This window comes from Microbacterium suaedae, from assembly GCF_003254645.1.
Taxonomy (GTDB): domain Bacteria; phylum Actinomycetota; class Actinomycetes; order Actinomycetales; family Microbacteriaceae; genus Microbacterium; species Microbacterium suaedae.
In genome coordinates, this window is the sequence record NZ_PNFD01000002.1 from 226,561 (window position 1) to 282,819 (window position 56,259).

General features: G+C 68.9%; 56 protein-coding genes and 2 tRNA genes (2 of these 58 cut by a window edge). 40 read left to right on the forward strand and 18 right to left on the reverse strand.

Annotated features, from left to right (window positions below; genetic code table 11):
• Positions 1-160, reverse strand: the start of a protein-coding gene (locus tag C0012_RS07620) for a Sir2 family NAD-dependent protein deacetylase (protein WP_110589421.1). It extends 689 nt beyond the left edge of the window; only the first 160 of its 849 coding nucleotides appear in the window; the start codon lies at positions 158-160; the stop codon falls past the left edge of the window.
• A gap of 60 nt (positions 161-220) precedes the next feature.
• On the opposite strand from C0012_RS07620, the gene C0012_RS07625 reads away from it, so the two are divergent.
• Positions 221-1,045, forward strand: coding sequence for a TrmH family RNA methyltransferase (locus C0012_RS07625; RefSeq protein ID WP_110589187.1), 825 nt, complete (start codon positions 221-223; stop codon positions 1,043-1,045).
• Here the strand turns inward: C0012_RS07625 and C0012_RS07630 are convergent, their stop codons facing one another.
• On the reverse strand, positions 1,046-1,873 hold the full coding sequence (locus tag C0012_RS07630; RefSeq protein ID WP_110589186.1) for an SGNH/GDSL hydrolase family protein: 828 nt from the start codon (positions 1,871-1,873) through the stop codon (positions 1,046-1,048).
• A gap of 106 nt (positions 1,874-1,979) precedes the next feature.
• On the opposite strand from C0012_RS07630, the gene C0012_RS07635 reads away from it, so the two are divergent.
• The 3 genes from C0012_RS07635 to C0012_RS07650 all read left to right on the forward strand — a co-directional run bounded on the left by C0012_RS07635 (position 1,980) and on the right by C0012_RS07650 (position 5,323).
• A complete protein-coding gene (locus tag C0012_RS07635) occupies positions 1,980-3,734 on the forward strand; it encodes a DEAD/DEAH box helicase (RefSeq protein WP_110589185.1) in 1,755 nt (584 codons plus the stop codon).
• Between the two features lie 299 nt (positions 3,735-4,033).
• Complete coding sequence (locus tag C0012_RS07645) at positions 4,034-5,128, forward strand: VIT1/CCC1 transporter family protein (RefSeq protein ID WP_110589184.1); 1,095 nt, start codon at positions 4,034-4,036, stop codon at positions 5,126-5,128.
• A gap of 109 nt (positions 5,129-5,237) precedes the next feature.
• A tRNA-Leu gene (locus C0012_RS07650) sits at positions 5,238-5,323 on the forward strand.
• Between the two features lie 102 nt (positions 5,324-5,425).
• Here the strand turns inward: C0012_RS07650 and C0012_RS07655 are convergent.
• Together C0012_RS07655 and C0012_RS07660 are read right to left on the reverse strand one after the other, a co-directional pair.
• Positions 5,426-5,998: a dihydrofolate reductase family protein gene (locus C0012_RS07655; protein ID WP_110589183.1), complete on the reverse strand. Its 573-nt coding sequence runs from the start codon at positions 5,996-5,998 to the stop codon at positions 5,426-5,428.
• A 62-nt stretch (positions 5,999-6,060) separates the two neighbouring features.
• Positions 6,061-6,543: a MarR family winged helix-turn-helix transcriptional regulator gene (locus C0012_RS07660; protein WP_110589182.1), complete on the reverse strand. Its 483-nt coding sequence runs from the start codon at positions 6,541-6,543 to the stop codon at positions 6,061-6,063.
• Positions 6,544-6,612: 69 nt separating this feature from the next.
• Between C0012_RS07660 and C0012_RS07665 the strand changes: the two genes are divergently transcribed.
• From C0012_RS07665 to C0012_RS07680, 4 genes are all read left to right on the forward strand, one after another.
• Positions 6,613-7,014: a nuclear transport factor 2 family protein gene (locus C0012_RS07665; RefSeq protein WP_110589181.1), complete on the forward strand. Its 402-nt coding sequence runs from the start codon at positions 6,613-6,615 to the stop codon at positions 7,012-7,014.
• Positions 7,015-7,105: 91 nt separating this feature from the next.
• A tRNA-Leu gene (locus C0012_RS07670) sits at positions 7,106-7,191 on the forward strand.
• 457 nt (positions 7,192-7,648) lie between these two features.
• On the forward strand, positions 7,649-8,257 hold the full coding sequence (locus C0012_RS07675) for an RNA polymerase sigma factor (protein ID WP_198411095.1): 609 nt from the start codon (positions 7,649-7,651) through the stop codon (positions 8,255-8,257).
• A gap of 136 nt (positions 8,258-8,393) precedes the next feature.
• Positions 8,394-9,272 carry a hypothetical protein gene (locus C0012_RS07680; RefSeq protein WP_162621854.1) on the forward strand — a complete coding sequence of 293 codons (879 nt, stop codon included), beginning with the start codon at positions 8,394-8,396 and terminating at the stop codon, positions 9,270-9,272.
• A gap of 455 nt (positions 9,273-9,727) precedes the next feature.
• On the opposite strand, the gene C0012_RS07690 is transcribed toward C0012_RS07680, so the two are convergent.
• Both C0012_RS07690 and C0012_RS07695 read right to left on the reverse strand, forming a co-directional pair.
• Positions 9,728-10,717, reverse strand: a complete 990-nt coding sequence (locus C0012_RS07690) for a hypothetical protein (protein ID WP_162621853.1) — start codon at positions 10,715-10,717, stop codon at positions 9,728-9,730.
• On the reverse strand, positions 10,710-11,267 hold the full coding sequence (locus tag C0012_RS07695; RefSeq protein ID WP_110589176.1) for an RNA polymerase sigma factor: 558 nt from the start codon (positions 11,265-11,267) through the stop codon (positions 10,710-10,712). Before C0012_RS07695 ends, C0012_RS07690 begins: the two co-directional genes overlap by 8 nt.
• Before the next feature lie 221 nt (positions 11,268-11,488).
• On the opposite strand from C0012_RS07695, the gene C0012_RS07700 reads away from it, so the two are divergent.
• The 12 genes from C0012_RS07700 (at position 11,489) to C0012_RS07755 (ending at position 25,692) form a co-directional block, all read left to right on the forward strand.
• Positions 11,489-11,935, forward strand: coding sequence for a peptidase inhibitor family I36 protein (locus C0012_RS07700; RefSeq protein WP_110589175.1), 447 nt, complete (start codon positions 11,489-11,491; stop codon positions 11,933-11,935).
• Between the two features lie 89 nt (positions 11,936-12,024).
• Positions 12,025-12,879 (forward strand): hypothetical protein, encoded by an 855-nt coding sequence (locus C0012_RS07705; RefSeq protein ID WP_162621852.1) that lies wholly within the window; start codon positions 12,025-12,027, stop codon positions 12,877-12,879.
• Between the two features lie 73 nt (positions 12,880-12,952).
• On the forward strand, positions 12,953-14,095 hold the full coding sequence (locus tag C0012_RS07710; RefSeq protein WP_110589173.1) for a peptidoglycan-binding domain-containing protein: 1,143 nt from the start codon (positions 12,953-12,955) through the stop codon (positions 14,093-14,095).
• Positions 14,095-15,975, forward strand: a complete 1,881-nt coding sequence (locus tag C0012_RS07715; RefSeq protein WP_162621851.1) for an ABC transporter ATP-binding protein/permease — start codon at positions 14,095-14,097, stop codon at positions 15,973-15,975. The genes C0012_RS07710 and C0012_RS07715 overlap by 1 nt, the downstream gene beginning before the upstream one ends.
• 212 nt (positions 15,976-16,187) lie before the next feature.
• Positions 16,188-17,306 (forward strand): pyruvate dehydrogenase (acetyl-transferring) E1 component subunit alpha, encoded by a 1,119-nt coding sequence (gene pdhA, locus C0012_RS07720; RefSeq protein WP_110589171.1) that lies wholly within the window; start codon positions 16,188-16,190, stop codon positions 17,304-17,306.
• Positions 17,303-18,322 carry an alpha-ketoacid dehydrogenase subunit beta gene (locus tag C0012_RS07725; protein WP_110589170.1) on the forward strand — a complete coding sequence of 340 codons (1,020 nt, stop codon included), beginning with the start codon at positions 17,303-17,305 and terminating at the stop codon, positions 18,320-18,322. The genes pdhA and C0012_RS07725 overlap by 4 nt, the downstream gene beginning before the upstream one ends.
• Positions 18,319-19,545, forward strand: a complete 1,227-nt coding sequence (locus C0012_RS07730; RefSeq protein ID WP_110589169.1) for a dihydrolipoamide acetyltransferase family protein — start codon at positions 18,319-18,321, stop codon at positions 19,543-19,545. Before C0012_RS07725 ends, C0012_RS07730 begins: the two co-directional genes overlap by 4 nt.
• Positions 19,546-19,564: 19 nt before the next feature.
• Entirely contained in the window at positions 19,565-21,175 is a 1,611-nt protein-coding gene (locus C0012_RS07735) for a carboxyl transferase domain-containing protein (RefSeq protein WP_110589168.1), read from the forward strand.
• A gap of 5 nt (positions 21,176-21,180) precedes the next feature.
• On the forward strand, positions 21,181-23,142 hold the full coding sequence (locus C0012_RS07740) for an acetyl/propionyl/methylcrotonyl-CoA carboxylase subunit alpha (protein WP_110589420.1): 1,962 nt from the start codon (positions 21,181-21,183) through the stop codon (positions 23,140-23,142).
• Entirely contained in the window at positions 23,139-23,642 is a 504-nt protein-coding gene (locus C0012_RS07745; RefSeq protein WP_110589167.1) for a MaoC family dehydratase, read from the forward strand. Before C0012_RS07740 ends, C0012_RS07745 begins: the two co-directional genes overlap by 4 nt.
• A complete protein-coding gene (locus C0012_RS07750) occupies positions 23,639-24,466 on the forward strand; it encodes an HpcH/HpaI aldolase/citrate lyase family protein (RefSeq protein WP_269777928.1) in 828 nt (275 codons plus the stop codon). Before C0012_RS07745 ends, C0012_RS07750 begins: the two co-directional genes overlap by 4 nt.
• A gap of 14 nt (positions 24,467-24,480) precedes the next feature.
• Entirely contained in the window at positions 24,481-25,692 is a 1,212-nt protein-coding gene (locus C0012_RS07755) for an acyl-CoA dehydrogenase family protein (protein WP_110589418.1), read from the forward strand.
• A gap of 271 nt (positions 25,693-25,963) precedes the next feature.
• Here the strand turns inward: C0012_RS07755 and C0012_RS07760 are convergent, their stop codons facing one another.
• Together C0012_RS07760 and C0012_RS07765 are read right to left on the reverse strand one after the other, a co-directional pair.
• Complete coding sequence (locus tag C0012_RS07760; RefSeq protein WP_110589166.1) at positions 25,964-26,257, reverse strand: transcriptional regulator; 294 nt, start codon at positions 26,255-26,257, stop codon at positions 25,964-25,966.
• Positions 26,257-27,072 (reverse strand): hypothetical protein, encoded by an 816-nt coding sequence (locus C0012_RS07765; RefSeq protein WP_110589165.1) that lies wholly within the window; start codon positions 27,070-27,072, stop codon positions 26,257-26,259. The genes C0012_RS07760 and C0012_RS07765 overlap by 1 nt, the downstream gene beginning before the upstream one ends.
• A gap of 87 nt (positions 27,073-27,159) precedes the next feature.
• Here C0012_RS07765 and C0012_RS07770 point away from each other — a divergent pair, with 87 nt between their 5' ends.
• The 3 genes from C0012_RS07770 to C0012_RS07780 all read left to right on the forward strand — a co-directional run bounded on the left by C0012_RS07770 (position 27,160) and on the right by C0012_RS07780 (position 30,269).
• Positions 27,160-28,014: a siderophore-interacting protein gene (locus C0012_RS07770; protein WP_110589164.1), complete on the forward strand. Its 855-nt coding sequence runs from the start codon at positions 27,160-27,162 to the stop codon at positions 28,012-28,014.
• Between the two features lie 92 nt (positions 28,015-28,106).
• Positions 28,107-29,402, forward strand: coding sequence for a M20/M25/M40 family metallo-hydrolase (locus C0012_RS07775; protein WP_110589163.1), 1,296 nt, complete (start codon positions 28,107-28,109; stop codon positions 29,400-29,402).
• Positions 29,403-29,426: 24 nt separating this feature from the next.
• Positions 29,427-30,269, forward strand: coding sequence for an undecaprenyl-diphosphate phosphatase (locus C0012_RS07780; protein ID WP_110589162.1), 843 nt, complete (start codon positions 29,427-29,429; stop codon positions 30,267-30,269).
• A gap of 4 nt (positions 30,270-30,273) precedes the next feature.
• On the opposite strand, the gene C0012_RS07785 is transcribed toward C0012_RS07780, so the two are convergent.
• Positions 30,274-31,131, reverse strand: coding sequence for a PAC2 family protein (locus C0012_RS07785; protein WP_110589161.1), 858 nt, complete (start codon positions 31,129-31,131; stop codon positions 30,274-30,276).
• A gap of 54 nt (positions 31,132-31,185) precedes the next feature.
• Here C0012_RS07785 and C0012_RS07790 point away from each other — a divergent pair, with 54 nt between their 5' ends.
• The 9 genes from C0012_RS07790 to C0012_RS07830 are packed head-to-tail and all read left to right on the forward strand — an operon-like array spanning position 31,186 to position 40,149.
• A complete protein-coding gene (locus tag C0012_RS07790) occupies positions 31,186-31,884 on the forward strand; it encodes an HAD family hydrolase (RefSeq protein WP_332835676.1) in 699 nt (232 codons plus the stop codon).
• Positions 31,881-32,903, forward strand: a complete 1,023-nt coding sequence (locus tag C0012_RS07795) for a tRNA (adenine-N1)-methyltransferase (protein ID WP_110589159.1) — start codon at positions 31,881-31,883, stop codon at positions 32,901-32,903. The genes C0012_RS07790 and C0012_RS07795 overlap by 4 nt, the downstream gene beginning before the upstream one ends.
• 9 nt (positions 32,904-32,912) lie before the next feature.
• Positions 32,913-33,860, forward strand: a complete 948-nt coding sequence (locus C0012_RS07800; RefSeq protein WP_110589158.1) for an FKBP-type peptidyl-prolyl cis-trans isomerase — start codon at positions 32,913-32,915, stop codon at positions 33,858-33,860.
• A gap of 41 nt (positions 33,861-33,901) precedes the next feature.
• Positions 33,902-35,890 carry a helix-turn-helix transcriptional regulator gene (locus C0012_RS07805; protein WP_110589157.1) on the forward strand — a complete coding sequence of 663 codons (1,989 nt, stop codon included), beginning with the start codon at positions 33,902-33,904 and terminating at the stop codon, positions 35,888-35,890.
• A 32-nt stretch (positions 35,891-35,922) separates the two neighbouring features.
• Positions 35,923-36,180, forward strand: coding sequence for a twin-arginine translocase TatA/TatE family subunit (gene tatA, locus C0012_RS07810; RefSeq protein ID WP_110589156.1), 258 nt, complete (start codon positions 35,923-35,925; stop codon positions 36,178-36,180).
• A 6-nt stretch (positions 36,181-36,186) separates the two neighbouring features.
• The gene (gene tatC, locus C0012_RS07815) at positions 36,187-37,014 is read left to right on the forward strand and encodes a twin-arginine translocase subunit TatC (protein ID WP_162621850.1); all 828 of its coding nucleotides are present in this window, start codon (positions 36,187-36,189) and stop codon (positions 37,012-37,014) included.
• Positions 37,015-37,042: 28 nt separating this feature from the next.
• The gene (locus C0012_RS07820; protein ID WP_110589154.1) at positions 37,043-39,451 is read left to right on the forward strand and encodes a DEAD/DEAH box helicase; all 2,409 of its coding nucleotides are present in this window, start codon (positions 37,043-37,045) and stop codon (positions 39,449-39,451) included.
• A 54-nt stretch (positions 39,452-39,505) separates the two neighbouring features.
• Positions 39,506-39,763: a type II toxin-antitoxin system Phd/YefM family antitoxin gene (locus tag C0012_RS07825; protein WP_110589153.1), complete on the forward strand. Its 258-nt coding sequence runs from the start codon at positions 39,506-39,508 to the stop codon at positions 39,761-39,763.
• Positions 39,748-40,149 carry a PIN domain-containing protein gene (locus C0012_RS07830; protein ID WP_110589152.1) on the forward strand — a complete coding sequence of 134 codons (402 nt, stop codon included), beginning with the start codon at positions 39,748-39,750 and terminating at the stop codon, positions 40,147-40,149. Before C0012_RS07825 ends, C0012_RS07830 begins: the two co-directional genes overlap by 16 nt.
• Before the next feature lie 145 nt (positions 40,150-40,294).
• Here C0012_RS07830 and C0012_RS07835 read toward each other — a convergent pair whose 3' ends face one another.
• From C0012_RS07835 to C0012_RS07845, 3 genes are read right to left on the reverse strand one after another with little or no spacing between them, the layout of a single operon-like run.
• Positions 40,295-42,382: a molybdopterin oxidoreductase family protein gene (locus C0012_RS07835; RefSeq protein WP_408631135.1), complete on the reverse strand. Its 2,088-nt coding sequence runs from the start codon at positions 42,380-42,382 to the stop codon at positions 40,295-40,297.
• Positions 42,379-43,947: an FAD-dependent oxidoreductase gene (locus C0012_RS07840; RefSeq protein ID WP_162621849.1), complete on the reverse strand. Its 1,569-nt coding sequence runs from the start codon at positions 43,945-43,947 to the stop codon at positions 42,379-42,381. The genes C0012_RS07835 and C0012_RS07840 overlap by 4 nt, the downstream gene beginning before the upstream one ends.
• Before the next feature lie 4 nt (positions 43,948-43,951).
• Positions 43,952-45,343 carry an MFS transporter gene (locus C0012_RS07845; RefSeq protein WP_110589150.1) on the reverse strand — a complete coding sequence of 464 codons (1,392 nt, stop codon included), beginning with the start codon at positions 45,341-45,343 and terminating at the stop codon, positions 43,952-43,954.
• Positions 45,344-45,575: 232 nt separating this feature from the next.
• Here C0012_RS07845 and trmD point away from each other — a divergent pair, with 232 nt between their 5' ends.
• Genes trmD through C0012_RS07860 form a run of 3 tightly spaced genes read left to right on the forward strand, consistent with a single transcriptional unit; the run spans position 45,576 to position 47,177 of the window.
• Entirely contained in the window at positions 45,576-46,265 is a 690-nt protein-coding gene (trmD, locus tag C0012_RS07850; RefSeq protein ID WP_110589149.1) for a tRNA (guanosine(37)-N1)-methyltransferase TrmD, read from the forward strand.
• Positions 46,262-46,756, forward strand: a complete 495-nt coding sequence (locus C0012_RS07855) for a MogA/MoaB family molybdenum cofactor biosynthesis protein (RefSeq protein WP_110589148.1) — start codon at positions 46,262-46,264, stop codon at positions 46,754-46,756. Before trmD ends, C0012_RS07855 begins: the two co-directional genes overlap by 4 nt.
• Entirely contained in the window at positions 46,749-47,177 is a 429-nt protein-coding gene (locus C0012_RS07860; RefSeq protein WP_110589147.1) for a molybdenum cofactor biosynthesis protein MoaE, read from the forward strand. The genes C0012_RS07855 and C0012_RS07860 overlap by 8 nt, the downstream gene beginning before the upstream one ends.
• Positions 47,178-47,193: 16 nt before the next feature.
• Here C0012_RS07860 and C0012_RS07865 read toward each other — a convergent pair whose 3' ends face one another.
• The 5 genes from C0012_RS07865 to C0012_RS07885 form a co-directional block, all read right to left on the reverse strand.
• Positions 47,194-47,427 (reverse strand): MoaD/ThiS family protein, encoded by a 234-nt coding sequence (locus C0012_RS07865; protein WP_110589146.1) that lies wholly within the window; start codon positions 47,425-47,427, stop codon positions 47,194-47,196.
• Positions 47,424-47,687: a DUF6457 domain-containing protein gene (locus C0012_RS07870; protein WP_110589145.1), complete on the reverse strand. Its 264-nt coding sequence runs from the start codon at positions 47,685-47,687 to the stop codon at positions 47,424-47,426. The genes C0012_RS07865 and C0012_RS07870 overlap by 4 nt, the downstream gene beginning before the upstream one ends.
• A gap of 144 nt (positions 47,688-47,831) precedes the next feature.
• Positions 47,832-48,311 (reverse strand): cyclic pyranopterin monophosphate synthase MoaC, encoded by a 480-nt coding sequence (moaC, locus tag C0012_RS07875; RefSeq protein WP_110589144.1) that lies wholly within the window; start codon positions 48,309-48,311, stop codon positions 47,832-47,834.
• A 111-nt stretch (positions 48,312-48,422) separates the two neighbouring features.
• Positions 48,423-49,664 carry a molybdopterin molybdotransferase MoeA gene (locus tag C0012_RS07880; protein WP_110589143.1) on the reverse strand — a complete coding sequence of 414 codons (1,242 nt, stop codon included), beginning with the start codon at positions 49,662-49,664 and terminating at the stop codon, positions 48,423-48,425.
• Between the two features lie 38 nt (positions 49,665-49,702).
• Positions 49,703-50,818, reverse strand: coding sequence for a ThiF family adenylyltransferase (locus C0012_RS07885; protein ID WP_110589142.1), 1,116 nt, complete (start codon positions 50,816-50,818; stop codon positions 49,703-49,705).
• A gap of 199 nt (positions 50,819-51,017) precedes the next feature.
• Here C0012_RS07885 and modA point away from each other — a divergent pair, with 199 nt between their 5' ends.
• From modA to C0012_RS07910, 5 genes are all read left to right on the forward strand, one after another.
• On the forward strand, positions 51,018-51,749 hold the full coding sequence (modA, locus tag C0012_RS07890; RefSeq protein ID WP_110589141.1) for a molybdate ABC transporter substrate-binding protein: 732 nt from the start codon (positions 51,018-51,020) through the stop codon (positions 51,747-51,749).
• A 53-nt stretch (positions 51,750-51,802) separates the two neighbouring features.
• On the forward strand, positions 51,803-52,612 hold the full coding sequence (locus tag C0012_RS07895; protein ID WP_110589416.1) for an ABC transporter permease: 810 nt from the start codon (positions 51,803-51,805) through the stop codon (positions 52,610-52,612).
• Complete coding sequence (locus tag C0012_RS07900) at positions 52,609-53,745, forward strand: ABC transporter ATP-binding protein (RefSeq protein WP_198411097.1); 1,137 nt, start codon at positions 52,609-52,611, stop codon at positions 53,743-53,745. Before C0012_RS07895 ends, C0012_RS07900 begins: the two co-directional genes overlap by 4 nt.
• Positions 53,746-53,804: 59 nt before the next feature.
• A complete protein-coding gene (moaA, locus tag C0012_RS07905) occupies positions 53,805-54,875 on the forward strand; it encodes a GTP 3',8-cyclase MoaA (protein ID WP_408631136.1) in 1,071 nt (356 codons plus the stop codon).
• Positions 54,876-54,963: 88 nt separating this feature from the next.
• Positions 54,964-55,746 carry a glucose 1-dehydrogenase gene (locus C0012_RS07910; protein ID WP_110589138.1) on the forward strand — a complete coding sequence of 261 codons (783 nt, stop codon included), beginning with the start codon at positions 54,964-54,966 and terminating at the stop codon, positions 55,744-55,746.
• A 68-nt stretch (positions 55,747-55,814) separates the two neighbouring features.
• Here the strand turns inward: C0012_RS07910 and C0012_RS07915 are convergent, their stop codons facing one another.
• A protein-coding gene (locus C0012_RS07915; RefSeq protein WP_110589137.1) for a sirohydrochlorin chelatase crosses the window boundary here: on the reverse strand, positions 55,815-56,259 show its 3' portion. Its footprint extends 239 nt past the window's final position; the window shows 445 of its 684 coding nt (coding positions 240-684); its start codon lies beyond the right edge, outside the window; the stop codon is at positions 55,815-55,817.

Sequence of the window (56,259 nt, forward strand, 5' to 3'; positions counted from 1 at the left end):
TCGGGGTGCGCTTCGGAGCACCCTCTCCGCGGTAGTCGGGGATCCCCGAATCGGTCGACACGCCCGCACCCGTCACCACGGCGATCTGCCGTCCGGCGAGCTCGTCGAGCGCGCGATCAACCTCGGCGGAGACGTCGGGATCTGAGACGGAGCGGGAGATCGACACAGCCTTGATTCTAGGGGCGCGAGCGTCCACAGCGTCTGCTGGGAGGATGGCGGGATGCAACTCGAGCGGATCCACGACCCGGACGACCCGAGGCTCGCCGACTATCGCGACCTCACCGACGTCGCGCTGCGTCGCGTGCTGGAGCCGGAGGGCGGGCTGTATATGGCCGAGTCGGCGAAGGTTCTCGCCCGCGCGCTCCGCGCCGGCCATGAGCCGCGATCCGTGCTCACCGCCGAGAAATGGCTCGATGATGTCGACGAGTGCCTCGGCGAGCGGGACACCCCCGTCTACGTGGTGCCCGATGCCGTCGCGGAGCGCGTCACGGGCTACACCGTCCACCGCGGCATGCTCGCGGCGATGCACCGCCCCGATCTCCCCGCTGTCGCCGATGTCCTGCGCGATGCCCGCACCGTCCTCGTGCTCGACGGGCTCGTCGATCACACCAACGTGGGGGCAGCGTTTCGCGGGGCGGCCGGGCTCGGAGCCGATGCGGTGCTCGTGACCCCGCGCTGCGCGGATCCGCTCTATCGGCGCAGTGTGCGCGTGTCGATGGGCACCGTGTTCCAGGTGCCGTGGACGCGACTTCCCGAATGGCGCGCGGCGTCCGGGCCGAGCGCGGCCGAGCTGCTGCGCGAATCGGGCTTCCACATCGCGGCGATGGCGCTCGCCGACGACGCCGTCGGTCTCGACCGGTTTGCGGCCGAGCGCCCCGAGCGCGTCGCGTTCGTGATGGGATCCGAGGGGCCCGGCCTCGACCGCCGTGCGCTCGCGGCCGCCGACACCACCGTGATGATCCCGATGGCCGGCGGCGTTGACTCGCTCAACGTCGCCTCCGCGAGCGCCGTCGCGCTGTGGGCGCTCGCGCACCCGCCCGCCTGATCAGGCGCCGCTGTCTCCGCCATAGGGCGCCGCGTCGGGGCGCTTCGGGAGCACATCGTCGCCCGAGGACTGATGGCGCAGTCGTCGCAGAACCCACGGGACGAGATGCGTGCGGGCCCAGACGAGGTCGTCGCGGCGCGCGCTGCGCCATGTGCGCGCCGGGAGCGGATCTGGGCGCATGGGCTGGAGCGCGTGGGAGACGTTCAGTGCACGCAGCACCATGCGGGCGACCTCGTGATGCCCGAGCGGATTGAGGTGCAGTCGGTCGTCGGCCCAGAAGCGCGGATCCTGCACCTCGCCGAGAGCCCACAGATCGGCCACGAGTGCGTCGTGGCGCTCGGCGATCGCTCGCACGTTCTCGTTGTAGATCGCGATCTTGCCGCGGAACGGCCGGAAGACGGGGTTCCACCCGACATCGAAGCCCGTGAACACGACGACAGCGGCGCCCTGCGACGACAGGCGCGCGACGCAGGACTCGAACTGCGCGGCAATGTCGTCCGGATCCGTTCCGGGGCGGATGACGTCGTTGCCTCCCGCGCAGATGGTGACGAGATCGGGAGCCAGATCGAGGGCGGCGTCGATCTGATCCTCGGCGATCTGACCGATGAGCTTGCCTCGAACCGCGAGATTCGCGTAGGCGAAGTCTTCCACTTGAAGAGACAGCACCTCGGCGACGCGATCGGCCCAGCCGCGGTGCCCTCCGGGCGCGTTGGGCTCCGGATCCCCGATGCCCTCCGTGAAGGAGTCACCGACCGTGACGAAGCGGCGCCACGGATGCGGCTCGTCGTTCGGTACATAGGGCGTGCGGGTGTCTTTCGAGGGCGTCATCGATCCTCCTGGCTGGGCTGTCCGTCTGTATCCCCGGGGCGTCTTGCGCGGCACCTGGGAAGTCGCGAAAGAAGCTTGTCATGGGTCGGGTCTATCGTGGATCACCGTGCTGAGTCCGTCCTATCCGCAGCGAGCGCCGAGAGGCACCGCAGGCCGGCTGCGCGCCTGGCAGCAGGAGGCTCTCGACCGGTTCTTCGAGGCAGATAAGCGCGACTTCCTCGTCGCGGCGACCCCTGGTGCCGGCAAGACGACCTTCGCCCTGACCGTCGCGCGTGAACTGCGCCAGCGCGGTGAGATCGACCGCATCGTGGTCGTGTGCCCGACCGAGCACCTCAAGACTCAGTGGGCCGACGCGGCGGCGCGCACGAGCATCCGTCTCGACCCCGAGTTCAGCAATCAGGCGCCGTATCTCGCTCGTCACTATCACGGGGCCGTCGTCACGTACGCGCAGGTCGCGGTGAAATCGTCAGTGCACCGCGACCTCGTGAAGGGGGCGCGCACGCTCGTCATCCTCGACGAGGTGCACCACGGCGGTGATGCGCTCAGCTGGGGCGATGCAATCCGTGAGGCATACCAGCCCGCCGTACGACGCCTCCTGCTCAGCGGAACCCCGTTCCGCAGCGACGAGGCGCCCATCCCGTTCGTCGAGTACGCGCCCGACGAACAGGGCCTGCGGACGTCGGTCACCGACTACAACTACGGATACGGGCGCGCGCTCGCCGACGGCGTCGTCCGACCCGTTCTCTTCCACGTGTACTCGGGCCAGATGAAGTGGCGCACGAAGATGGGCGACGAGCTCGAAGCGCATCTCGGGCAAGACAACACGAAGGACGTCACGAGCCAGGCGTGGCGCACGGCCCTCGATCCCGAGGGGCAGTGGATGCCCGCCGTGCTGAAGAGCGCCGACCAGCGCCTCACCGAGATCCGTCACCACGTGCCCGACGCCGGCGGCCTCGTTATCGCGACCGATCAGACGAACGCGCGCGCCTATGCCGAGCTGCTGAGGCAGATCACCGGTCAGCGCGCGACCGTCGTCCTCAGCGACGAGGCCGAGGCATCGGGGCGCATCGAGCAGTTCTCCCAGAACACCTCGCGGTGGATGGTCGCCGTGCGCATGGTGTCGGAGGGCGTCGACGTGCCGCGTCTCGCTGTCGGTGTCTACGCGACGAGCTCGTCGACGCCGCTGTTCTTCGCGCAGGCGATCGGACGCTTCGTGCGCGCTCGCCGCAAGGGCGAGGCGGCGAGCGTGTTCCTCCCGCAGGTGCCCGTGCTGATGGGGCTCGCTCACGAACTCGAGAAGCAGCGCGACCACGTGCTCGATCGTGGCGAGAAAGATGCCGACGGGCTCGACGACTCCCTCCTCGACGCCGCCGAGCGCGAGGAAAAGGCGAGTGACGAGCTCATGGAGGAGGAGTTCTCCTTCCAGTCGCTCGAATCGACCGCTCACTTCGACTCCGTCGTCTTCGAAGGTCAGCAGTTCGGCCAGCTCGCCGTGCCCGGCACGGAGGAAGAGCTCGAGTTCATCGGCCTGCCCGGGCTCCTCGAGCCCGAGCACGTGCATGATCTGCTCATGCAGAGGCAGACTCGGCAGACCAAGCATCGTGAGGCGCGCGAGACGCGCGAGCAAGCGTCTGCGTCTGCCGCCGAGCCCGAGTTGCCGGCGCCCCTCCACCGCACGCTGAAGGAGCAGCGCCAGCTGCTGAACAGCCTCGTCGGCGTGTACGCGAAGCAGACGGGCGACGCGCACGGCCAGGTGCACGCCTGGCTCCGGCGCACGTGTGGCGGCCCCGCCGTCGCCCAGGCGACCGTCGCACAGCTGCAGTCGCGCATCGACCTGCTGCGCAAGCGCGTGCACCGGTAGGGAGAGCCCTTCGGGAATCCGGTGCTGCCTGCGGATGCCCTTCGGGGATCCCGGTGCCGTGCGGATGCCCTTCGGGGATCCCGGTGCCGTGCGGATGCCCTTCGGGGATCCCGGTGCCGTGCGGATGCCCTTCGGGGATCCCGGTGCCGTGCGGATGCCCTTCGGGGATCCCGGTGATGTCTGTGGATGCCCTTCGGGGATCCGAAATGCTCCCAGTGCCGCTCAGGCGTCGTCGCTAGCCTTCCGGAGACCTCGCGCCGGGACGTGCGGGGCATGACGACTCACACGAGGAGCCCCACGTGTCCGCGCCTTCCCCCGATCTCGATCCTGCCCAGGCCTCGTCGGCCGAGCGACGCCGATGGGCCCGGTACCTCGCGAGCGAGCGCGCCGAGGCCGCGGTCTACCGACGTCTCGCTCGTCGCCGCGTCGGGGATGAACGCGACATCCTTGAGAAGCTCGAAGCCGCCGAGCGGCGTCACGAGGAGCATTGGCTGACGCTTCTCGGCGGTGAGCCCGAGCGACTGCCCAAGGCCGGTCTCGGCACACGAGTGACCGCATGGCTTGCTTCGCACTTCGGCTCGATCTTCATCCTCGCCCTTGCACAGCTCGCCGAAGCGCGTTCTCCGTACGACACGGATCCCTATGCCACGCCGGCGATGCGCGCCGATGAGAAGATCCACCACGAGGTTGTGCGGGGGCTTGCCGCGCGCGGCCGTCGGCGTCTCTCGGGCACCTTCCGTGCGGCCGTTTTCGGCGCGAACGATGGTCTCGTGAGCAATCTCGCCCTCGTCATGGGCATCGGTGCGACGGGGGCGTCCGGATCGTTTGTGCTGTTCAGCGGCATCGCGGGCCTGTTGGCGGGGGCCCTCTCGATGGGTGCGGGAGAGTTCGTATCGGTGCGGTCGCAGCGCGAGATGCTCGACGCGACCGAGCCGAGCGGGTACGCCGACGCGAATCTGCCGGATCTCGACCTCGACGCGAACGAACTCGCGCTCGTATATCGCACGCGCGGTCTGGGGGAGGAGGCGGCGCTCGCGAAGGCGCGCACCGTCCTGGCGGGGGTGCATGACGGGCGTTCGCCGGAGCACACCGGCAGCATCGACACGCACGAGGTCGTCGGCGGCGCCTGGCGCGTGTCGATCTCGAGCTTCCTCTTCTTCGCCTCGGGCGCCATCATCCCCGTCCTCCCGTGGATCCTGGGGCTCTCGGGGATACTGGCGGTCGTCGTGGCTCTCGTCCTCGTGGGGATCGCGCTTCTCGTGACCGGCGCAGCGGTCGGTCTGCTGTCGGGGGCGCGTCCGCTCCCGCGCGCTCTGCGCCAGCTCGGGATCGGCTTCGGCGCCGCCGCCATCACCTACGTACTGGGCCTGCTGTTCGGCGTGTCGATGGGGTGACGCGCCCGGGATCCGTCGCTGATTCGCGGGGGCGGCGGGGCGGTGGTAATGTTTTCTCTTGGTTCGGAAAACGAGCGGAAGAGCTTCGGAAGATGAGCCAACACCCAATGCGCGGGTGGCGGAATAGGTAGACGCGCTAGCTTGAGGTGCTAGTGCCCGTATTAGGGCGTGGGGGTTCAAGTCCCCCCTCGCGCACAGAGAGACGAAGGGCCCGGCCGAATGGCCGGGCCCTTTGTCGTGTCCGCCGCGTTCGGCCGGTCGAATCTTGAAAACATCCGGTCTCCCGGGGTCCGAGCTTCAACTCCGGGCGTACCAGGTCACGCTCGTTCCGTTCGCGAACTCGTGACTCTGTGTTGGGGTGAACCGATCGGGATCGAAGCTGCTGGAGAAGAGGCGGATCCCGTCGCCGACGACGACCGGATAGCGTTTCACGACGATCTCGTCGATCTCGGGGAGAAGTGCGCCGGCGAGGGCGCCTCCGCCGCACAGCCAGATGTTCTTGTCGGACGGTAGGCGTTTCAGACGCTGCACCGACTCCGTGGCATCCCCGCGCTCGATGCGCACGGTCGGGTCGTCCAACCGAAGCGTGCGCGAGAAGACGTGCTGGTGCAGATGGGCGTACGGGCTGGTCGTGGGCACGCTCAGCGCGGGCTCGAACGTGCGACGGCCCATGACGACGGAGTCGAACTCGCGGTTCTGTCTGTCGTCGATGTCGAGCTGACGGCGGACGTGGGTGGGAAGCGTCTCCGGGTAGCGCTCGATGAGCCAGGTGACGAGTTCGTCGGAGATCGGAAAGAACTCGGTTTCATCCTGCGGGCCAGCGATGCAGCCGTCGAGGGTGGCGCCGATGAAGTAGACGAGTCTGCGCATGGGACTACCTTCCTGGTTGCGGTGTGCGAGCTTCTGTGAGTGACAACGGCGGGCGGATGCGCTCAGTCTTCCGGGAGGGGAGCGGATCGGCGACGGACGTGCGACTCTCCGCCGACGAGATCCAAGAGGCGGGCGAGGGTGGTGGTGGCGACCTCGGCGTGCTCTTCGCCGACGCGTCCGATGAGTTCGACGTTCAGTGACTCGCGCACGCGGCGGCTGTCCGCGACGAGCTCGGTACCGCGGGTGGTCAGGCGGACGCGCCGGGCTCGGCTGTCGGTGTCGTCGGGGTGGCGGGTGACATAGCCGAGCTGCTCGAGCTCGCGGATCTGCGTCGAAGCGCGCTGCTGTGTGACCTGCATGCGTCGGGCCAGCTCGGAGATCGTCGGCTCGCGGTCGATCAGGTGCTGGATCACGTAACCGTGGGAGATGCGGACGTCCGGATGCCCGCGTGACCTCAGGGAGGCCAGCAGGTACCGATTCGCCGCCGATCCGGTGAGCCAGGCAAGGGTGGCGAGGTCGATCTCCGTGGGGTTCACGGATCCCATGAGATCAGTTCTCCTCGAATTGTACAACCGCTATTGAACAACTATAGTTGTGTATGTAGGGTGCCGAGCATGACGAACAGAAGTGCTCTCGCCGCGGTGCGCGATCTTCACCGCATTCTCGAGTCCGGCCGCGTCGGAGAGGGGCTCCGCGATCTCTTCCACTCAGACGCGGAGGTTATCGAGCATCCGCACGCGCTGAAACCGAATGGGCATCGCTCGGGCCTGGATCAGCTGATCGCCGCCTCCGTGACCGGCGCAGGGATGCTGCGCTCGCAGAGCTACGAGGAGCTGTCCGCCATCGCCGACGAGGAGCATGTGTCAGTCCGGGTGCGTTGGAGCGGCGTCGTCGCCGCCGAGGTGGGGCCGTTCGCGGCGGGTCAGGAGCTGATCGCCCACGTGGCGCAGTTCGCGACGGTCGTCGGGGGGAGGATCCTGCGACTGGAGACATACGACTGCTACGAGCCGTTCTGACGTCGCCGGACGCAGGGCCCGAGAAGCGGAGTGGGTCGCGCCCTCTGCGAGGTCGTGCCTACGAACCTCGGAAGATGAGTCAACACCCAATGCGCGGGTGGCGGAATAGGTAGACGCGCTAGCTTGAGGTGCTCGTGCCCGTATTAGGGCGTGGGGGTTTAAGTCCCCTCCCGCACAGGGTAAGAAAGACCCCTGACCTGGGATTGTACATCTCAGGTCAGGAGTATTTCGCGTGAGGCGCTCTGGAGGCAGCTCGAAGCTTTGCCGAGGTGGGCGACGCAGCGGCTGGCCAGCGCATCGGGTGAGCACCTTTCGGGCGACGGTGCCCAGGTCGACCACGCGAGCGTTCTCGGGCTGGCCGTTGATATCGTTCCGTTCCAGGGTGCTGCTTTCGCCGTGTCTCATGTCCGTGTGGGCGATGAATAGCAACAGCCACAACTGCTTGTCTTCCAGCTCGCATCTCCGCGAACCTATGGTTGCGGTGAGAATCAGGCACCTGCCGTTTGCGTGGTTCAGTGCGAGTGGGGACGCGGTCGGAGACCTCCCTACCTTCCACCAGATTCGCGCACAGATTGGTTGGTGTTTTCCGGATGGTTTTCATGAACTCGGACTGGTGATCGGGGCAATACCAAGTGTGAGCACAGACAGTGAGATCATCGTGCGGTCGTTGACGCGTGCGTCTGCGTTCACGGAGATCTTCGATCGGCACGCGACGGTCATCGGCAGGTATGTGGCTCGTCGGCTAGGCCCGCACGATGCCGAGGATGTCGTGAGTGAGACGTTCCTGGTTGCGTTTCAGAAGCGTTCATCTTTTGATCAGGCTCGTGATTCCGCGCGACCGTGGTTGCTGGGGATCGCGACGCGTCTCATGAAGAAGCGGCAGGCAGTGGAAGCGCGTCACTGGGAAGCAGTTCAGCTGGGCGCGGCGGCTGCGCGTACGGACGTCGATATCACGATCGAGCGGGCAGCGGAGCGGGCAGATGCCGCCCAGGCGGTGCGTGAACTGTGGCCGACGGTGGCGAAGCTCTCCTCTGGAGACAGGGAGACTCTGATGCTCTATGCGCTCGCTGATCTCTCTTATGAAGAGATCGCGGCGGCATTGTCTATCCCAGTGGGGACAGTACGGTCACGGCTGAACCGCGTACGGAGGCGACTCGATGCGGCTTGGAAAGCCTCGACTCGCCGAGACGAGTACCTGGAGCGGGAAGGGCAGGATGATGGACACTATCGAGCGCGTACGTGACTTCGGTCGGGGATCTGAGTCCGTTTCGGAAGCTCAACTGGGTTCTGCGCGGCAACGACTCCTCAGCGAGATTGCTACTGAGGAGCGACGGACACGCATGTCCCGGCGGTGGGCGATACCTTCTCTGGTCGCGGGTGTGGCGGCGATCGTGATCGTCGTAGGTGCGGTCGTGTTGGTACCCCTACGGCCCGGATCTGCTGCTGCCGAGGTCCTGCACGACGCGGCATCACTGAGCGCGGAGGCTGTGGACATCGATGTCCCCGAGGGAGAATTCCTCGAGGTGCAAACGACGAGCACACTCCTGTCCCTGTGGGACGTGGATATGCCCGCGCAGTGGGCTCGTTTCAACAATGGTGATCCGCGGGCGGCCGAAGCAGGGCTCAGTGTCCAATCGACGCGGACCTTGTATGTTCCGTCGAACAGAGATGACACGTGGGTTCTTGTCGATTCTGCTCCGCAGGTCGTTGCGGAGTATGGTGCGCGCGCCGACGACGCTCGATCGGATTGGGACAAGCTGAACGCTGCGACAAGGCCAAAGAGCACTGTCTATCCAGGGGGAGTCAGCACAACTCCCGACGGCGGAGCGCGGTCGTACTTCGACGGTCGCGACGTCTACGGCGAGATGCCGCGCGATCCTGATGCTTTGCTTGATTGGTGGCGTGAGCGCTCCGGTCTTTCCGGTGGTGAGGCCGACCGGTGGGCGGTGAGCGGGATCGCTCAGGGCTTGAGTGTGAATCTCATGCCTGCGGATCTGCGCGCGGCGATGTTCGAAGCGCTCGCTCTGTTGGACAACGCCGATGTCATCGACACCAATGGTGCGCAGACGACGCTCGCGTTCGCCTGGGACTTAGGCGCACGGAGTATCGAGACACGGTTGACCATTGACGCTGAACGCGGGCTCCTCGTAGGGACGAAGGAACTTGAGCACCTTGATCGGGAGCTCTTCCCCTCACCTGTGGTGCTGCAGGAATCGGTGGTGTCGACCAGTATCGTCGACGCCACCGACTCGCCGTAGTTAGCAGTAGACGTTCGTGGTGCTCCCGTAGACGTTCGCCGATGACCCTGCCCCAGCTGTGGCGAGGACGGTTGTGCCGTTGCGTGCTTTCAGAGTTCCACTCGATCGAGCGTTCGCGATGGAACGGACGCTCCCGCTCAAGGCAGAAGTGGAGTGTGACCCGCACGAGCCCCAGCTCAGATACGTACCGGACGCACCATACCCGTTGAATGCGCAGACCCGCCCAGAGGCGCATTTGCCGACTGCGGCACGGGAGACGGTAGACGGCACCGTGAGAGTCATATCCAGCTTGGGCCACACAGCGTTCCAGTAGTCGACTGAAACGCCGCCTGGCTCAACTTTGAGCGCATAGGCGACCTCGGGCGCAACTTCGCCTGTATCTGCCGATGCGGCGCTGGCTTCTCCTCCCAGCAGAGAGACGAAGACAAGCGTCATCGCACCGAGTGTTCTGAACTTCATTCTGAGACCTCCCAAAGGTTATAGGCGACGACGTCTCCCGCCTTCAGCGGCGGTTCGTCCGTCGTGCGCACCGTTTCGATTCCAACGATTCGTCCAGTCTCCATAGAGACGAGCAGAACCCGCGCCGTTCCCGGAAAGCTGGCGGGCTCGGCGCGAAGACCCACCACCTGCCTCCTGAGGCGATCAGTTGTCGCCCCGAGCAGTTCGAGGTCACCAGCGTCAAGGAGCAGCTGGAGCAGGCCGGCATGCTGGTGATTCGTGAGCGTCCACAGCCCCATCGCAGAATCGATCGACTCGATCACATCGCCCGCTCCGGGCTCAACGATCGGCATGCCGAGCGATACCAAAAGCTCGTGCATATCCGGAACACTCTGGCCCGGTAGCGACGCGGATGGGACAGCGAATTCTCCTGTCTCGAACGTGACCTTGGAGAGCAGAGTGCCGGGAGCAGGAGCCATGTCGTCGGAGAGGGTCTGGATCCTGGGGTCAGCCCAGTACGCCTCTGCGGCTGTGGTTGTCTGTGCCCCCGAGAGATCCTTGTTCCACTTCAAGTCGATGATCTCTGGCTTGATGACCACAGGTGCGCGAGCTGTGTCCTCGTCCATGTCGATGTGAACGAACCAGCCAAGGTGGCGCGAGCCTCGTTCCGGTTGCTGCGGACCTGATGATTGCTCAAGGCTCATGATTGCTTCGCCGATGATGTCGCCCACCCCCTGTTCGTCGGATGTGAACTCCAGAGCGGGCGGTGTCAGCGCTTGAGCCGTGCCGCCGTCGATACGGAGCACTGCAACTACGACGATCATGATCGCCACAAAAGCTGTTGCCGTGGTCGCGAGGATGTTGCGCGATGAGCGCGGGCCACGACGTCGCATACGATCTTCTGAGAGCAGGGCTTTCAGATGACGTTCGGCACGGTCAGGCAATGGTCGACGGCGGTCGCTTTCGGGCGACCGAAGATCCCGCAGGCGAGCATCAAGATCATCCATTCCTGTTCGCCTTCTTTGCCGCGTGGGCTGGCGGAGAGATCTGGGGGCGTAGCTTCCTCCGGATTCGTGAGATACGCATCTTTACCGTGGCGACCGTCGTGCCGAGAACGTCGGCGGCCTCTTTGGCACCTAGGTCGTACCAATAGATCATCGCGACCAGCTCTCGCTCGGCCAACGGGAGGCATTGGACGGCTGCTACGAGCTCGACATTCCGTTCCTCGGGGAACACGAGCGCGTTGGCCTGATAGTCGCTGACCAGCCGGAGTTGCAGCCGTCGGTTTCTATCCCGCCGCTGATACTCGTTCCCGACGACGTTGCGTGCGCATCGGTAGAGCCAGGACAGTCCGATCTGCTCACCTTGCCGAACCCGTTTCCAGGCCAGTTCAAACACGGCCATCGCGAGATCTTCGGCCTCGTGCATGTCGGACACTCGTCCTCGGATCACCGCCGCTACGAGACTGAAGTACTGGCGGTAGAGCGCACTGAAGGCGTCCGCCTGTACCGCGTGCTCATACGTGTCGATGACGACACCCCTCTGCTGTGTGTAAATGCCCCTCTACGTCTGTTTGAGCCGCGCCGCGGAAGGTAACAGATCCGATGCGGGCGTGCACCGTGAACTGGACTCGGGCATCTGAGCAATACCGGGTATGAGCACACCTCGCAGAACCAGCGTCCGGGCATCAGCGGCGACGCGTGTTACCTTCGCGGCGCTCGCCAAACAGTCAAGGCAAGTGGCGACAATAGTGTCGTCCTCGACCGAAGGGGCATGTCATGACTGTGGCGAAACGAAAGGTGAGGAGCGGAAGGCTTCTTCCCGCAGTGATTGGGCTGGTGGTGGCGTTGGCAGCACCGTTGGTCGCAGTGGTGCCTGCGAATGCCGCGGCAAGCGATTGCTCGAGCGGCTACACCTGCATCTGGCGGGATCACACGTACAGGACGAACGGCAGCGGGACCTCTCGCGTGCAGTTCCAGCAGTACATCCCGGACTACTCGACCTTGAACTACTCGGGCACGACGATCAATGCCGGGAACAACGCAGTCTCGGTGTACAACAACGGGAACACCGACCGCGTGCGCATCTACGACAGGGCGAACAAGGGCGGAAGCTACTTCCAGCTGGCAATCAAGACCGGCGACGGCAACATCAGCAACAGTGCCGGCTACATTCAGGGCATTTCCTGGCGTCCGAACTCCGGCTATTTCTCGACATTTTGGTGAGTCGACGCCGGCCCCAGGCGGCAGTTGCGTCATCCCGCGGCGGGCTATTCGTCCGCCGCGGGATGACCGCGGTGCTGGCGGCGTCCTGCATGGTCACTCTGGCGGGGTGTGTGCAGGCAGACACGGGCGAAAACTCAAACACCGATGTCAGCGCCTACTTGCCCGAGCAGAACCTCACGCTCTGGACGATGCCACTTGACCAGTACATGGTGACCAAGGCGCAGAGCCAGCGAGAGAGCTATGCGACTGCACTCCTCACCCAGGAGTGCCTTGACGAGCAGGGTTTCGTGAACCAGGTGCCGTCGATGTCGTTTGTCGACGATCCTGACGACCTCGGGATCCGCGATGTCTTTACACCGGAGATCGTGTCGGAGTTCGGGTATCACTCTCCGGGTGTAATGCGAGAGGAGAACGCGGACTGGCAGGCGTATGCGAGTCGTCCGATGTCCGACGGGGAGGCGGTTGCTGTGGACGGCTGCGTCCGGGACGTGCTCGATGCCGGGCTCGTGAGGTATGAGAACCAGGTACTCAACTTCGCGACCGGTCTTGCACAATCCGCGTTCTCCGGCTCGCTACAAGCCCCGGAGGTCAAAGAAACGGCTACCGCGTGGAGGGAATGCATGGCGCCGAGGGGCGTCGAGGATCTCCCTGAGGACCCCTCCGGCATGCCGTCCGAATCGCTGTCGTCTCGGTTCGGCCTCGCAGCAACACCCGATGCCGGTCAGACCCTCACAGTGACGCAGGAGGAGATCGACCTTGCGAGCTTTGACGCGAAATGCCGGCAGTCTTCTGGATACGAGCAAGCACGGTACCGCGCGGAGTGGTCACGTCAGGTGACATTGCTGGCGGAGAACCTCACCGCGCTAGAAGATGCGAAGTCTCAGATCGCCGACATCGACCGCTCCCTCAGCGAAGTGATCGCCTCTCATGCCCCGGCCGCTTAGCACAGGCCAGGAACGAACCACCACATCACCCCGGAGGCGAGGACGCGGCATCGTCATCGCCGCAGTTGTTGCGGTGGCAGCGCTCGCGTTGCTCGCCGCCGGATGGTTCGCCGCAGGGATGTTCCGTTCGCCCGAACAGATCGCTGCGGCCGCCTCGCCGCCGCCGCCCTCCGAAGTGACCGCCACCGTGGATCGGGGGGATCTTCGTGACGAGATCAACCTACAGAGCACTGTGAGACGAGAGCGGACAGAAGACGTCATCATCCCCTCCGCTGAGGACACGCCGGTCGTCACAGCCAACCCGATCGATATCGGCGGCGAGGTGTTACCGGGCGCGCTGGTGCTCGAGGTGAACGGGTCACCTGTGTTCGCGCTTCCCGGCGAGTTCCCGTTCTATCGCGACATCACACTCGGAGCGACAGGAACTGATGTCAGGCAGCTACAGGAAGGCCTCCGGAAGGCCGGTCTTGATGTCACCGTCGATGGAATGCTCGGCCCATCGACACGTGCCGCTGTCGAACAGCTATACCGCAACGCAGGCTATACGGCTCGGTCTGCTGAGGTCGAGGTACAACCGCAGCCGAATCAGGGAGAGGAAGCTGGCGACAAACCCGACGGCGGAGACGCTGTCGACGATGCCGTGAGGCAGAGGGAGGCACCTCGCGAGATCGTCGTCGTTGACGCATCGTCCTTTGTGACGATCCGTACCACGCCATCGTTTCTCACGACAAGGCCAGCGGTTGGCACGACCGGCGAAGACGCCACGAAGATCACCGTCACGAACGGCCCGCTGCTGGCATTCGCGTCCGTCACCTCGAGTACTGCCGCGATCCTCACTCTGGAGATGCTTGGAACGGCGACGCTACCCGATGGGACGGAGATCGCTCTTTCCGTGAGCGCGCTCGGTTCCCCGGATGAAGATGGGATGGTCACCGCGACGCTGACTCCCAACGACCAGGCTCTGCCCGATGACCTCCTCAACGCCGAGTTCACCATCTCGCTCACTCGGCAACTCGCCGCCGAAGACGCGCTTATTGTGCCCACCCGCGCCGTTTCTCCACAGGGGACGGGGCAGCAGGTCGTTCTCCGGCGCAGTGACGACGGCACTTTCTCAGAAGTCCACGTCGAAGAGATTGCAGCGCTCGGCGGGCGAAGTGCGATCACCGTTCTCGACGACGGAGATCTCGCTGAGGGTGACGAGGTCATGGTCGAATGATGCGCGAAGTGAAACTGTCGCGGGTCTCACGCGTCTACGGAACTTCGCCCACCGTGATCGCTCTCGATGGCATAGAACTCACCATCGGCCAAGGGGAGTTCGTCGCGATCCAGGGCGAGTCAGGCGGCGGCAAATCAACGCTGCTCAACATCCTCGGTCTCCTCGACACGCCCACAGGCGGGGACTACTTCCTCGGTGGACAGGCCGTCAGTGACGTCTCGGCGGGGCAGCTCCCGCTGACTCGCTCGGACTCGTTCGCATATGTCTTCCAAGCGTTCCACATCCTTGAACAACGTCCAGCGGTAGAGAGCGTTGAGTTGTCGATGCTCTACCGAGGAATCTCCACACAGGTACGGAGAGACCGGGCACTCGACGCATTGACACAGGTCGGCATCGACCATCTCGCCTACACGGTCGGACGCAACCTCTCCGGTGGTCAGCGACAGCGAGTCGCCGTAGCGCGCGCACTCGCCTCCCGCGCCCCCGTGCTACTTGCTGACGAGCCCACAGGAAATCTCGATAGCCGGAACACACAGGCAGTGATGGAATGCCTCGAACGCGTACATCGCACCGGAGCGACCGTGGTCCTGGTCACCCACTCCCAAGAACTCGCTGCTCGCGCAGACAGACGCATTCAGGTTGCAGATGGGAAGATCGTCGCAGACTCCGGACAGTCGTCGCCAGTCGCGCCACCGCCACCTGCGCCTGACGGAGAAGCCGGGCGTGTGAGACTACGGCATGCGCTGGCCGACGTCTGGGCGAACGTCACAAGCCGTATCGGCCGCACGAGCGGTCTCGTCGCCGCAGTCGCTGTAGCGATTGCTCTGGCTGTCGCCACATCGGGTCTGGCCTTCTCTGCCCAAGCTCAAGTCTCCGACACCTTCAACGCCGCTGAGAGCACCGATGTTTTCATGCAATGGGACGAACTCACAGGCGACACCGGCACCGCCGAGAGCATCGTTCAACGGCTCGCAGCGCTGAACGGCGTCACGGCAGCGGGTGTCGTCTCACACCACGACGCACGCACCGTCAGTGCCTCTCCCGTGCGGCCGCCGCTTATGGCCCCTGTGCTCACGTACGAAGGGCAGCTCGAGGCCGCCCGTTTGGGTGTTGAATGGCCCGCTGCCCCCAGAAAGACACTCGGTGACGGCGAGGCTCTGGTCGGCCGCAACCTGGCGGATCAACTGCAACTCCCTACGCTCCCCACGACGCCCGTCATCGAAGTCGACGGTGCTCCGCTGTCCGTCGTCGGCATCATCGACACATCACCCAGGGCTCCGGAATGGCTGGGAGGTGTTGTCACCACCACCACCAGTGAAATCCGATTCGCTGACCGGACGATCTCCGTGACCGCGCTCGTCACCACCGCGACCGGGGCGGCGAACCAAGTGTCGCGCGAAGCACCGCTGGCCATCGACCCCTTCGCCCCCGACCGACTGGTCGTCAAACAACCCACTGACCCGAACTCGCTGCGAGCAACAATCGAAGGAAGCGTGCAGGCCTCCCTCATCGTCCTCACCGTCGTCGCGATGCTCGGCAGCATCGCCAGCGTCACTCTCGCTACCCTCGCCGCAGTTGCAGAGCGCCGAGGCGAGATCGGGCTTCGGCGAGCCCTAGGAGCCAGACGGCGAGACATCTGGTCGATGCTCACACTCGAAGCAACGGCCATCGGCGTCAGCGGCGGAATGATCGGTGTCCTCCTCGGCCTGGGCGCGATCCTCGCCGTGACTATCGCCAGACACTGGACACCAATCTTCGACGCACGCCTTGGCTTGGCGGCAATCTTCGCCGGTGCCCTTATCGGTATCGTCGGGGCTCTCGCCGGTGCCATGCGCGCGGTCCGTATCGCGCCAAGCGAGGCGCTCCGCCCCGGAAACTGACTCTTGGGGTGACACGGACCCGTCCCCGCGAGTGTCCCCGTCCCGCGCTATCCGACGTCATCGTGTCGATCCCAGGGGAGATCAGGTTCGCAATCTGCATGAGTTGGCAAGGGGGCATTGCTCGAATTGCGCCTCGGGGTTAGCGTGAGGCGGAGCCCGTATCTGGGCTGACGAAGCGCCCACAAGGCGTGCGCGAACAAGGAGGTTCCGCGATGTCGATAGCCGTGCCCCCACCCCAGACCGAGCTCGTCTCCGGGCTCGACGCACCGCTCAGCGTCCTGCACCCCGATGGGTCCCGCCAGGAGAGCGAGATCCTCGACGAGCACCTTGCCGACGTGGATGAGACGGCGCTCACCGATCTCTATGTCGATATGTCGATCGTCCGCCGAGTCGATCAGGAGGCCTTCGCGCTCACGCGCCAGGGCAAGCTCGTTCTCTGGCCGCCGCTGCTCGGTCAGGAAGCCGCCCAGGTCGGATCGGGGCGTGCCCTGCGTGAGACCGACTTCGTCTTCGGCTCCTACCGCGAGCACGCGCTCGCCGTGCTGCGCGGGGTCGGCTTCGCCGGATTCCTCGGTGTGTGGGAGGGGCTGACGTTCTCGGGGTGGGACCCGCACGCCCATCACCTCGCGACGCCCCAGATCATCATCGGCGCGCAGACCCTGCACGCGACCGGATACGCCATGGCGACTCGCATGGACGGCGCCGACGACGTGGCGGTTGCGTACCTGGGCGACGGTGCGACGAGCGAAGGCGACGTGAACGAGGCGATGGTCTTCGCGAGCACCTTCCGCGTGCCCGTCGTCTTCTTCTGCCAGAACAACCACTACGCCATCTCCGAGCCTGTGCGCGTGCAGTCCGACTTTCCGCTCGCACTGCGTCCGACCGGATTCGGCATCCCGGCGTTGCGGGTGGACGGCAATGATGTCCTCGCCGTTCACGCGGCGACCCGGATCGCACTCGCGCGAGCCCGTTCCGGCGGCGGCCCCACCTTCATCGAAGCCGTCACCTACCGCATGGGTCCGCACACCACGACCGACGATCCGACCCGCTATCGGCGCGACGAGGAGGTTGCCGACTGGCGCGAGAAGGATCCGATCCTCCGTCTCGAACGGCACCTCGAGAAGATCGGCGCACGCACCGACCGCATCCGAGAGGAGGCGCAGGTGCGTTGCGACGCGATGGCCCGTGAGCTGCGCGACGCGGTCATGACAGCTGAGGCTCCGGAATCCGCCACGATGTTCGATCACGTCTACACGCGTCAGACGGCGCGTCTCGAACGTCAACGCGCCGAGCATCTCGCCTTCGTCGACAGCATTGAGGAGGGCGCATGACGAGCAGCGGGATCGCCCTCGGCGCCGCCGTCGGACGGGCTCTCGGTGACGCGCTCGAGTCCGACGAGAAGGTCGTCCTCATGGGCGAGGACATCGGTCGGCTCGGCGGAGTGTTCCGGGTCACCGACGGGCTCCAGGCGCGCTTCGGCAAGAATCGCGTCATCGATGCGCCGCTCGCCGAGTCGGCCATCGTCGGCACGGCCGTCGGCATGGCCTATCGCGGATACCGTCCAGTCGTCGAGATCCAGTTCGACGGCTTCGTGTACCCCGCCTTCGATCAGATCGTCGCGCAGGTGGCGCGGCTGCATTACCGCACGCAGGGTCGCGTGCGCATGCCGCTCACGATCCGCGTTCCGTTCGGCGGCGACATCGGGTCCGTCGAGCACCATTCAGAGTCTCCCGAGTCGTACTTCGCGCACACTCCCGGTCTGCGCGTCGTGACCGCGTCGAGCCCGCAGGAGGCCTACTCGACGATGCGCGCCGCGATCGCGAGCGACGACCCGGTGATGTTCTTCGAGCCCAAGTCCCGGTACTGGGCGAAGGGCGACGTCGACACGGAGCTCACGCGCGACCTCGACACAGCGGCCGTGCTCCAGACCGGCCGCGACGTCACGGTCGCCGCGTACGGACCGGTCGTGAAGACGGTCCTGGATGCCGCCATCGCCGCGTCCGACGAGGGAATCGAACTCGAGGTGATCGACCTGCGCACAATCTCGCCGCTCGATGTCGACACCGTCGTCCGCAGCGTCTCGCGCACGGGACGACTCGTCGTCGCGCACGAGGCCGCGGCGGAGGCATCGGTCGCCAGCGAGCTCGTCACGAGCGTCGTGGAGAGGGCCTTCTCGTCGCTCCGTGCTGCGCCTGAACGGGTCACGGGGTACGACACCCCGTATCCGCCGTCGGCCATGGAGGGCGACTACCTGCCGAGCCTCGATCGGATCCTCGACGCCGTCGACCGGACTCTGGGGCGGCGCTCGTCGCGTACTGGCCTCGAGTACGCAGGAGATGCGCGATGACGACGTTTCACCTGCCCGATCTCGGCGAGGGCCTGGACGAGAGCGAGATCGTCGAATGGAAGGTGTCGGAGGGCGACTCCGTGGCGCTCAACGATGTCATCGCCGATGTCGAGACCGCGAAGGCCGTCGTCGAGCTGACGAGCCCCTACGCGGGTGTCATTCGTCGCCTCCACGCGGCCGAAGGCGAGACGGTCGAGGTCGGCGCACCGCTCGTCGAGTACGACGTCGAGGGCGCCGAGGACCAGGCGCCGGATTCGGATCCGGCGCCGAGCTCCGCGGTCGCGGCGCACGCCGAGCCGGGCGGCGAGGCTGCGGCCGCTGCGACCGCCGACTCCGCCGGCGCGGCGCCGGACGGTGCCGACGGCGACGATCCCGCCGCCGCGACGGACACGGACGGGCGGGTCAGCGTGCTCGTCGGATCCGTCAAGGCCGATCGGGGAGCGCGTCCGACCCGCCGCCCGCGCACCTTCGCGCAGGAGCCCTTCGTCCGTGACAGCGGGACGTCCGGCGCCCCCACGGCTCCCTCCACCTCGCGCCGGGAGCGCGTGTCGGGGCTGCGTCGTCGCACGGCGGAGGCCATGGTCTCGTCGGCCTTCACCGCCCCGCACGCGGCCTGCTTCCTGCAGATCGACGTCACCGATTCGGTGCGACTCGCACGCGATCTTGCCCCGTCGGCCCCGGAGGGCGCAGCTCCGTCGTTCCTCGGGCTCGCGTCGCGGGCGATCGTCCTCGCTGCCGGGCGCGTGCCGGGGGCGAACGCGACCTTCCACGCTGACGAAGAGGAGATCGAGTTCCACGCGCGCGTCAACCTCGGCATCGCGGTCGCAACCGATCGCGGACTGGTGGTCGCGAGCGTCGACGACGCCGATCGCCTCGACGCGTCCGAGATCACGCGCGGGATCGCCGAGCGAGCCGCGGCCGCGCGCGACGGGAGCATCACGCCCGAGGCGCTCACGAGCTCGACGATCACCGTCTCCAATGTCGGCGTCTTCGGCGTCGACGGCGGAATCCCGATCCTCAACCCCGGGCAGTCGGCCATCGTCGCGATCGGTGCCATCCGGCGGACCCCATGGGAGCACGAGGGGGAGATCGCGTTGCGCGATGTCTGCACGATCACGGTCTCGTTCGACCACCGCGTCATGGACGGCGCCGAGGCGAGCGCCTTCCTCCGCGACATCGGCGACATGCTCACCCGCCCGGGTCTCGCCCTGGCGCGCGTCTGACGAGGACTGAGGAGGCGAGATGACGGAACGGCTCACGACCGCGGTCGATGCGCGCGGGGAGATCGGGGCGCGGCGGCAGGAGGCGATGCGCGCGCTCGTCGATGATCTCCGCGCGCGCCTCGCCGCCACAGCGAAAGGCGGTTCTTCGCAGGCCCGGGAACGCCACGCCGCCCGCGGCAAGCTGCTGCCCCGGGAACGCGTCGACCGGCTGCTCGACGTCGGCAGCCCCTTCCTCGAGATCGCCCCGCTCGCAGCGAACGGCTGCTACGACGACGAGGCCCCGGCGGCCGGCGTGATCGCGGGGATCGGCGCCATCTCGGGCCGCCTCTGCATGATCATCGCCAACGACGCGACGGTGAAGGGCGGCACCTACTTCCCGCTCACCGTCAAGAAGCACCTGCGCGCGCAGGAGATCGCGCGAGAGAACCGCCTGCCGTGCGTCTCGCTCGTCGACTCCGGGGGCGCGTATCTGCCGATGCAGGACGAGGTGTTCCCCGATCGCGATCACTTCGGTCGCATCTTCTACAACCAGGCGACGATGAGCGCGGCCGGCATCCCGCAGATCGCGTGCGTGATGGGATCCTCGACCGCGGGCGGCGCGTATGTTCCGGCCATGAGCGACGAGACCGTGATCGTCGCCGACCAGGGCACGATCTTCCTCGGCGGCCCGCCGCTCGTGAAGGCCGCGACGGGGGAGATCGTCTCCGCTGAGGAGCTCGGCGGCGGCGAGCTGCACGCGACCGTGTCGGGCGTCGCCGATCATCTCGCCGATGACGACGCGCACGCCCTGCGCATCGTCCGCGACATCGTCGCGACGCTGCCGCCGGATCCCGCTCCGCCGTGGTCGGTCGGAGAGCCGAGAGAGCCATCGGTCGATCCGGGCACGCTGTCGTCGGTCGTTCCGGTCGACCTGCAGACGCCGTATGACGTCCGCGAGGTCATCGCCCGCGTCGTCGACGACAGTGCCTTCCATGAGTTCAAGGCCGGCTTCGGAACGACGCTCGTCACAGGCTTCGCGTCGATCTTCGGCCATCCCGTCGGCATCGTCGCCAATCAGGGGGTCTTGTTCAGCGAGAGCGCCCAGAAGGGCGCGCACTTCATCGAGCTGTGCGATCAACGCGGGATCCCGCTCGTGTTCCTTCAGAACATCACGGGCTTCATGGTCGGCAGCGAGTACGAGCGCGGCGGGATCGCGAAGCACGGGGCGAAGATGGTCACCGCCGTCTCCTGCGCACGCGTCCCGAAGCTGACGGTCGTGATCGGCGGATCCTTCGGCGCCGGCACCTATTCGATGTGCGGCCGCGCATACGACCCGCGCTTCCTCTGGTTGTGGCCGAACGCCCGCGTATCGGTCATGGGCGGCCCGCAGGCCGCGAGCGTGCTCGCGACGGTGAAACGCGAGCGGATCGAGGCGGCCGGAGGATCCTGGAGCCCCGACGAGCAGGCGGCCTTCGAAGAGCCCATCCGCGCCCAGTACGAGAGGCAGGGGTCACCGTACTACTCGACCGCCCGGCTCTGGGATGACGGCGTCATCGACCCCGCCGACACGCGGCGCGTTCTCGGCCTCGCCCTCGACGTGGTGGGCCGGGCGCCCCTGCCCGATGTGCGCTACGGCGTCTTCCGGATGTGATCGCCGTGTTCGACAAGGTCCTCATCGCGAACCGCGGGGAGATCGCGGTGCGCATCATCCGCACCCTCGACCGCCTGGGTATCGCCTCGATCGCCGTCTTCTCGGACGCAGATGCCGACGCGATGCACGTGCGCGCCGCGACCGAAGCCGTGCGCATCGGGCCGGCCGACGCCCGACGCTCGTATCTCGACGTCGACGCGATCCTGCGGGCCGCGCGCGAGACGGGGGCGCAGGCCGTACATCCCGGGTACGGCTTCCTCTCGGAGAGCCCAAGCCTCGCGCGCGCCCTGGCCGACGCGGGGATCGCGTTCATCGGACCTCCCGTTGCGGCGCTCGAGACGATGGGCGACAAGATCCGCGCCCGCGCCGCCGTCGAAGAGCGCGGCGTGGCGACTGTCCCGGGCGTCTCCGAGCCGGGCCTCGACGACGCGGCGCTCGCCGCGGGTGCGGAGCGCGTGGGGTATCCCGTTCTCGTGAAGCCATCGCAGGGCGGCGGAGGGAAGGGCATGCATCGCGTCGACGATCCCGCCGATCTGCCGGCGGCGCTCGCGCAGGCGCGACGCGAGGCGGCGAGCGCCTTCGGCGACGACACCCTGTTCGTCGAGAGATTCGTCTCCGCCCCGCGCCACATCGAGGTGCAGGTGCTCGCGGATGCGTCGGGCGCGACGATCCATCTCGGCGAGCGCGAGTGCTCGCTGCAGAGACGGCATCAGAAGGTCGTCGAGGAGGCGCCGAGTGCCCTGCTGACGCCGGAGCAGCGGGAGTGGATCGGACGCGCCGCCTGCGAGACGGCACGTGCCGTCGGCTACGTCGGGGCCGGCACGGTCGAGTTCATCGTCTCGGGCGAGCGGCCCGACGAGCCGTTCTTCATGGAGATGAACACGCGCCTGCAGGTCGAGCACCCCGTGACCGAGCTCGTCACGGGAATCGACCTCGTCGAGCAGCAGCTGCGCGTTGCGGCGGGGGAGCGCCTCGCGCTCGCGCAGGACGGGATCCGGCACGTGGGTCACGCGATCGAGGCGCGCATCTATGCGGAGGATCCGTCGGCCGATTTCACCCCGACGGGCGGCGAGGTGCTGCTCGCCGAGTGGCCGGCGGGCGAGGGGATCCGCGTGGACGCGGGCGTCGAGACGGGCGATGTCGTGACGGCGCACTACGACCCGATGCTCGCCAAGGTGATCGCGCACGCGCCGACGCGCGCGGAGGCGCTCGCCCGCCTCGACGACGCGCTCTCCCGTACGCTCCTCCTCGGCGTGCGCACGAACACGGACTTCGTGCGCGCGTTGCTCGCGGAGCCGCGTGTGCGGGACGGAGATCTCGACACGGGGCTCATCGACCACGAAGCAGAGCGGCTCGTCCAGAGGGAAACGCCGGATGCGGTGTTCGCGCACGCCGGGCTCGCGGTGATCGAGCGAGCCGCGGGGGGCGAACGCGCATGGGCGGCTGATGGCTGGCGTGTGGGCGGCGCCCTCGGCGCCTCCGTGCGGCTGCGGGACGGTGATGGCGTCGCGACCGTGACACGTCACGGGATTCCTTCGCTCGGCGGCGACGCCGAGCAGCGCCGTGTTGATCTGCGCGTGGAGCGCGACGGCGGGGCGGTGCGCTTCCGCGCCCTGCCGCGGGTCCTCGTGCGGATCGGATCCGCGGGCGATGCGTGGGTCGCAGATCCGACGGGCACCTGGTGCATCGAACCCGTGCGCCCCGCGCGTCGGGAGCGCGCCGGGGCCGCGCCGACGCTCGACTCGCCCATGCCCGGATCCGTCGTCGCCGTGCACGTCGCGGACGGCGACGTGGTGGACGAAGGGGCGGCGATCGTGAGTGTCGAGGCGATGAAGATGGAGCACGTGCTGCGGGCGCCCGTCGCGGGTGTCGTGGGCGTGCAGGTGACGACGGGAGAGCAGGTCGCGCGCGGGCAGGAGCTCGCGACCGTGACGCCTCCGGACGCGCAGGACGAGGAGGGATCATGACGGATCCGCAGGGCGGCGAGCGCCGCATCACGCAACGCGGGCTGTGGTTCGACGAGTTCGAGATCGGCGTCGTCTACGAGCATCGCCCGGGGCGCACCGTCACCGAGGCCGACGACGTGCTGTTCACAACCATGACGATGAACACGCAGGCGCTGCACCTCGATGCACACTGGGCGGCGCAGACCGAGTTCGGCGAGCGCCTCGTGAACTCGATGTTCACGCTCGCGACGATCGTCGGCATGTCGACGGGACAGCTCACGAATGGCACGATCGTTGCGAATCTGGGCTTCTCCGAGGTGGCCTTCCCGGCGCCGCTGCGGCACGGAGACACGCTCTACGGTGAGACGCGCGTGCGCGACACCCGGCCCTCGGCGTCGCGCCCCGGCCAGGGGATCGTCACGCTCGAGCACACGGGCCGCGACCAGCGCGGCGAGGTCGTCGCGCGCGCCGTGCGCACCGTCCTCATGCAGGGGCGCCCGGACGGAACGAGCGCGCCGTGAGCTTCTCGATGGGCCCCGCGCTGCTGTTCTGCCCTGGCGATCGGCCGGATCGCTTCGCCAAGGCCGCCGAACGGGCTGATGCCGTCATCCTCGATCTCGAGGACGGCGTCGCGCCCGAGGACAAGGCCGCGGCGCGCGAGGCGGTCGCGGCATCGTCGCTGGATCCGAATCGCACGATCGTCCGCGTGAACGCCGCGGACAGCGCGCACCTCGCCGACGACCTCGCGGTCCTCGCACGCACTGCCTACCGCACCGTCATGCTGCCCAAGGCCACATCGCCCGCCGATGTCGACGCGCTCGGCGCGCGCGACGTGATCGCGCTCTGCGAGACGGCGGCGGGCGTCGTCCGCGCCGCCGACATCGCCGCGCACCCGCGCGTCGTCGCGCTCATGTGGGGTGCGGAGGACCTCGTCGCGTCGATGGGCGGTACGTCCAGCCGCCACGCCTCGGGCGCCTATCGCGACATCGCGGCGCACGCGCGCTCGCAGGTGCTCCTCGCCGCGGGCGCCGCCGGTCGGGGCGCGATCGACGCGATCCGCACCGACATCGCCGATGTCGACGGCTGCCGGACAGAGGCCGATGACGCGGCCGCGAGCGGCTTCGCCGCGAAGGCCGCCATCCATCCCTCGCACGTCGCCCCGATCCGCGACGCCTTCGCCCCGAGCGCCGAGCGCGTCGCATGGGCGGAGCGGATCCTCGAAGAAGGGGAGCGCCGCCCGGGCGCCTTCCGTTTCGAGGGCCGCATGGTCGACGAACCCGTGCTCATGCACGCGCGCAGCATCCTTGCGCGCGCCCACCGCGGGGCCACGAGCCCCCGTCCGTGAAGGAGAAGACGACGATGTCGCTCATCACCCCCGTCCAGACGCCCGTTCCCGGCACCGAGATGCTCGAGCCCGAACTGCAGGACCTCGCCCGCCGCGTGCGCGAGTTCGCCGACGACGTCGTCGCGCCCGCCGCCTACGAGTACGACACCGAGCGGCGGCTGCCGATCGAGATCATCCGGCAGATGGGGCGGATGGGTCTGTTCGGGCTGCCGCTGCCCGCCGAGTACGACGGCCAGGGCAAGAGCTACCTGCACCTCTGCGTCGCCGTCGAGCAGCTCGCGCGGGTCGACCAGTCGATCGCCGTCACACTCGAGGCGGGCCTCGGTCTCGGCGCCATGCCCATCTTCCGCTTCGGCACCCCCGAGCAGAAGGCCCGTTACTTGCCGTCGCTCGCGCGCGGCGAGGGGCTCGCGGCCTTTGGACTCACAGAAGCGGACGCCGGATCCGACGCCGGCGGCACGAAGACGACCGCTGTGCTCGAAGACGGCTCGTGGCTCATCGATGGCTCGAAGCAGTTCATCACCAACTCGGGCACGCCGATCACCGAGATCGTGACGGTCACCGCCGTCACGGGCACGAAGGCGGGCAGCGACGGGACGCGTCGTCCTGAGCTGTCGACGATCATCGTTCCCGTGCCGACCGAGGGCTTCACCGCGCTGCCCGCCTACGACAAGGTCGGATGGCACACCTCGGACACGCATCCGCTCGTGTTCGACGGCGTGCGCGTGCCCGAGGAGAATCTGCTGGGGGAGCGCGGGCGGGGCTTCGCGAACTTCCTCAGTGTCCTGGACGAGGGGCGTGTCGCCTTCGCCGCCCTCTGCGTCGGCGCCGCGCAGGGCTGCCTTGAGCAGACGGTCGCGCACGCGAAGCGCCGCGAGGTGTTCGGCAAGCCGATCGGCGACAACCAGCACATTGCGTTCACGATCGCGCGGATGCAGTCGCGCGTCGCCGCCGCGCGTGCCGTCATGCACGACGCCGCGCACCGGATCGACAGGGGGATGCCGTTCACGACGCAGGCATCGCTCGCGAAGCTCGTCGCCTCGGAGGCGGCTGTCGCGAACGCCAACGACGCGACGCAGATCTGGGGTGGATACGGATTCCTCAACGAGAACGCGGTTGCACGCCACTACCGCGACGCGCGCATCCTCACGCTCGGCGAGGGATCCACGGAGGTGCAGCTCGGCGTGATCGCCCGAAGCCTCGGCTTCGATAAGGCCTTCGGCTGAGTCGGGGAGATGGCCTGTGTGATTCGGTGAGCAGCGTGCCAGCGCGGTCGACCTTGTCCTCGAGACGCGAACGTCCTGCGCTGGGGCCGCCTCAGGGGGTGTCGTGTGCGAAGATCGGCGATTGCTCGACAGCGGTGGCGTGGCGCGAACCTGGTTGTCGGTGACAGCCGAGGTGCTCGGCGGTCGGCGGGGCCGTCAGAGATGACGCGTCGCCCGCTGGTACTGGGGCAGCTGCGGGTTCCTCAGCGCCAGCGCCGTCGACCGCCACGGCTCACCCCTCGGCGATGGCGCGGAGGGCCGTGAGGTGGCGGGCGTAGGCGGCGCGACCCATTGCCGTTGTCGCGATCCAGGTTCGGGGTCGAGCGGCGACGTAGCCCTTCGTCGTCGTCACATACCCCTCGCGCTCGAGATAGGCGATGCCTTTGCTGACGGCTGAGTCATCGGCTTCAATGAGGTCGCGCAGGGTGCCGAAGTCGATCTGCGAGGCGTCGAGCAGGGCCGCCATGAGCGAGAGGCGGATCGGGGTCTGGAACGCGGAGTCCAGGTCGTGGCGCGGGTGGCCCATCACCGCTCCCGCGTCGCGACGAATGCGGTCGCGATCATCGGCGCCGCGGCAAGGACGCCGAGGATGAGCGTCATGGGTGTCCGGAGGATCGTCGTCGATGCGCCGAGCACGGAGGTCGCCAGCGAGAGTGCGGTCGCGAAGCCGAACGCGATCCAGTGGATCCGTCCCCATTCGAATCCGACGCGATTGAGTCCGAACGGCGTCGTCCAGGCGAAGATCAGTGCAGCCAGCGTGACCATGGTGACGACGGCCGCGATCGCTGCGGCGAGTGAGAATGACTGCGTCGCGATGAGCACGCCCATCGCCGAGCCGACGAAGCACGTCGAGGCGCGCACCGGCATGCTGAGAGGGCCCGTGGACCAGGTGCTGTGCTCGTCGCGGCGCGACCGCATCAGGAGGCGCCGGCCGGACGGGACGAAACCGGCGAGACACACGATCGGCAGAGCGAGACCGACCCACCAGGGATACCCGGGTCCGAAGATCGCGAGCGCGAGGAGGACGAAGAAGGAGACCAGGAGCACCACGGAGATGATGACCGCCGCGCGGGGAAGGCGGGGCCTCACGCCGAAGCGCTCGTTCGTCCCCTGGATGAGGGAGCCGAACGCGACGATCGGCAACAGCAGTGTCATCGGAGACGTGGGCTCCTCCGTGCTGGCGGTGAGGAGGTGGGCCGCGATGAAGGCCGCCACGAACAGGGCCGACCAGATGAGCATCAGCACGTACTCGCGCGGAACGACTCGCGCCCGCTCGCTCACCCGACGATGGGCGGCGAGGAGCTCGGCAGCCGTTCCCGCGGGATCTGATTCGCTTTCCATATGGAAAGTATGTTCCGTCGGGCAAGTTTACGCAATCCTCGGGTCGACTTAGGTGAACCTCACTCGACCTGTGTGAGGATGGACGGGATGAACGCCGCGAAGAAGCCCCGCCCGCAGTACGTGTTCGAGGTCGTCTCGACCGAGCGGGTGAGCCCGCACCTGATGCGTGTGCACCTCGCCGGATCGGGTTTCGATGCGTTCGCCGCGACCGCGGCCGAGCGCGGCAGCACCGACGCATACGTGAAGCTTCTCTTCGCCAAGCCCGAGCTGGACCTCGAGCCTCCCTACGACCTCGACGCGCTCCGCGAGCGTCTCTCGCCCGAGGACATGCCGTCGCGCCGCACGTACACGGTTCGCGCGATCGACCGCGAGTCACGCACGATCGCGATCGACTTCGTCGTGCACGGAGACGAAGGGATCGCGGGGCCGTGGGCCGCGAACGCCGCGCCCGGCGACCGGCTGTGCATGTCGGATCCGGCCGGCAAGTACGCGCCGGATCCCGCGGTGGACGAGCATCTTTTCCTCGGCGATGACGCCGCGATCCCCGCGATCGCCGCTGCAATCGAGAGCCTCCCGTCCGAGGCGGTCGGCCGGGCGCTCATCGAGGTCGGATCTCCGAGCGACGAGATTGCGATCTCCGCGCCCGCGGGCGTCGACATCCGCTGGCTCCATCGAGACGGCGCACCGTACGGATCCGCGCTCGTCGCCGCCGTCGAGGCGCTCGATCGGCCGACCGGGTCCGTCGACGTCTTCGCCCACGGTGAGCGCGAGGCGATGAAGCGACTGCGCCCCGTCCTCCACACGGAGTGGGGAATCGAGCGCGCGCGCCTGTCTCTGTCGGCCTATTGGGCCGCAGGGCGCGCGGAGGATACGTTCCAGGCCGAGAAGAGACAGCCGGTCGGCCAGATCTTCGACGACGAGCAGACGGCCGCGCGCGCCTGAGCCGCGGTCCGTTCCTGAGTCCCTTCGGGGAGACTCCCGAATCCGTGAGGCCTTTCACGGGGGCCGGGAGGCGTCCGGGTAGCGTTGGGCGTATGCCCACTCACGAGCTTCCCGAGGTCGTGCGCGTCGCGCGCGACCTCATCCGCATCGATACCACCAACTACGGCGGCGGCAATGCGAAGGGCGAGCGCGAGGCCGCCGAGTACGTCGGCGCGTATCTTCGCGAACTGGGCCTCGAGCCTGAGTTCTACGAGCCCATCGAGCGTCGCACGAACGTCATGGCGCGCGTCGAGGGGCGCAACCCGGACAAGCCCGCGCTCGTGCTGCACGGGCATCTCGACGTCGTTCCGGCCGTCGCCGCCGACTGGTCGGTGGATCCGTTCGCGGGCGAGATCCGCGACGGCCTGCTGTGGGGCCGCGGCGCCGTCGACATGAAGAACATGGACGCGATGATCCTCGCATCCGTCGCCGAACTGCTGCGAGCGGGAGAGAAGCCCGAGCGCGACCTCATCCTGGCGTTCTTCGCCGACGAGGAGAACGGTGGTGTGGAGGGATCCGCGCTCGTCGTGCGCGACCATCCCGAGTGGTTCGCGGGGGCGACCGAGGCGATCAGCGAAGTCGGCGGGTACTCGATCCCCGTCGGCGACGAGTCGGCCTACCTGCTGCAGGTGGGGGAGAAGGCACTCATGTGGCTCACGCTGCGGGCGCGCGGCCGCGCAGGCCACGGCAGTCGTGTCCACGCCGACAACGCCGTCACCCGTCTCGCTCGCGCGGTCGAAGCCCTCGGATCCACGAGGTGGCCCGTCGAGCTGACCGACACGACGCGCGCGCTCCTCGACGGTATGCGCACCATCTGCGGAGACGACAGCGAGGACCCGGACCAGATCGCGAGAGCTGCGGGCGCGGCCGAGGCGTTCCTCGCCTCGACCTGGCGCACGACGACGAACCCGACCGGTCTCGAGGCCGGTTACAAGCACAACGTGATTCCTGACCAGGCGACCGCGACGGTCGACGTCCGAGTCCTGCCCGGCACGGAGGACCGCGTGCTCGCCGAGATCCGCGAGCTCGTCGGCGACGACGTGGAGGTCGAGATCTTCCACCGCGACATCGGGCTCGAGGTGCCGTTCTCGGGCGCGCTCGTCGAGGCCATGGTCGGTGCGCTCGGGCGCCACGATCCGGGCGTCCCCGTGCTGCCGTACCTGCTCGGCGCCGGTACCGACAATAAGTCGCTCGCGACGATCGGCATCACGGGATACGGCTTCGCGCCGCTCAAGCTCCCGCGCGAGCTCGACTTCACGGGTATGTTCCACGGCGTCGACGAGAGGGTCCCGGTCGACGCGCTCACCTTCGGGCAGGGCGTCCTCACGGACCTCATCCGCACCTACTGACCTGATCTTCCAGAAAGCACGCGAATGCACATCATCGAGGCGATCGTCCTCGGCCTCGTCCAGGGGCTGACCGAGTTCCTCCCGATCTCGTCGAGCGCGCACATCCGCGTCGTCGGCGAGTTCCTTCCGTCCGCCGCCGACCCCGGGGCGACGTTCACGGCCATCACGCAGATCGGCACCGAGCTCGCGGTGCTGGTCTACTTCTGGACGAAGATCGTCACGATCATCAAGCGCTGGGCGCTCTCCCTCGTCGGCAGAGTGCCCCGGAACGATCCCGACGCGCGCATGGGGTGGCTCGTGATCGTCGCCTCGATCCCGATCGGCATCCTCGGATTCACGCTGCAGGACTACATCCGCGACGTCTTCCGCAATCTGTGGCTCGTGGCGGCCGTGCTCATCGTCTTCGGCATCATCCTCGGCGTCGCCGACCGCTGGGGTGCTCGCCGGCGCGAGATGAGCGACGTGACCTACCCGCACGGCATCTCGATCGGCGTCGCCCAGGCGCTCGCGCTCGTGCCGGGCGTGTCGCGATCGGGAGCGACGACGACAGCGGCTCGGGCGCTCGGCTATCAGCGCACGACCGCGGCGGAGTTCTCGTTCCTCATGGCGATTCCCGCCGTGTTCGGATCCGGGCTCTACGAGCTGAAGCACGGCCTGGAGGAGGGCGATGTCGGGCCCTACGGCTGGAGCGGCACAATCGTGGCGACCGTCGTCGCGTTCCTTGTCGGCTGGGTCGTCGTCGCGTACCTGATGCGATACCTGAAGACCGGCACGTTCATGCCGTTCGTGATCTACCGAGTCCTGCTCGGCGCGGCGATCATGATCCTGCTCGCGATGGGCGTGCTGACACCATTCGGCACCGCCTGACGGCTCATCCGCGTGGCGGACGGCCCTTCCCAGGGCCATCGCCGCGGAGGTACTTCTCGAAGGCCTGCGCGATCGCGTCGCCCGACGCCTCGGGCGAGTCCCACGTGTCGCGCGCCTCTTCGAGCTGCCGGATGTAGTCGGACATCTCCTCGTCGTCGGCCGCGGCCGCGTCGACCGTCGCCTCCCATGTCGCCGCTTCGGTCGGCAGCGAGCCGAGATCGACCTCGCGGGAGGTCAGATCGCCGAGCCGCTCGAGCAGCGCGAGGGTCGCCTTCGGGGAGGGCGACGCGCCCGCGACATAGTGCGGCACGCTCGCCCACAGTGACACAGTGGGGATCCCTGCGCTCTCGGCCGCGTCCGTGAGGACGCCCAGGATTCCGGTGGGGCCCTCGTATCGGCTGCGATCGATCTCGAGCTGATCGCGCAGGAGCTCGTTCTCGCTCGTCGCGTGCACCGCGATGGGACGGGTGTGAGGGACGTCGCTCATCATCGCACCGGCGGTGACGAGACCCGTGATGTCCTCGGCGAGCATGGCATCGATGAACTCGGCGGTGAAGCTTCGCCACGCTCGCGCCGGCTCGACACCGCGCAGCGTCCAGTATCCGCGGGGATCCAGCGGTCGATGAAGGGTCGCTTCGGGCCAATCGAGGACGCGTCTGGCCTCCCCGTCGAGGCGGATGGACGGGCGTGTGTACTGATAGTCGAAGAACAGCTCGGGGTCCACCGAGGCGATCTCGATGCTCGGCTGCGCGTCGCGAAGCACGCCCGCGGCATGCGATGCGGCCTCGCCGGCGTCGTTCCAGCCGTCGAATGCGGCGACCGCGACACGCGGACCGAGTGCCTGCTGGGTGCTGTCGTCCACCGGGCTCCCTTCTTATCGGGTGTCCCACCAGGCTAGACCTCATAGGCTGGTCCGGTGACTTTCAGCGACTCCGCGTGGCCTCGGGCCGTGCTCTGGGATATGGACGGCACGCTCGTGGACACCGAGCCGTACTGGATCGCGGTCGAGGGGCCTCTCGTCGAGAGTTATGGCGGCACCTGGACCCATGAAGACGCGCTGCGGCTCGTGGGCAGCGATCTCGAGGGCTCGGCCCGCATCCTGCAGGCGGCCGGTGTCGAGATGGGTGTGACCGAGCTCGTCGAGCACCTCACCGATCGTGTCCTGGAGCGCGTGAGCACTCACGGCGTCCCGTTCCGACCCGGTGCCCGAGAGCTTCTGCGCAGCCTGCGCGCGGCGGGTGTGAAGACAGCCATCGTGACGATGTCGCGGCGCCGTATGGCGGAGCAGATCGCGGAGCTCATCGGCTTCGACGCGTTCGACGCCATCCTCGGGGGCGACGATGTCGCGCGGCCTAAGCCGTACCCGGATCCCTATCTCGAAGGGGCTCGCGCGCTCGGCGTCGACATCCGTGACTGCGTCGCGATCGAGGACTCGCCGACGGGCCTCCGTGCCGCCGTCGCCTCGGGCGCCACGGCACTGGGAGTGCCACACATGGTGGCGCTCGACGGGCTCGGGGCACGAGAGCTGTGGCCCACGCTTGACGGGCGCTCGGCGGTCGATCTCGCAGAGCTCTGGCGCGCACATCGCGCAGCGCCGGCGGAGGAGCGGGCGTGACGGCGCCGCGCGGGCCGTTCCGCTACGGCGATCGCGTCCAGCTGACGGGGCCGAAGGGAAAGCTCCACACGATCACGCTGCGCGAGGACGGCGAACTGCACACGCATCTCGGCGTGCTCGCCCACTCGGAGCTCGAGGGGCGGCCCGACGGATCCGTTGTCGTGAACACCGGCGGGCATGAGTATCTCGCCCTCCGCCCGCTGCTGCGCGACTTCGTCATGTCGATGCCGCGCGGCGCAGCGATCGTGTATCCGAAGGACGCGGCGCAGATCGTGACCCAGGCCGACATCTTCCCGGGGGCCGTCGTCGTCGAGGCGGGTGTCGGATCCGGCGCGCTGTCGATGTCTCTCCTGCGTGCGGTCGGCGACGAGGGGCGATTGCTGTCCTTCGAGCGGCGCGAGGAGTTCGCCGACGTCGCCCGCGCGAACGTCGAGACGTTCTTCGGCGAGATCCCCTCGCAGTGGGAGATCCACTTCGGCGACCTCGCCGAGGCACTCCCTCGGGACGTTCCGGACGGCACCGTCGACCGGGTCGTTCTCGACATGCTGGCCCCGTGGGAGGTGCTGCCGGCCGTCAGCGACGCGCTCGCGCCCGGCGGCGTCGTGCTCTGCTACGTGGCAACGGCGACCCAGCTCAGCCGCATTGCCGAGTTCGTCCGCGGAATGGGCGGATTCACGGAGCCCGAGGCGAGCGAGACGATGGTGCGCGGGTGGCACGTCGACGGCCTCGCCGTGCGCCCCGACCACCGCATGGTCGGGCACACGGGGTTCCTGCTCACGGCCCGAAAGCTCGCGCCGGGCTCCATCCCACCCGAGGTGAAGCGGCGCGCGTCGAAGCGCAGCTACGGGGACGAGGACCAGGAGGTCTGGACGCCCGGAGCCGTCGGCGACCGCGAGATCACCGACAAGAATCTGCGCAAGCGGATCCGCGATGCTGAGAAGGCCGCGAGCGGTGCGCGACACGCCGCGAGCCTGCGCGCTGAAGACGACCCGGACGCGACCGCCCTCGACGATGAGTAGACTGACCCGGTGCGCAAGACGACAGCCGTAGCCAGTGTTCTGGGCCTGACCACTCTCGCCCTCGCGGGATGTTCGTCCGCTCCGCAGACCGCGGAACAGTGCGGGCGCGAGGCCGTCTCCGATCCCGTCATGAATGCCGTGGAGGTGTCGGGCGAGTTCGGAACCGAGCCGGTCGTCGAACTGCCCGCGTCGTTCGTGACCGACGACGCGGAGCACGCCGATGCGATCGTCGGCGACGGGCCCGTCATCGATTCGGCGAGCCAGGGAGTCGTCTTTGACGCAACGCTGTTCGATGGCGGCAGCGGCACCGAGATCCCGATCACGGCGTATGCGGGCGATCCGACGCAGGTCATCGGGCTGTCCAACATCTACGCGCAGATCCCGGGGCTCGAAGACGCGCTGCAGTGCGCGACGGAGGGATCCCGTGTCGTCGCCTCGCTGGGCGCCGACGGCATCGCGGAGACGTACGCGCAGCAGATCGTCCAGTTTGCCTCGCAGTATGGCCTCGACGTCGACCCGACGAACATGGTCGCGGTCGTCGATCTGCAGCGAGTGCTTCCGGCGGCCGCCGACGGGCAGCCCGTCTACAACGACGGATTCGGTCTGCCGAGCGTCGTGCGCGCGCCGGGCGGCGAGCCCGGCGTTATCGTCCCCGACGGCGCCGCCCCGGACGAACAGGTCACGCAGACGCTCCTGGCGGGCGACGGTGCCGAGCTCGCCGAGGGTGACACGGTGACGGTGCAGTACACATCGGTGTCCTGGTCGGCGAAGGCGGTCTCGACGTCGACGTGGCAGACCGGTCAGCCCACGACCTCCACGGTGGACCAGCTGCCCGAGGGATTCGCGGATGCGCTCGAAGGCGCGACGATCGGATCCCAGGTGCTCACGGTCGTCCCGGGCGACGGCGACGCGACTGTTTCGGTCATCGACGTGCTGGGAGCCGTCCCGGCCGCGTGACCCTCGCGACCATCCGGCTCCCATCGCCGTAGGATTGCGGCGTGGCACAGCGGATCCCCGCAGAAGAGCGGCTCATGAACCTCACGGTCGCCCTCCTGGGCACCGAGGTGGGGCTCACGCGCGCGCAAATCTTCGATTCCGTCACGGGATACGTCGAACGTGTGCGGCAGGGGGCCGACGAGCAGGCGCTCGAGCGCATGTTCGAGCGTGACAAGGAGACGCTCGCCGGTCTCGGCACGCACGTCGAGGTCATCGGCGACAGCGAGAACCCGAGCAATATGCGCGGCGCGCGCTATCGGATTCCCCGCGAGGACAACGTCCTCCCGGACGATCTGGAGTTCACGCCCGGCGAGCTCGCCATCCTGAGCCTCGCCGCCGACGCGTGGAGCGAGGCCACGATGTCGCACGAGGCGCGTGCGGGCCTGCGCAAGATCCGGGCGCTCGGGATCGAGGTCGACGAGCCGATTCTCGGGTTCACTCCGCGCCTCAGCGCCCGCGACGCGGCGTTCACGCCGCTTCAGGCGGCGATCGATCGCGGCGCGGAGGTGCGCTTCGACTACCTGCGGCCCGGATCCCAGCGCGTCCGGAGCCGTCGGGTTCGTCCCCTGTCCCTCGTGCAGTTCGAGGGTCGTTGGCACCTGTACGGGCGCGACGAGGGTGTGGGGGAGCGGCGGACGTTTCTGCTGAGCCGTGTCGTCTCGGACGTGCGTCCGACGGGTGTGCGCTTCGACCCGTCGGAGGCGGCTGGGGCGGCGGCCGCAGCGCTCGCGGGCCTGCACGCCGTGGCCGAGACTCACCGCGCGCACATCGAGGTCACCCCGGGCTCCGAGGCGGCGCTGCGCCTCGGGCGGCGGGCGATCCCTGAGGCAGCCCCGCAGGGGCTCGTCGTGCCATACGTCGACGAGTACGTCCTCGCCGATGAGATCGCGTCCTACGGGCCCGACGCGCGTGTCGTCGAACCGCCGGAGCTGCGGGACGTGGTCATCGACCGTCTGCGCGCGGTGCGGCGACGGCACGAGCGCCCCGCCGACCTCGATGCCGCCGAGTCGTCCGCGCCAATGAAGCCACGCAGAAAGCAGCCGGTCGTCTCGTCCGAGCGGGTGCGCACGATCCTGACCCTCGTCCCGTGGCTTCTTGAGCGAGGAGATGTCTCCGTCGCCGATGCGGCACGCGCGTTCGACGTCTCGCCCGACGAGATGCGCGGCATGCTCTCGACGCTGACGCTCGTGGGAGAACCGTCCGGCGGGTTCTATACGGGCGAGATGTTCGACCTCGACTGGGAGAGGCTCGAAGAAGACGACATCGTGCGCCTGACCCGCACCGTCGGCATCGAGCGTGTGCAGCGGTTCACAACGCGCGAGGCGGCCGCGCTCATCGCTGGCCTGCAGCTCGTGGCCGCGGCCCCGGGCGCCGCCGATGCCGAGACGCTCGACGCCCTGCGCAGCAAGCTTTCGCGCGGCGCAGGCGGGGGCGACCTCGGCGTTGTGACGGTCGATTCTCCGGTCGATGAGCTGCGCACGCTTCTGTCGCAGGCGGTGCGCGACCGGCGCGCCGTGCGCTTCACCTACACGCGTCCTGACGGCGCACAGACGATCCGCACGGTCGATCCGTCCGATCTGCTGCTGACGAGCGGCGAGTGGTATCTGCGGGGATGGTGCCACCTGCGCGAGGCGACGCGGACGTTCCATCTCGAGAGGATGAGTGACCTCGAGGTCACGGACGCGCCTGCCGATCACATGGGGGAGATGCGCTCCGAGCTGTTCGTGCCGGGCGAGGACGACGTCGTCGCGACGTTGCGCTTCCCCGTGCGAATGCGGCCGCTTCTCGCCGAGTTCCTCGAACATGCCGAATTGCGCGAGGCGGGGAGCGAGATGTTCGCGCGGATCCCCGTCGGCGACGTCGGCACGCTTCGGCGCCTCGCCGCCCGTGGTGGAGGCGAGATCGAGGTCGTGGCACCGGCGACTGCCCGCGAGGCCGCAAGACAGTGGGCCGAGGCAGGCGAGAAACTGCACGGTTCGGCGTTACACTGAACCGATAGCTCCCACCTCAGGATGGAGTCCGTATGCCTTTCGGAAATGCCGGTGTCTGGCAGATCCTGCTGATCCTCGTGATCATCCTCCTCATCTTCGGTGCCTCGCGCCTTCCTGCGCTCGCCAAGAGCATGGGGCAGTCCGCCCGTGCGTTCAAGGGCGAGATGAAGCAGATGAAGGACGAAGGGAAGGCCGAAAGCGAGGCCGACTCGCCCGCTGAAGCAAAGGGCGAGGGATCGACGGCACCGCCGTCGACGGAGAGCCCGTCTTCCGACACCACCAAGCAGTAGCCCGCTGTGGCACGCCCCTCCGCAAACGGGGGCGCCTCCGGCGAGTCGAGCCTGCCGAAAGAGCGCAGGATGACGCTCGCGGGGCACCTCCGTGAGCTGCGTCGGCGCCTCGTGTATGCCGTCATCGGCCTGGCTGTCGGCATGATCGTTGCGGCCTTTCTGACCGATTGGATCATCCAGGCGCTCACGTCGCCGATCGTGCGAGTCGCTGAGAACCTCGACGACGAGTCCTTCACGAAGCTCACGTTCACGACGGTCACGGGGCCGTTCGACATGCGCCTCCGCATCTCCTTTGTCGCGGGGCTGGTGCTGTCTGCTCCGGTCTGGCTCTGGCAGATCTGGCGCTTCGTCACGCCCGGTCTGACCCGCCGCGAGTTCTGGTATGCGTTCGGCTTCATGTGTGCGGCGATCCCGCTGTTCTTCGGCGGCGTCACGCTCGCGATCTTCCTGCTGCCGAACATCATCACGATCATGGCGTCGTTCTTTCCCGACGACATCGAGCAGGTGGGACAGCTCTTCACGGCGACCGAGTACTACGCCTTCGTCTTCCGCACCCTGACGATCGTGGGGATCGGCTTCGTCACCCCCGTGTTCGTCGTCGCGCTGAACCTGGCCGACGTCGTGCGCGGCAAGCAGGTGGTCCGGGCCTGGCGCTGGGTGGTGCTGCTCTGCCTCGTCTTCGGCATGTTCGCCTCACCTCCGGCCGACATGATCACGTTCCTGATCGTGTCGTCGATCATGTTCGCGCTGTACATGATCGCGGCAGGGGTGTGCCTCGTGTTCGACTGGCAAAAGAAGAAGCGCCACCCGGAGATGTTCGTCGAGTACAGCTGATCGCTGCCCGACATGGTGGGATGGACTCATGACCTCCGCCACGCCCGCCGACCGGTACGCCGAGGCGCGAGAGAACCGCGAGCACCCCGTCACCGCCGAGTTCGCCGCAGCGCAGCGCTTTGAATTGGACCCCTTCCAGAACGCGGGGTGCCGTGCGCTCGAGGACGGATCGAGCGTGCTCGTCGCGGCGCCGACGGGCGCGGGAAAGACGATCGTCGGCGAGTTCGCGATCCATCTCGCGATGCGCTCGTCAGGCGACAAGGCCTTCTACACCACCCCCATGAAGGCGCTGTCGAATCAGAAGTTCCGTGAGCTGCAGGACGTCTACGGCGCCGATGAGGTCGGTCTGCTCACGGGTGACACGAACATCAACTCGCATGCCCGCGTCGTCGTGATGACGACCGAGGTGCTGCGCAACATGATCTACGCGGGATCGTCGGCGCTCGACAGCCTGCGCTACGTGATCATGGACGAGGTGCACTACCTCGCCGATCGTTTCCGCGGAGCCGTCTGGGAAGAGGTCATCATCCACCTTCCGCCGTCGGTGCGGCTCGTGTCACTGTCGGCGACGGTGTCGAACGCCGAGGAGTTCGGTGACTGGCTCGGCACCGTGCGCGGTGACACACAGGTCATCGTCTCCGAGACGCGCCCCGTGCCGCTCGAGCAGCACGTGCTCGCGCGCGGGGACCTGCTGCCCCTCTTCGACGAGCGCGCCGGCGAGGCCGCGGCCGAGGTGAATCGGGAGCTGCTGCGCCTCGGCCGGGGGCTCGCGACGGGCGGCGGATCGCGGCGCGGGCGCGGACGGCAGCAGCGGCCGCCGCGCGGCGGTGGACGCCTCGACCGGGCCCAGGCAATCGAGCTTCTCGAACGCCAGCACCTGCTTCCCGCGATCTTCTTCATCTTCAGCCGGGTGGGCTGCGATCAGGCCGTCGTGCAGGTCCGTCGCGCGGGGATCCGCCTGACGAACCGTGAGGAGCGCGAGCAGATCCGCGCGATCGTGCGGGAGCGCACAGCCGCCCTGCAGGACGAGGATCTCGGAGTGCTCGGCTTCTACGAGTGGGCCGCCGATCTGGAGCGCGGCATCGCGGCGCACCACGCCGGCATGCTTCCGGCCTTCAAGGAAGTCGTCGAGGAGCTGTTCCAGCGCAAGCTCGTCAAGGTCGTCTTTGCGACCGAGACGCTCGCCCTCGGCATCAACATGCCGGCGCGCACGGTCGTGCTCGAGAAGCTCGAGAAGTTCAACGGCGAGGCGCGCGTGCCCATCACATCGGGGGAGTACACGCAGCTGACGGGCCGAGCGGGCCGCCGCGGCATCGACGTGGAGGGGCACGCGGTCGTGCACTGGACCGACGGCTTGGATCCGCACGCCGTCGCGTCGCTCGCGTCGCGCCGCACCTACCCGCTGAACTCGTCCTTCCGTCCGACATACAACATGGCGGTCAACCTCATCGATCAGTTCGGTCGTCCGGCTGCGCGCGAGATCCTCGAGTCTTCGTTCGCGCAGTTCCAGGCCGACCGCGCAGTCGTCGGCGTCGCGCGGGAGGTCAAGCGCGCCGAGGAGTCGCTCGAGGGCTACCTCACCGCCATGCAGTGCCACCTCGGCGACTTCGCCGAATACGCCGGGATCCGCCGCGAGCTCAGCGACCTCGAGAAGAAGGCCCGCAAGGACCACACGGCTTCCAAGGCTCGCCAGGAGCAGCGCCGCCAGAAGATGGCCGGCCTCAAGAAGCGCCTGCAGCGGCACGACTGCCACCGCTGCGGCGAACGCGAGCAGCACGCACGCTGGGGCGAGCGGTACTACAAGCTCAAGAAGCACACCGACAAGCAGCGGCGCGAGATCGCCTCGCGCACAGGCACGGTCGCGCGGCAGTTTGACCGCATCGTCGATGTGCTCGTGGAACTCGACTATGTGCGCGTCGACGGTGAGCAGGCCGCGCTCACCGACAGCGGGCGCACGATGAAGCGCATCTACGGAGACCGCGATCTGCTCGTCGCCGAGGCGTTGCGCCTGAAGCTGTGGGAGTCGCTCGACCCGGCCTCGCTCGCGGCGCTCGCGTGCACGCTCGTGTACGAGCCGCGGCGCGGCGAGCAGAACGGCGACTTCGCGCTGCCGCGCGGCAACTTCCGGGAGGCGCTGGACCGCTCCGAGCGGCTGTGGGCCGAGCTCGACGACCTCGAACAGGATCACCGCCTGCCGGGCACGGCGCCGCTCGCGCCGGGCCTCGCGCAGGCGATGCACATGTGGGCGCGCGGCCAGCTGCTCGACCGCGTTCTCGGCTCGGCCGAGATGGCGGCGGGCGATTTCGTGCGCTGGGCGAAGCAGACGATCGACCTGCTCGACCAGATCTCGCTCACGGCCGACGGCGAGCTCGCCCGCACGTCCCGCCGCGCCCTCGACGCGGTCCGCCGCGGCATCGTCGCGTACTCGGGGGTGTGAGGGATATCGGGTCGACACCTCGACCTCGCGTAAGAAATCAGATAATCTGATCTCATGAGATCGGTCACCGCCACATCCGCATCGAGGGGCTTCTCCGAGCTCCTCAGCGCGGTTGAGCATGGCGATGTGGTGACCATCATGCGTGGTGGCCGGGCCGTCGCCGAGTTGCGCCCGGTCGAGCGACACACATTGGCCGCGTTGCGCTCTCGGCTACCCGGAGAGCCGGTCTTCGACGACGAGATGGCGACCAGCATCGCCGAGGCCACGAGCCTGCTGACGAACGAGTCGACGGACCCGTGGGACGACGACTGATCGTCGATACGAACGTCCTGATCGCGATCGAGCGGGGCGTTTCCGACGTGTACGAGCCGCTGCGCGATGACGACGAGATCGCGATCGCGGCTGTCACGCGTGCCGAACTGATGCTCGGCGTCGAGCTCGCCCCTGATGAAGCGACCGCTCGCCGTCGAGAAAAGCGTGTGACGGCAATCCTGGATGGCGTCGACGTCCTCGACTACACGGCGCGCACGTCCGACCATCACGCGATCCTGCTGGCGCACGTGCGCCAGTCGGGGCGGCCGCGCGGGGCTCACGATCTCGTGATCGCATCGCATGCGGTGGAGACGGGGCGTGCCCTGTTCAGCGCCGACGTGAAGGCTCGCTTCGGAGATCTTCCCGGTGTGCGCACGCTCGCCTGATCGCGTGTGAGTGGCGACTCACTCGTCCGACGCGTGGCGGATCGTGCGGCGCGTCGCAAGCTCTTTCGCGTCCGCCGACGCTCGGCGGCTCACGTCTGGCAGGAGCCCGACGAGCCACGCGCTCGGATCCATGCGGCCAGCCTACTCAGGCGACCGCCTCGACTGTCACGACGGCGTTCTTGAACTCGGGCATGGCGCTGTGGGGATCGGTGGCCGCGCTCGTCAGCAGGTTCGCGCTCTCGGATCCGGCGTAGTGGAACGGCAGGAACACGGTGTCGGGCCGGATATCGGGGCTCAGTTGCACATCGGCCTCGACGGCGCCGCGATGATTCGTCAGGCGGATCCGCGACCCGTCGTCGATCGCGCGATCGCGCGCTGTGACGGGGTGCATCTGCGCGACCAGGCGCGGGTTCGGCTCATTCAGCTCGGCGACGCGGCGCGTCTGCGTGCCCGACTGATAGTGCTCGAGAATTCGCCCCGTCACGAGGCTCAGTTCGGAACCGTGCGGCGTCTCGGGGCGGCGCGGGCGCACCGACACGAACCGCGCTCGCCCGTCGTCGTGCGCGAAGCGGTCGAGGAACACGCGTGGCGTACCGGAGGATCCCTGTGGGTACGGCCAGTGTGCCGCGAGGCCCGTGTCGAGCAGCTCGTGCGAGAGCCCGGAGTAATCGCTGAGCCCGCCCGCGCTCGCCCGGGCGAGCTCGTCGAAGACCTCGGCGGGATCGAGCGACCACGCGCCGGGCGCATCGAGGCGCGCGGCGAGCTCCCGCAGGATCCACAGCTCGCTGCGCGCGCCGGGAGGCGGATCGATGGCCTTGCGTCGGCGGATGACGCGGCCCTCGAGATTGGTCATCGTGCCCTCCTCCTCGGCCCACTGCAGCACCGGCAGCACGATGTCGGCGAGCTGCGCGGTCTCGGAGAGGAAGAAGTCGCTCACGACGAGCAGATCGAGGCGGCCGAGCGCCGCGCGCACCTGCGAGACGTCGGGAGCCGAGACGACGACGTTCGAGCCGTGCACGAGCAGCGCCCGCACGCCGCCCTCGGCGCCGCAGGACGCGAGCAGCTGCACGGCGGGGATCCCCGGCCCCGGGATCGACTCGGGATCCACACCCCAGACGCGCGCGACGTGTGCGCGGGCAGCGGGATCCGTGATCTTGCGGTAGCCCGGCAGTTGGTCGCTCTTCTGGCCGTGTTCGCGGCCGCCCTGGCCGTTGCCCTGGCCCGTGAGCGTGCCGTAGCCGGATCCCTCTCGGCCGACGAGGCCGAGGAGGAGGGCGAGGTTGATCGCCGCCGTCGCGGTGTCGGTGCCGTCTGAGTGCTGCTCCACGCCGCGCCCCGTGAGCACGTACGCCGAACGCGCCCCGGCGAGGCGGTGCGCGATGTCGCGGACGATGCGCGCGGGCACGCCCGTCACCTGTTCGGTGCGCTCGGGCCACCACGGGGAGACCGAGCGGCGCACGGCGTCGAAGCCCGTCGTGCGCGCATCGACGTAGTCGCGGTCGTACAGCTCGTCGGCGATGACCACATGGCACACGCCGAGCAGCAGCGCCATATCGGTTCCCGGCGCGGGCTGCACGTGCGTTCCGGCGCCGTCGGCCGTGAGCCGCGCCGTCGTCGAGCGCCGAGGATCCACGACGATGAGTCCGCCGCGGGCGCGGGCACCCTGGAGGTGCTGCACGAACGGCGGCATCGTGTCGCCCATGTTCGAGCCCATGACGAGCACGGCATCGGCCGTGTCGAGGTCTGCGAGGGGGAACGGCAGTCCGCGGTCGAGACCGAAGGCGCGGTTCGCGGCGGCCGCGGCCGACGACATGCAGAACCGGCCGTTGTAGTCGATGCGGCTCGTCCCGAGCGCGATCCGGGCGAATTTGCCCAGCTGGTAGGCCTTCTCGTTCGTGAGGCCGCCGCCGCCGAAGACGCCGACTGCGTCGGCGCCGCTCTTGCGGCCGATGCGGGTGACCTCGCGGGCGATCCGGTCGAGCACCTCGCTCCACGCGGCCTCGGCGAAGGATCCGTCTGGCTGACGCACGAGCGGGGTCGTGATCCGGTCGCCGCGCGCGAGCAGATCGGCCGAGGTCCAGCCCTTCTTGCAGAGCCCGCCCCGGTTCGTCGGAAACTCGCGCCCCGACACGGACACGGGAGCATCGTCGCCCGGCGACGGCGTCAGGGTCATCGCACACTGCAGGGCGCAATAGGGGCAGTGCGTATCGGCGGTCGCGGAGACGGGCATCATGCCGGCTGCTCCGTCAGCTCGGTGAGCATCTCGGCGATGCGGGCTCGGCACCCGCCGCATCCTGTGCCGGCCCGGGTGCAGCGGCCGACGTCCTCGACCGTTGTGCACTCGTGCTCCCGCGCCGCGTCCTCGATCGCGCCCGCCGTCACGGCGTTGCACATGCACACCGTCTGATCGCGGCCGCCAGCCGGGAGAGCCTCTTCTCCGACAGCGTCGAGCCGCAGCAGCAGCGAACGGTCGCTCGGCAATTCGCCGCGCCGCTGGTAGAGCACGCTCAGCTCGGCAGCTGTGCGGGGCATGCCGACCGAGACGAAGCCGTCGAGCACGCCGTCGGTCGTCGCCATCGCGACGTAGGTGCCGTGCTGCGGATCCGCCCACATCGCAACCTCGGGCGCCCGTTCGCCGTGCGGGACGGGCGCGAAGGGATCCGCGGGGACGGCGCCAGCGGCGACGAGGTCGACATGCGACGCCTTCATGAGCACGACCCCGGGCACGTCTTCGACATAGTCGGGCTCGGCCCAGCCGTCGAGCTCTGCGAGCAGGGAACGGGCGAGCCACTCGGCCTGGCGCCAGCCGGGCCCCACGAGACCGCTCGCGCCACCCGGAACCTCGCGGTCGTGGAGGTGAGTGGCGGGATCCGCCACGTGCGCGACGTCGCCAATCGCATGGATCCGCGGATCCGACCACGAACGCAGCCGGTTGTCGACGAGCACGCCGCGCGCCGTGCGCAGGCCCGCCTCGACCGCCAGCTCCGTTCGTGGGCGCACACCGCACGACAACACGAGCAGATCGGCCTCGATGCGCTTGCCGTCGCCCGAGACGAGCGCCCGGAAGGTGCGGCGCCCGGCGACCTCGTGCGTGACGATCGCCTCTGCGCGTGTGTGCGGTACGACCGTGACCCCCGCGCGGTCGAGCTGGTCGACGAGTACGCGCGCCGAGCCGCGATCGAGTTGCCGGGGCATCGGGATCGGACCGAAGTGCGCGAGCTGGGGGAGAGCGCCCGCCTCGGCGAGCAGCAACGCGAGTTCGAGCCCGAGAACGCCTGCGCCGAGCACGGCGACCCGCCCGCCTGCGTCGACGACGTGCTTGACCCGCTCGGCGTCCGCGAGCGAGCGGAGCGCGCACACGCCGTCGGTGAGACGGGGGTCGAGGCCCGGAGCCCCCGGATCCGCCTGCTCGAGGCCGTCGAGGGCCGGCACGTTCGCCTGGGCGCCCGTCGCGAGCACGAGACGGTCATAGGCGATCCGACCGCCGCCGTCGAGCTCCACCTCGCGGTCCTCCGCGAGGATCCCGGTCGCGCTACGGCCCGAGAGCACGCGCACGCCGCGAGAGGCGAGCTCGGACGGATCCGCAATCTGCAGATTCTCGTGCGCGATCTCGCCTGCCGCGTACTCGGCGATGAGGATCCGGTTGTACGGATCGTCGCTTTCGGCGCCGACGATCGTGAGGGCGATGCGCCCCTCCTCGACGGCCGGCAGAAGCTCCTCTGCGAAGCGCACACCGACCGGTCCGAAGCCGATGAGGACGACGTTCATCGGGGACGTGGATCCCTGCGTGCCCGCCACGACGTCAGACGATCCGTCCGGCGAGCGAGCGGCGCGGGACGAGGTAGACGACCGCCGTGAGGATGCCGAGCACCGCATAGGCGCCGATGAAACCGTAGAACGCCGGCACGTACCCTCCCGTGGCCTGCTGCGAGAGGTTCAGCACCTGCGGGACGAAGAAGCCGCCGTACGCGCCGAGCGCCGAGATGATCCCGAGGGCGGCGGCGCCCTTGCGCTGCGCGCCGACCGCGTGTTCCTCACCCGCCGTCGCAGCACCGCGGGCGGCGAAGATCGACGGGATCATGCGATACGTCGCGCCGTTCGCGATGCCCGTCGCGCTGAACAGGACGAGGAAGCAGGCGAGGAAGACCCAGAAGCTCGCGAGAGGAAGGGTCAGCACGACCGCGAGCGTCGCTGCGATCATCCCGCCGAAGGAGACCACCGTCATGCGCGCGCCGCCGAAGCGGTCGGCGAGGCGCCCGCCGTAGGGGCGAGTGAGGGATCCGACGAGCGCGCCGAGGAACGCGAGCGACAGTCCCGCGCCGAAAACCTGGAAGGTCGAGAACTCGGGGAACTGGTCGGCGATGAGCTTCGGGAACACGCTCGCGAATCCGATAAAGGATCCGAAGGTGCCGATGTAGAGGAGCGCCATGATCCAGAGGTGGGGCTCCTTCAGGGCGGCCGCCGCGCCGGCGAAGTCGCTCTTGGCGGTGGAGAGATTGTCCATGAACCGCCACGCGCCCCAGATGGCGACGAGGATGAACGGCACCCAGATGAAGCCGGCGAGCTGGATGTTGAGCGTGCCGACGGCGCCGAGGGTGACGGCGATCGGAACGATCAGCTGTGCGATCGCCGCGCCGATGTTGCCGCCGGCCGCGTTGAGCCCGAGCGCCCAGCCCTTCTCGCGCTGCGGGAAGAAGTAGGTGATGTTCGCCATCGAGCTGGCGAAGTTGCCGCCGCCGAGCCCGCCGAGGGCCGCGACGAGCAGCAGGACGGGGTAGGGAGTCTCGGGATTCTGCACGACGACGCCGAGGAGGATCGCCGGGATCAGCAGAAGCGCCGCGGAGATGATCGTCCAGTTGCGCCCGCCGAATCGCGCCACCATGAACGTGTAGGGGAAGCGCAGCGTCGCACCGACGAGACTCGCGACCGAGATGAGCCAGAACTGCTGCGTCGACGTGAGCGCGAAGCCCGCGGCGGGGAGCATCACGACGACGATGCTCCACAGCTGCCACACCACGAAGCCGAGGAACTCGGCGAACACCGACCAGCCGAGGTTCCGCTTGGCGATCGTGCGGCCCTCCGCCTCCCACTGGGCCGGATCCTCGGCGTTCCAGCCGTCGATCCAGCGTCCGGGACGGACCGCAAGACCGGAGGCCTCGAGCGGCGTGCGCGTCGTGCTCACGGACGATGCCATGGCGAGCTCCTTCAGAAGAGAACGGAACGGATGCTCCCGACGCTAGGGATCCGGTGTTTCGCACGGCGCTCCCGTCTCGTGTCGCGCGCGTCACCTTTCGATCACGCGCCTCCGCCCCGGCCGGGGAAGGCCCCGAAACACCGAGGAAACACGCCCATCCCGTCATTTCTGGCACATCCCGTAGCGGGAATCGGTGAAGGGAAGTGCCAGAGATGAGGAATAGCATCGAGGAATGCGCATCGACATCGTCACGATCTTCCCGACGTTCTTCGACGTGCTCGATGTGTCGCTCATCGGCCGGGCGCGCGAGACGGGAATCCTCGACGTGCGCGTGCACGATCTGCGCGACTGGACCCACGACCGCCATCGCACGGTCGACGACACCCCGTACGGCGGCGGCGCCGGCATGGTGATGAAGCCCGAGCCGTGGGGCGAGGCTCTCGACGAGATCCTCGACGAGGACGCCGTGCTCGTCGTCCCCACTCCGTCCGGAGAGGTGTTCACACAGGCGACCGCACGTGAGTTCGCCGACGAGGGCCAGCTCGTCTTCGCGTGCGGCCGCTACGAGGGAATCGATCAGCGCGTCCTCGACCACTACGCCTCCCGCGGTCGGGTGCGGTTCGTCAGCATCGGCGACTACGTGCTCAACGGCGGTGAGGTCGCGGCGATGGCGATGATCGAGGCCGTCGGGCGCCTCGTGCCCGGCGTCGTCGGCAACCCCGAGAGCCTCGTCGAGGAATCCCACGAGCTCGGGATGCTCGAGTACCCGATCTACACGAAGCCCGCCGAATGGCGCGGGCTCGCGGTTCCCGATGTTCTGCTTAGCGGGCATCATGGGAAGGTCGCGGAATGGCGCCGGGAACAGGCGCTCGCCCGCACGCGCGAACGCCGCCCCGAGCTGCTGGAAGGATCCGCGGAATGAGCGAAGCAGGCGTCCCCCTGCGCGCCGCGGTCGTCACCGTGAGCGACCGATCGGCCGCGGGCGAGCGTGAGGACCGCGGGGGCCCGGTGGCCGTCGCCGCACTCCGCAAGGCCGGTTTCGAGACGGGCGACGCGACGATCGTCCCTGACGGAGCCGACAGTGTGGCCGAGGCGTTGACAGAGGCGCTCGCCGCGGGCGCGCGCCTCGTCGTCACAACGGGCGGAACCGGCATCTCACCGCGCGACCTCACACCCGAGGGTACGGCGCGCATCATCGACCGGCCTCTGCCGGGGATCGCCGAGGAGCTGCGACGGATCGGCGCCGCCGTGGCCCCGGGCGGCCTGCTCTCTCGCGGGATCGCGGGAACCGCGGGGACGGCCCTCGTCGTCAACCTGCCCGGTTCGCCGGGAGGCGTGCGCGATGGCATGGAGATGATCCTCCGCGTCGCAGACCACGCGCTCGGCCAGCTCGAGGGGAGCGATCATGGGTGAGGTCAGGCGCGCGGCGATCAGCGCGGATCCGATCCTGCTGGAGGCGCACCTCGCGGCCGTGGACGACCCGCGCATGGGCGCGGAGACGAGCTTCGTCGGTCGCGTGCGCGATCACGACCCCGACGCGACGGGCGCCGTTGCGGCGCTGGAGTACACGTCCCATCCCGACGCCGAGAGGATTCTCGGCGAGATCGCCGCGCGCGCGGCCGAGCGCACGGGATCCCTCGTGGCCGTGAGCCACCGGATCGGCCGACTCGAGGTCGGCGACGCCGCCGTGGTCATCGCCGTCGCGGCGCCGCATCGCGCCGAGGCCTTCGACGCCTGCCGCGCCGTCATCGAGGACATCAAGCGCGAGCTGCCCGTGTGGAAACGCCAGATCGAGACCGACGGTCAGGCGAGCTGGAAGGGCATCGGGGGCTGACGCCGCCCGCGGGCCGTCACCCGCCCGCGAACGGCGGGAGGATGTCGACCGTGCGGGTATCCGTGAGAGTGGCGTCGCCGTCGCGTCGGGCGCCGTCGATGAGCACCGCGCACCGCGGGAGGATTCCGCCGAGGCCGGGGTGATCGGCGACGAGGGCGGCGCGCAACGCGTCGAGGGTGCTCTCGGAACGGGTCTCTTCCGCCGTGCCCGCGGCTTCCTCGGCCGCGGCGAAGAATCGCACGAGCGTCACGATTCCCAGCCCGTCGAGAGCGCCGTCAGCTTCGCGACCGCGTCGCGTGCCGCCGCGGGATCCTCGGAACGGCCTGCGGCGAGGCCTGCGAGAAACGCCGCCAGCGGGGCGGCGGGGCGGGCGACGCCGTGGGCCACATCGCGCGCGAGGTCGAGTACGAGCGGGATGTCGATCTCGTCGGCGTCGAGGCCGATCTCGGCGCACGCGGCGCGCTTCCACTCGTCGAGCGCCTCGGGGGGCAGGTGCTTCTGCTCGCTCATCTCACGTCCTTCCGTCGCCTCGATCTTCCCACGGCGTGCGCCGGGGTGCTGGGTGCCGCCTCCCGAGTGCGGGCGCGCCCATTTTCGCGGTGGCGAGGGCGGAAGCGCACTCGGGGCGCGGTGTGAGGCGGATGGCAGGGGACGTCACTCGCCCGGGCGCGTCCAGGATCCGCTGCGGCCACCCGACTTGGCGACGATGCGGGCGTTCTCGATGAGCGCCGAACGGTCGATGCCCTTGACCATGTCGAGCACGGTGAGGGCGGCGACCGTCACGGCCGTCACGGCCTCCATCTCGACGCCCGTGCGGTCTGCTGTGCGGCACGTCGCCTCGATCGCGACGCCCTCGTCCGTGACGTCGAGGTCGACCGTCGCCCCGTGCACGCCGATGACGTGCGCGAGCGGCAGCAGATCGGGCGTCTTCTTCGCCGCCTGGATCCCCGCGATCCGCGCGACGGCGAGCACATCGCCCTTCGGGACGGTCTGATCGCGCAGGGCTGCGACGGTCTCGGCGGCGACGCGCACGAAACCGCGTGCGGTCGCGGATCGGACGGTTGGCTGCTTCTCGGTGACGTCGACCATGCGTGCGTTGCCGGCGGCGTCGAGGTGAGTGAAGGAGGAGCTCATGACACCAGGATGGCATCGACGCGGACTCCTCGACGGCGGGTCCGTGCTGCCTCAGGACGTCACGGCGCCGGACGTGAGCCCGGAGCGCGTCGGTGGCATCGGCGCGAAGGCTCAGAACGGAGGTGAGAGCAGCACGACGTCGACGAGGTCGCCCGCGGCGACCTCGTCGACCTCGGCGGGGACCACCGCGAAGCCTTCTGCGAGTCCGAGCCCGCCCACGAGATGCGAGCCGGATCCGCCGGTTGTCGCCGGGCGGACGCGCCACGTGGCGGGATCCGCGCGATCGACGACGATCGGGACGTATTGCCGACGTTCAGGGGGCGTGCGCCACGCCGCCGCGCTCGGTAGCCGAAGCAGGGGGCGGTCGATGTGCACGCGGGCCTGCATCGCGAGCAGCGCGGGCCGCACGAAGGCCTCAAACGAGGCCGCGACGCTCACGGGATTGCCCGGCAGGCCGAAGAACAGGGCGCCGCCGTCGAGAACGCCGAATCCCTGGGGCTTGCCGGGCTGCATGGCGATCTTCGAGAAGCGGATCCGCCCCTCGAGCGCCTGCTTGACGGGCTCGTACGCGCCGGCGCTTACGCCGCCCGAGGTGATGATCGCGTCGGCGTCGTCGTATCGTTCGAGGAGGTGCACGAGCTCGGCCGGGTCGTCGCCGACGTTCGTGCGCAGGACGAGTTCGCCGCCCGCGCCGCGCACGAGCTCAGCGATCAGCGTCGAGTTCGAGTCGGGGATCTGCCCCGCGCCGGGGACCTCTCCCGGTGCGGACAGCTCGGCGCCCGTCGACACGACGACGACGCGGGGAGCGCGCGTGACGGAGACCTCGGTCACCCCCGCGGCGAGAAGTGCGGAGATCTGCAGGGCCCCGAGTGGAGAGCCTGCGGGCAACACGGTGTCGCCGCGGGCGAGATCCTCGGCGCGGCGGCGGATGTGTGCGCCGGCCGCCTTCGGTGTCTCGCGGACGATCGCCGTCGAGAGGGAATCCGCAAGGCCCCCGGAGGTGTGCTCGAAGGGAACGATCGTGTCGGCCCCGTGCGGGACGGGGGCGCCCGTCATGATCCGGTGCGTGGTCCCGGCGGTGACGTCGCCGAGCGCTGCCGATCCTGCGGCCACGTCGCCCGAGACGGCGAGCTCGACGGGGTCGGACGCCGAGGCGCCGGCCACGTCTGTGAAGCGCACCGCGAAGCCGTCCATCGCCGAGTTGTCGAAGGCGGGGATGTCGAGCGCGGCGATCGCGTCTCGGGCGAGCGTGCGCCCCGACGCACCGGTCACGCCGACCGTCTCGGCCGGAAGGGGGCGCACGACATCGAGGATCCGCGCGCGGTGCGCGTCGACGCTCACGAGCTCGGTCATGGGGGTACGGTACCGCGGCGGCGCGACTCGGGTGGACGCTACTCGGCGAGTGAACTCCACGCACCCATCCCGCCCGCGAGCGAGCGAGTCGTCAGCCCGGCGCTCGCGAGCGCGGCGGTTGCTCGGGAAGATCGGACGCCGGCGGCGCAGACGGTGACCACCCCGCGGGATCCGGCCTCCGCGCGCAGGCGGGCGGCCGCGGCGGGGGGATCCGCGAGGACTTCGCCGAGCGGCACCGCGACGGATCCGGCGATCGCGCCGGTGACGCGCTCGGACTCTTCGCGCACATCGACGACGAGCGGCGGGCGGTCGGCGGTGATCCAGGCGGCGAGTTCGCTGGCGGTGACTTCCGTCGATGGCGCCCCGGACCGGGGCGCCTCCTCTTCGGCGGTCGCGCGGAGCGGAACCTCGCGCGTCGTCGAACGAAGTCCGTCGACGAGCGCGACACGGCCGAGGAGGGGATCGCCGATGCCTGCGATGAGGAGGACGGCCTGCGTCGCCATGAGCGAGCCGACCTGCATGACGAGGGCGCCGAGCACGCCGACGTCGGCGCATGTCGGGACGTTTCCCGCGGATCCTGGCGGATGCAGATCGGCGAGGCGCGTCGCGGGCGCGCCGGCGGGCGGGCGCGACCAGAACACGGTCAGCTGCGCGTGGAACTCCTGCACGACGCCCCACACGAGCGGCACTCCGAGCGCATCGCACGCGTCGGCGACGGCCTCGCGCGTGGCGAAGGTGTCCGATCCGTCGAGGACGACATCGGCGCCTGCGAGCAGTTGCCGAGCGTTATCGGGATCCAGTCGCTTGCGGAGGGGGGTCACGACGCAGTCGGGCGCAAGGTCGGCGGCCGCGCGGACGGCGCTATCGACCTTGGGCGCCCCGACGTCGCTCACGCGATGCAGGACCTGCCGCTGCAGATTGGAGTGCTCGACGTCGTCGTCGTCGATGACGGTGAGGCGCCCCACGCCGGCCGCGGCGAGCGCGAGGACGGCCGGGGATCCCAGGCCTCCCGCGCCAACGATCGCGACGTGCGCGGCCGCGAGGCGGCGCTGACCGGTCTCGCCGAGCGGATAGAGCACCGCATGCCGGGCCGTGCGCGCGGCCTCGTCCGCGCTCAGGGCGGCGACCGGTTCGACGAGCGGGGGGAGGGTCATCCTTCGAGAGTACCGACGCCTCGAGGCTCAGTCGCGAAAAGTCCAGCGCGTGACGCCTCGCCACGACACGCCGCTACGGCACGGCGCGTCGTGACCGCCCCGGACGGCGGCCGCACACGAGTGGTCGCGACACGTCTCCCTGCATCGGCGACGGAGGGCCTGTCGATTCGAGTGGCCGGCTCTGTGGTGGGATAGCAGGATGCGCCGTGCATCGATCGCCGTTCTCCTCCTCGCGGTCGCGTTCGCCGTCGCCGGGTGTGCACCGGCCGAGGACGAGCGGGAGATCCGCGTCGCTGCGGCCGCCTCGCTCCACGGCGCCTTCGAAGAGATCGTCTCCGCGTTCGAGGCCTCTCACCCGGATATTCGCGTCGCACCCGTCGTCTATGACGGATCCAGCACGCTTGCGACGCAGATCGCTGAGGGGGCGCCGATCGACGTCGCCGCGTTCGCCGATGAGCGCACGATGGAGCGCATCGCTGACGCAGTGGGTGAACCGCGGATCTTCGCCACGAACAGCCTGGTGATTGCCGTACCGGAGGGAACGGATCGCGTCGCCGCGCTCGATGACCTCGCGGACGACGCCCTCGACGTCGTCGTGTGCGCGCCCGAGGTGCCGTGCGGTGCTGCGACGCGGCAGGCGCTCGACGCGGCGGGAGTGGACATCGCCGCGGCGAGCCTCGAACAGAGCGTGACGGCGGTCGCCCGGAAGGTCGCGAGTGGCGTCGCCGACGCGGGCCTCGTCTACCGCACGGACGCATCCGCGACAGAGGGCGTGGCGGCCGTCGAGGATCCGCGACTCGACGGCGTCGTGAACCGATACCCGATCGCCGTCACCGAGGGCGCCGGTGACGACGCGCAGGCATTCGTCGACTACGTGTTCTCCGGCGACGCGCAGGAAGGGCTCGCGCGCTGGGGCTTCGGCGCGCCATGATGAGAGAGGGGGAGAATCAGACGCCCCGTGAAACGGAGCCGACGACCACGATGATGCGCACTGCACCGCCCGCGCCATCCGGCGTGCCGCGTCTGCTCGCCGTCCCCGCGGCCATCGCCCTGCTCTTCCTGCTCTTGCCGCTGGCGGCCCTCGTCGCGCGCGTCGAGTGGCCGACGCTCTGGCAGGACATCACGACGCCCGCGGCCGTCAGCGCCCTCACGCTCTCGCTCGTGACCGCGACGATTGCGACGGCCGTGAGCATTCTCATCGGGATCCCTCTCGCGATTCGGATCGCGCGGGCGCGGCCCGCCGTCGCGGCCGTCCTCCGGGTGCTCGTGACGATCCCGCTCGTGCTGCCGCCGCTCGTCGGCGGCGTCGCGCTGCTGTTCCTCTACGGAGGTTCGAGCCCGCTCGGCACCTGGTTGGACGAGGCAGGCCTCGCGCTGCCGTTCACGACGGCCGCCGTGATCGTCGCGCAGGTGTTCGTCGCGCTGCCGTTCCTCGTGATCGCGGTCGAGGGATCCGTGCGCACGGCGGGAACAGACTACGAGCGCACGGCGGCCTCGCTGGGTGCCGGCCGCTGGACAACGCTGCGCCGCGTCACCCTGCCGCTCGCGGCCGACGGAATCGTCGCCGGCGTGATCCTCTGCTTCGCGCGCGCCGTCGGTGAGTTCGGGGCGACCGCACTGTTCGCCGGCAACGCACCCGGCGTGACGCAGACGATGCCGCTCGCGATCTACACGGCCTTCAACGGCTCGGGGATGGGGCAGGGGCCGGCGGTGGCCCTCGCGCTCCTGCTGCTCGCGACCGTGCTGGTCGTGCTTCTCGTCGTCCGCGCCTGGCGCCCGGGGGGTGCGCGATGACGCCGCACGCAGGAGACGTCGTCGATGGCCACGTCGTGGTGCAGCGCTCCGGCGGCTTCCGTCTCGACGTGTCGCTCGACGTGGGATACGGCGAGGTCTTGGCGGTGATGGGGCCGTCGGGTGCCGGTAAGTCCACACTGCTGCAGGCACTCGCAGGCGAGGTGCGGCTGACCGACGGCGAGGTGACGATCGGCGACGAGGCCTATACGCGGCGGCATGGCGGGGATCCGCGGCGGCGCGGCGTCGTGCTGCTGCGCCAGAACCCGCTGCTCTTCCCACACCTCACTGTGCGCGACAACGTCGCGTTCGGACTCGAGGCGCGGCGCACGCCTCGGACGCGCGCCCGCACGGAGGCCGACGAATGGCTGTGGCGCGTTGGACTGTCGGGCATGGGCGATCACCGGCCGCGCGAGCTTTCGGGCGGACAGCAGCAGCGCGTCGCGCTCGCCCGCGCCCTCGCGACCACGCCCCGACTGCTGCTGCTCGACGAGCCCCTCACCTCGCTCGATCCCGATACGGCGAGCGATATTCGTGCCCTGCTGCGGGAGCAGCTCGCGTTCACCCTCACGACGACGCTGCTCGTCACGCACGATGCGTTCGACGCGGCGGCGCTCGCGCATCGTATGCTCGTCATCGAGGGCGGCGCCGTGACGCAGCGCGGCGACGTCCGCGAGGTCCTCGCGCGGCCCGCGACGCGGTTCGTCGCCTCGGCCGCGGGACTCAACCGGCTGCACGGCACCGCGCGCGGCGGTGATTGGACGGGATCGGCCTTCGGCACGCGCCTGCGCCTCACGTCTTCCGAAGGGGGACCGCGTCCCGCCGACGGCGACGACGTCGTGGCCGTGTTCCGCCCGGCTGACGCGCGGATCGCCCGTGCGGAGGAACTCTCCTGGACGCGGGCGCTGCAGCGGGTGCGGCACGAGACGGCGGACGACGAGGCGGTCGGCGAGTGGCTCGCGAGGGTCGAGCGCCTCGAACCGGCTCCGGGCGGCGCCCGCGTGCACGTGACGCAGCCCGAGTTCGCGGTCGACATTCCGACTGCGCAGGTCGCCGCGCTCGACATCGGCCCCGGCGATCCCGTGCGGGTCTCGATCTCGCCGGATCACGTGCGGCTGATTCCGGGCGGGTCCTGAGCCGTGGATCCCTCGTACCCTGGATGGATGGAGACACGTCGAGCAGCCGAGGTGCGCGCGTGAGCGCCGTGCCGATCCGCCTGGCCGAGCGTGCCCCGTCCGAGCCGCACACGACTCCGGCGGACATGCCGACGTCGGGCCCGCTCGTCGATCGCTTCGGACGGGTGCACCGCGATCTGCGCGTCTCGCTGACCGATCGCTGCTCGCTGCGCTGCACCTATTGCATGCCGGAGCAGGGCAATGAGTGGCTCGCGAAGCAGAGCATCCTGACGCTCGATGAGATCGAGCGCGTCGCGCGCATCGCCGCCTCCCGCGGCATCTCGACCTTCCGCCTCACGGGTGGGGAGCCGCTGCTGCGCCGCGATATCGTCGCGGTCACCGAACGCCTCGCGCGGCTCGAGTCTCCGGACGGACCGGTCACGATCGCGATGACGACGAACGCGATCGGGCTCGACAAGGTGCTGCCGGCGCTCGTTGACGCGGGTCTCGGGCGCCTGAACATCTCGATCGACACGATCCAGCGCGAGCGGTTCCGCGAGCTGACGCGCCGGGACCGCCTGGACGACGTCTTCGCGGGGATCCGTGCGGCTGCGGCCTCTCCGCTGCGGCCTCTCAAGCTCAATGCCGTCGCGATGCGCGGCGTCAACGACGACGAGCTCGTCGATCTCGTGCAGTTCGCGATCGACAATGACGCCCAGATGCGCTTCATCGAGCAGATGCCGCTCGACGCGGGGCACACGTGGGATCGCTCGCAGATGGTCACGCGCGACGAGATCCTCGAGAAGCTGTCCGCGAGGTGGTCGCTCGAGCCGATCCCGGGCCGCGGGGGCGCGCCTGCGGAGACCTGGCGGCTCGACGGCACCGACCGCACCGTCGGGGTCATCGCGTCGGTGACGGCGCCGTTCTGCGGCGCGTGCGACCGGCTGCGGCTGACGGCCGACGGGCAGCTGCGCAACTGCCTGTTCTCGAACCGAGAGTTCGACCTCGTGCCGCTGCTGCGCGGATCCGGATCCGATGACCACCTCGAGCAGCTGCTGCGCGGATGCATCTGGAAGAAGCTTCCGGGGCACGCGATCAACGACCCTGGCTTCTTGCAGCCCGACCGCGGGATGAACGCGATCGGCGGGTGAGGATCCTCCCCTGCCTCATCGCTGAGGGGCGGCTAGCGTGGATATCGCGCCCGGCACCGGGCGCACCACGACACAAAGGGGGCCGAAAATGTCACGTTTCGACGGCAAGACGATTCTGATCACCGGGGGCGGTTCGGGGCTCGGACGGGCGACGGCAGTGCGCGTCGCACAGGAGGGCGCGAACGTCGTTCTCGTCGACGTTTCGGAGAAGGGGCTCGAAGAGGCACGCCAGGACGTCCTCTCGGAGGCGCCGAACGTCCAGATCCTCACCGTGACCGCCGACGTCTCGAAGGAAGACGACGTCGCAGGCTACGTGGGGGCGACGATGGAGAAGTTCGGTCGCATCGACGGCTTCTTCAACAACGCGGGCATCGAAGGCAAGCAGAACCTCACCGAGAACTTCACGAACGACGAGTTCCAGCGCGTGCTCGCGATCAACCTGTCGGGCGTGTTCCTCGGTCTCGAGAAGGTGCTCCCGATCATGCGGGAGCAGGGTTCCGGGGCAGTCGTGAACACCGCCAGCGTCGGTGGGATCCGCGGCGTGGGCAATCAATCGGGCTACGCCGCCGCGAAGCACGGTGTCGTCGGGCTCACCCGCAACTCGGGGATCGAGTACGGCGAGCATGGCGTGCGCGTGAACGCGATCGCTCCCGGGGCCATCTGGACGCCGATGGTCGAGGGGTCGATGAAGCAGATCGACGCGGAGAATCCGCGCCGGGCCGCAGAGCAGTTCGTCCAGGCGAACCCGACGAAGCGCTACGGCGAGCCCCACGAGATCGCGTCGGTTGTCGCATTCCTCATGTCCGACGACTCGACCTACGTCAACGCGGCCGTGCTGCCGATCGACGGCGGCCAGTCGGCGAAGTACTGACAGTCTGCTCAAGAAGCGGCAGAGGGTCGCGGCCTGGGAAGCAGACCGCGACCCTCTGCCGTCGAACGTCATTCCAACAGAGTGAGCCCCTCGCGGTAGCGCTCCGTGATGATCGCGGCGACGCGCGGATCCGTCCCGACGGGCTCGGTCGCGACGTCGGCGCCCGATGAGGCGATGAGATCCGCGAAGTGGCCGGGCGCGAGCACGTAGCTCGCCACGATGACCCGCTCGGCGCCCGCCTCGCGCGCCTCGGCGACGGCGCCCGCCACCTTCGGCGTCGCGCCATATGCGTAGCCGACCGTGACGGGCGCGGTCACACGCTCGGCGAGGGCGCCGCGCACCTCTCGGACGCGCTCGGCCGATTCAGGACGCGACGATCCCGCCGCCGCGAGGACGACGTGATCGCCCGGGCGCACACCGATCTCGCGCACGCGGTCGCCGAGCACGTCGGCGAGCGCAGGATGCGGGCCGAGCGTGCCCGTCGCGACGACGTCGTCGCGCGATGCGGCGGCG

Excerpts from the sequence above, each read along its gene's own strand:
- C0012_RS07625 (WP_110589187.1), top strand. The coding sequence starts at position 221 with ATGCAACTCGAGCGGATCCACGACCCGGACGACCCGAGGCTCGCCGAC.
- C0012_RS07630 (WP_110589186.1), bottom strand. The coding sequence starts at position 1,873 with ATGACGCCCTCGAAAGACACCCGCACGCCCTATGTACCGAACGACGAG.
- C0012_RS07655 (WP_110589183.1), bottom strand. The coding sequence starts at position 5,998 with ATGCGCAGACTCGTCTACTTCATCGGCGCCACCCTCGACGGCTGCATC.
- C0012_RS07660 (WP_110589182.1), bottom strand. The coding sequence starts at position 6,543 with ATGGGATCCGTGAACCCCACGGAGATCGACCTCGCCACCCTTGCCTGG.
- C0012_RS07665 (WP_110589181.1), top strand. The coding sequence starts at position 6,613 with ATGACGAACAGAAGTGCTCTCGCCGCGGTGCGCGATCTTCACCGCATT.
- C0012_RS07690 (WP_162621853.1), bottom strand. The coding sequence starts at position 10,717 with ATGGATGATCTTGATGCTCGCCTGCGGGATCTTCGGTCGCCCGAAAGC.
- C0012_RS07700 (WP_110589175.1), top strand. The coding sequence starts at position 11,489 with ATGACTGTGGCGAAACGAAAGGTGAGGAGCGGAAGGCTTCTTCCCGCA.
- C0012_RS07705 (WP_162621852.1), top strand. The coding sequence starts at position 12,025 with ATGGTCACTCTGGCGGGGTGTGTGCAGGCAGACACGGGCGAAAACTCA.
- C0012_RS07715 (WP_162621851.1), top strand. The coding sequence starts at position 14,095 with ATGCGCGAAGTGAAACTGTCGCGGGTCTCACGCGTCTACGGAACTTCG.
- pdhA (WP_110589171.1), top strand. The coding sequence starts at position 16,188 with ATGTCGATAGCCGTGCCCCCACCCCAGACCGAGCTCGTCTCCGGGCTC.
- C0012_RS07725 (WP_110589170.1), top strand. The coding sequence starts at position 17,303 with ATGACGAGCAGCGGGATCGCCCTCGGCGCCGCCGTCGGACGGGCTCTC.
- C0012_RS07730 (WP_110589169.1), top strand. The coding sequence starts at position 18,319 with ATGACGACGTTTCACCTGCCCGATCTCGGCGAGGGCCTGGACGAGAGC.
- C0012_RS07735 (WP_110589168.1), top strand. The coding sequence starts at position 19,565 with ATGACGGAACGGCTCACGACCGCGGTCGATGCGCGCGGGGAGATCGGG.
- C0012_RS07745 (WP_110589167.1), top strand. The coding sequence starts at position 23,139 with ATGACGGATCCGCAGGGCGGCGAGCGCCGCATCACGCAACGCGGGCTG.
- C0012_RS07755 (WP_110589418.1), top strand. The coding sequence starts at position 24,481 with ATGTCGCTCATCACCCCCGTCCAGACGCCCGTTCCCGGCACCGAGATG.
- C0012_RS07760 (WP_110589166.1), bottom strand. The coding sequence starts at position 26,257 with ATGGGCCACCCGCGCCACGACCTGGACTCCGCGTTCCAGACCCCGATC.
- C0012_RS07765 (WP_110589165.1), bottom strand. The coding sequence starts at position 27,072 with ATGGAAAGCGAATCAGATCCCGCGGGAACGGCTGCCGAGCTCCTCGCC.
- C0012_RS07770 (WP_110589164.1), top strand. The coding sequence starts at position 27,160 with ATGAACGCCGCGAAGAAGCCCCGCCCGCAGTACGTGTTCGAGGTCGTC.
- C0012_RS07775 (WP_110589163.1), top strand. The coding sequence starts at position 28,107 with ATGCCCACTCACGAGCTTCCCGAGGTCGTGCGCGTCGCGCGCGACCTC.
- C0012_RS07780 (WP_110589162.1), top strand. The coding sequence starts at position 29,427 with ATGCACATCATCGAGGCGATCGTCCTCGGCCTCGTCCAGGGGCTGACC.
- tatA (WP_110589156.1), top strand. The coding sequence starts at position 35,923 with ATGCCTTTCGGAAATGCCGGTGTCTGGCAGATCCTGCTGATCCTCGTG.
- C0012_RS07820 (WP_110589154.1), top strand. The coding sequence starts at position 37,043 with ATGACCTCCGCCACGCCCGCCGACCGGTACGCCGAGGCGCGAGAGAAC.
- C0012_RS07825 (WP_110589153.1), top strand. The coding sequence starts at position 39,506 with ATGAGATCGGTCACCGCCACATCCGCATCGAGGGGCTTCTCCGAGCTC.
- C0012_RS07835 (WP_408631135.1), bottom strand. The coding sequence starts at position 42,382 with ATGATGCCCGTCTCCGCGACCGCCGATACGCACTGCCCCTATTGCGCC.
- C0012_RS07845 (WP_110589150.1), bottom strand. The coding sequence starts at position 45,343 with ATGGCATCGTCCGTGAGCACGACGCGCACGCCGCTCGAGGCCTCCGGT.
- trmD (WP_110589149.1), top strand. The coding sequence starts at position 45,576 with ATGCGCATCGACATCGTCACGATCTTCCCGACGTTCTTCGACGTGCTC.
- C0012_RS07855 (WP_110589148.1), top strand. The coding sequence starts at position 46,262 with ATGAGCGAAGCAGGCGTCCCCCTGCGCGCCGCGGTCGTCACCGTGAGC.
- C0012_RS07860 (WP_110589147.1), top strand. The coding sequence starts at position 46,749 with ATGGGTGAGGTCAGGCGCGCGGCGATCAGCGCGGATCCGATCCTGCTG.
- C0012_RS07870 (WP_110589145.1), bottom strand. The coding sequence starts at position 47,687 with ATGAGCGAGCAGAAGCACCTGCCCCCCGAGGCGCTCGACGAGTGGAAG.
- moaC (WP_110589144.1), bottom strand. The coding sequence starts at position 48,311 with ATGAGCTCCTCCTTCACTCACCTCGACGCCGCCGGCAACGCACGCATG.
- C0012_RS07880 (WP_110589143.1), bottom strand. The coding sequence starts at position 49,664 with ATGACCGAGCTCGTGAGCGTCGACGCGCACCGCGCGCGGATCCTCGAT.
- C0012_RS07885 (WP_110589142.1), bottom strand. The coding sequence starts at position 50,818 with ATGACCCTCCCCCCGCTCGTCGAACCGGTCGCCGCCCTGAGCGCGGAC.
- modA (WP_110589141.1), top strand. The coding sequence starts at position 51,018 with ATGCGCCGTGCATCGATCGCCGTTCTCCTCCTCGCGGTCGCGTTCGCC.
- C0012_RS07895 (WP_110589416.1), top strand. The coding sequence starts at position 51,803 with ATGCGCACTGCACCGCCCGCGCCATCCGGCGTGCCGCGTCTGCTCGCC.
- C0012_RS07900 (WP_198411097.1), top strand. The coding sequence starts at position 52,609 with ATGACGCCGCACGCAGGAGACGTCGTCGATGGCCACGTCGTGGTGCAG.
- C0012_RS07910 (WP_110589138.1), top strand. The coding sequence starts at position 54,964 with ATGTCACGTTTCGACGGCAAGACGATTCTGATCACCGGGGGCGGTTCG.